Genomic DNA, 57,671 nt, shown 5'->3' with positions numbered 1-57,671 from the left:
ACTCTCTCTTCCAGCTCCGTAAGCTCATGGTAATGGGTAGCAAACAGTGTCCGAGCCCCAATTTTCTCACCAATAAACTCAATTACGGCCCATGCGATGCTAAGCCCATCATAGGTACTTGTACCCCTGCCTATCTCATCTAAAACCAAAAGGCTCTTTGATGTGGCATTGCTGAGTATGTTTGCAACCTCAGACATTTCAACCATAAAGGTACTCTGGCCTGCTGCCAGGTCATCCGAAGCGCCCACCCTTGTAAATATCCTGTCAACTATACCTATCTTTGCACTTTGAGCAGGAACAAAGCTTCCTATTTGGGCCATAAGCACAATCAATGCTACCTGCCTCATATATGTCGATTTACCCGCCATATTCGGCCCGGTAATTATCGCAATTTCATTTTCACCCATGTCTAGATGGATATCATTAGGAACAAAGGCTCCCTGTCCGATTATTTTTTCCACTACAGGATGCCTTCCGTCTTTAATATTAATTTCATCATCATCGGTCATAACAGGCATAGTATAGGATTCCCTATCTGCCACTTCTGCCAGTGAACATAAAACGTCTATTCTGGCAAGACTTTTTGCCGTAGACTTTAATCTGTTTATTTCCTCTGCAACCTTATTTCTTATATCCACAAATATCTGATACTCAAGCTCTACAAGCTTATCCTCCGCACCCAATACCGTATTCTCAATTTCCTTTAGCTCTTGAGTTATGTACCTTTCACAGTTCGCCAAGGTTTGCTTTCTTATATAATCCTCCGGTACTTGGGAATAGTAGGATTTGGTAACCTCGATGAAGTAGCCGAAGACCTTGTTGAATCCCACTTTCAAGTTCTTAATTCCGGTTCTTTCCCTCTCTTTGCTCTCAAGAACTGCAATCCACTTCTTCCCATCCTTTGAAGCGCTTCTTAGCCTGTCCACTTCTTCATTAAAGCCTTCTTTTATAATTCCGCCTTCTTTAACCGCAACAGGAGGCTCATCATTTATTGCCTTATCAATGATTTCATATACATCGGACAGGTTATCCAATTCATTATAGCTTAAAACGTTGAGATCGGCATTAAAGTGACAAATAAGCTCCTTTATATACGGCACCTGCCCAATAGAGTTCTTTATAGATATAAGATCTCGACAATTGGCACTTCCTAAGACAACCTTGCTCATAAGCCTTTCTATATCGTAGACCGCTTTCAAAAGCTCTCGTACCTCAGTTCTTACCATAAACTTTTCTTTAAATTCATTTACTGCATTCAGCCTGTCCTTTATATCATGCAGGTTTATAAGAGGCTGCTCTATCCATTTCCTCAAGGTTCTCCCGCCCATAGAAGTCATTGTCCTGTCCAAGACCCAGAGAAGGGAGCCTTTTCTGTTCTTTTCCCTCATGGTTTCTGTCAGTTCAAGGTTCCTTCTAGTAGCCAAGTCCAGAACCATATACTCTTCAATCCTGTAAACACTAAAACTCTGAATATGACTTAAGTTTACCTTCTGTGTCTGCTCAAGGTATTCTAAAAGAGCTCCGGAAGCATTTATATAAAGATCAAACGCATTTTCTTCAATTACATGATCTTTAAAATAGTCTCTTACCTTCTGTATGGAAAAATCCTTTTCAAAAAATCTATCCTCTATACTGGAAATATAGACATCAAACCTCTTCTTCAAAGTGCTTTTTAAATTCTCATCATGAAAAAACTCACCATTCACAATAATTTCTGAGGGTGAGAATTTTGCGATTTCGTCCATTAATTTGCTGAAGGTATTGCCAAAGGTAATATATGTGGACAAAAACTCTCCTGTAGTCAGATCCACACAGGCAATACCATAATAGGTTTTGCTTTTGTAGATTGACATAAGATAATTATTCTTCTTTTCATCCAGCATAGTCGAGTCGGTCACTGTACCGGGAGTAACAATCCTAATTACATCCCTCTTGACCAATCCCTTCGCCAGCGCAGGATCTTCAATCTGCTCACATATAGCCACTTTATAGCCTTTATTAATCAGTTTTGCAATATAAGAATCCGCAGAATGGAAAGGTACTCCGCACATAGGAGCTCTCTCTTCAAGGCCGCAATCCTTCCCCGTAAGCGTTATTTCCAGTTCTCTTGATGCCAGCTCCGCATCAGAAAAAAACATTTCATAAAAGTCTCCCAGCCTGAAAAAAAGGATACAGTCATTGTACTGTTCCTTTATTTCAAGATACTGTTGCATCATAGGTGTCAATGAAGCCATTTTTCCTTACCTCACGTACAAGATTTATTTCCACAGCCGCTGCACGAGCTGCAGGTATTGGATGAACAGGACTCTTCGCCGGAAATTGAGTAAACAAGTACATCATTTACCCTTTTTATGAGCCTGTCCAATCTATCCTTCGACTCAATATAATTTCTCGTAACCTCATAATTGTTTACTTCATCAAACTTAATTAAAAGTCTTTCCTTTATATCATCTAAAATACTTTTATCCGTATCATCATGTGCTGCTCTAACCATTTCAGTCTGCAATGATTGATACTCACGAAGTATAGCTCTTGCTTTATGGTCTCTTTCAAGGCTTGCTTCCCACTTCTTGTAGTTTGTCATTTCGTCAGAAGTGCTTATCATTGTTCCAAGCTCTTTTGCCTTTGTAAGGATATCCATATCAATCACCCTTTACTTTTATTATATTCATTATTGCAACTAACAAAGCTCTATATAATTATGTGAATTTAATTGCTTTTCTTATTAACCTATTGTACCATAAAATCATCGAAAAAATAACATTTTTAATATAAAAATTATCTAGTTGGTGGGGTATAGAAATTCTGAGTATAGGCTATCTCATCATAATCCCCTATGTAAATACCAACTCCGAGGCGTTCAAAACTTCCAAGTATATTTAACCTGTGTCCATGGGAATTCATCCATGCCTCATGAGCAAATATTGCTTCTGTCTGCCCCATAGCAATATTTTCCCCGGCTGACGTATACCCTATGCCAACTTTCTCCATCCTGTCAAAAGGACTTTCTTCTTGCAAATTTGCATGGGAAAAATAATTATTTAAAACCATATCCTTACTGTGAGCTCTTGCCACTGCTGCGATTTCATCATTCCATATAAACGGTGTCAATCCATTCCTTACCCTAACAGCATTTGCAAGATCAAAGACTTCTCTTTCGTAACTTATTCTAAGCTCCTCGGAAGGCTTGCCGTAATAACCATCAAAAGCCTGCTCTGTTTGGCAATCAATCAGAAGATACGAAGTAACTTTGTTGTCATCAAAGATATCAAAAAACACAGTTACAAAATACTCATCATTTATATTATACATCTTATGCTCATCCGAATTATCTATCATATAAAAGGTGTTTTCCCTCTTTATGTATTCTACGCATTCTCCAAACTTCTTGTCCACACTGATATTATCAGTTCCCACACCCACGCTACCATTAAGCTTGTAATAAAGAGAGTTTGTAAATACTCCCACTACCTTGTCATTTTTTATTCCTATCTGTATATATCTTTGAAGGTCATTATTATAAATATACCAATCAAAGCCATATTTGCTCAAATCAATACGGTCCGGTTCCCCAAATGCTTTTATTATATCCTTAAGGGACACCCCAATTAATGTGCCTACATTTCCGTTAAATTCAAATTTTTTAACCTCTGCGTCATTGCTATCCATATTGATAATAACGGTTCTTGTTGTGTCGTCCCATCCTACGCTTGCACCGATACTCTCCGATATAAACCTTATCGGCACCAGTGTCCTTCCGTCTACAATTCTGGCAGGTACATCGAGCTTCACCGATTCCTGATTAATATAGGCAACATTACTGTTAATATTAAGAGTTATTATGCTGCCACCCTTTGAAATTTTTACTTTCTGTGATTCCGGCAGCCACTCAACGTCGGCATTAATGGACTCAAATACTCCGCGAACAGGCACAAGAGTCCTTCCGCTTTCTATAATGGGTGGTACGTCTAGATTTAGGTATTTGCCGTTTACACAGATATTTATATTGCCGGAAGAATAAATATTAAGAGTGCAAAATGAAAATAGAATTGTAAATACAGCAAGGAAAGCAGATAATCTTTTGGGCATTAGTTTCTTCATCACAAGCCATCTCCTAGCAAAATATAATACAACCGATTTTACTGCATCATTTATAATATCGTATATTTTGCCGTTTTTTTCAATAGGGAATTCATTCTTTTTTAAAAGATAGTTCCTTTAGGGCATTAATTCTTCTTTGAGCTTTCAAGTAAATCTATCACATCATGCAGTGATTTCAACTCTCTATACACCAATTTTTCAACCTCATCAGGCCTTCTGATATCAGGAATAAGTACAGGAAGCATTTTTGCTTTTGAAGCTGCTTTTATGCCGTTTGCAGAGTCCTCCAGCACGATACACTCTTCTACTTTGCATCCTGTTCTTTTTGCTGCTTCAATAAATATATCGGGTTCGGGCTTGCCATAGGTCACTTCATCTCCACAAACAATAGTATCAAAACGATCTGTGATGCCGGCCATACTCAGATACTTTTCTGCCCTTTTTCGTTCTGTAGATGTGGCAACAGCTTTCATTATACCTCTATTGTCAAGGTAGTCCAAAAGTTCGAATAGTCCCGGTTTTACAGGCATACCGTTTTTCTCAATATAATCCAACCCGTACTTTACCCTCAGATTTCTCAAATCATAAAACGTCAAACTATTTCCGTAATATTTTTCGAAAACTCTTTCTGCACCCTTGACATTCATCCCAATTATTTCTAAAAGAAATTGAGGCTTTATTTCTATACCCAAAGCCTCTCCAGCCTTTTGCCATGCTTCTCTTCCAATTCTTTCGGTATCGAACATCAAGCCATCCATATCAAAAATAACCAATGAAATTTTATGCTTATTCATAAGATACTTCACCATTATAACGTTTCATTATCACTGCTTAAGATGCCAAGATCATTTTATTATACTGCCTTCTAGTGACCAAGTCTTAACATTATCTATCCTTACATTCACCAACTGACCTATAAGGCTCCCATCTCCTTCAAAATTAACAATTTTATTTCCCCTTGTTCTTCCTGTGAAAACTTTATCATTTGTCTTACTAACTCCCTCAACAAGAACTTCCACCACTTTACCTAAAAACGTGTCATTCAACTCCTTACTTATCCTGTTTTGTGTAGCAAGAAGTCTCTGAAACCTATCTTTTTTTACTTCATCAGGGATCTGTTCCTCCATTTTTGCTGCAGGCGTACCGGTTCTTTTGGAATACAGGAAGGTATAGGCATTGTCAAACCTGACCTTTTCCACAATATCAAGAGTTTCTAAGAAATCTTCCTCTGTCTCACCGGGAAATCCTACAATAATATCGGTGCTCAATGTAATATCCGGTATATTTTCCTTAATCCTCGAGACAAGACCAAGGTAGTCCTCCTTGGTGTATTTTCTGTTCATCTCCCTAAGTATCCTGGTGCTTCCTGCCTGAAATGGAAGATGCAAATGCTCACATACCTTTTGGCAGTCCCTCATGGCATGAATCAACTCGTCGGATAAATCCTTCGGATGGGATGTCATAAACCTGATTCTTTCAATTCCAGGAACCTTGTCCACCTCACGTATCAATCCGGCAAAGCTCGTACCATCTCCGATATCCTTTCCGTAAGAGTTTACGTTCTGCCCTAGAAGTGTTATCTCCTTAAACCCCTGCTGTCCTAACGTTTTTATTTCTTCAATGATATTATCCATCTTCCTGCTTCTTTCCCTGCCTCGTACATAAGGCACTATACAATAAGAGCAGAAATTATTGCAGCCATACATGACTGTAACCCAGGCCTTTACTCCATCCTTTCTCTCAATTGCCACATCCTCCGCTATCTGACCCTCACAATCCCAGACATCAATTATGGTTGTCGGAGAACCTATTGCACTGTACACAAGCTCAGGAAACTTATACAGGTTATGCGTCCCAAATATCAGGTCAACATGCCTGTATGTTTTCTTTATATGCTCCACCACTTCCGGCTGTTGCATCATACAACCGCATACAGCAATCAAAAGATCTGGGTTTTCCTTCTTAAGGTGCTTTAATGGTCCAAGATGTCCGTAAACCTTAAGCTCTGCGTTTTCCCTGACACAACATGTATTGTAAATAATCAAATCACTGTCGTTCATGTTATCCGTTTCAGCATATCCCATTTCCGACAACATTCCCGCAAGCTTCTCCGAATCATGCTCATTCATCTGACACCCGAAAGTAGCCAAATAATAAAGTTTTTTCTTTCCGGTTTGCACTTCTCTTTGGTAATTTATTTCCTTAATCTCCTCAATAAACTGCTGCTGCCTGGTTATCTCCTCGGAAGAAACACAGATGTTCTTCCTATCCTTTGTACTTTTACTCAACTTAACTAACCTCCATAAAATCTACCTGCTAATAAACCTTATAATTTCACTTCTGCAATTCTACTTAACATTCAAACCGTAAAAATCCTTCTGAAGGCATAGATTTGCCCTCTCTCTAGTTTTATCATCTGCCTTAAGCGCTTCCTTTATAAACTCCGGATTCTTCTTTAAAAACTGTGCCATAGATTCTTTTGGATCAAGAATATATCGTTCAATCATTTCAAACTGCTCCATATTTATTAGTCCCATATCCAGAACTCTATTAAAAAGATTAATATCTATATCAACCATTGAAAAAGCCTTTACATCATGGGATTTGAGCAATTCACTGCCTCCCTGCCTTCTATCTATAACAACAACGCTCCATTTTATCTTACCGCCATTGTTCTTTATTGCAGGAATCCATGCCCTCTCGTAGCTTGAAGCTTCAGTAATCAGATCTGCAATATGAAGAACAGCTCCGCCCTCTAGCCCTTTAAGCTCCTCTGTCTTTCCATCGATCGAAACCACCGTGGTCATATCTTTGTATATGGTTATATGAGGCTTATTGAGAAACTTTGCAATAATCAGCGAGAAGAACCAGTCCCTTCTTTCGCCCCCTGAGATATAATCGATTTCATCAACATCTATATTACTTTTTATAAATTCACACATTTCATCAATCAATCCCCGATATATGGCGTCAGATTGATAATTCTTAAGTGTTTCCTCCAGAACTTTCTCCGGACACTTTAAAATATTATCTTTTTCCCTGTCAATAAACTCTAAAAGCTTATTAGCTTTTTCCTCGCTGCCATAAAGAAAGTGAGTATTTATATAATATGGACCTATAGTTCCTGATGTATACCAAAAAGGCTTGTCCTCGGGACATACCCTTACGGCATTTGTTTCAAAAAGCCATTTTAACAACTTCTCATTATTTTTATCCAATTTATATTCCTCCTCTGTAAAGTTATGATTATTTTATTAATATACTACAAATCATTGTATTATTATGGTATAATGTAATTGCATTAAGCTATATAATTATACTATAAATTATGCCACTCAAAACAAAAAAATAATATTTTATATAGAATATTGACAAGTGTGCGATTTGTATTTTTTATTTTATATTTTCAACTCTAATATTATCTTACGGGGCATTAAATAGTCACATTGTCAATACTCTTTGATTGGTATGATTTATATAATATATATTAATATAATACATTACGTAGATTCTAATTGGAAGAATAAATTTTTAATCAATCCCCTATAAGAGCTAGCGTCAAACGCAGTTATATACTATGGAAGCAACCATTATATATTATATATAAATAAACTACCAAATCTTATAACTTTATTTTCATTTTTGATTTGTTTTTGGATATTTGGGAGGAATGTATTATGAATGACAACAGACTAATCACATGTAACAGGGACTGGACTGGTATAACCGTAATCGACAGAAAAGGTAAACCGGTTTTTCTCGATTATCACCAGATAAGTGAAATCAGGTTCGGCTATCATACCGTAACAAAGCTGTTTTCAAAAAGAACAAGCGAAAAAATCGAAATTCACGTAAAGGGCCAAAAAGCACCAATACTAGTCCTAAAACCTATGGATTGGAATCACTTCGACCAATACAAACAAGAGGTAGCGAAGTTTGCAAAAGATAACAAAATAAGATTGGTAGAATTTGATTAACCTTACATCAACATTAAAACTCCAGGGCATCTTGCTCTGGAGCTTTTACTATATATTATTTTTATATTAACTTGTCTCTTACCCTCCAAAAACTCAGCATGACATACGCATATATATTACGCGTGCACTTGAATTGAGTAGTTGATTTTCCCATTCCGACGCACTTTATCTTAACGGTACCAAATACCGAATCAGTAGATAAAGTAATTCAAGTCTTTTTATTATTTGCATAGCGATGGTATGAAAATAGCTCCCACCATCGCTTTTTATTTTGGCCTCTTGGAATGCTTACTCTTCTTCCCCAAGGCTGGCTATTACCCTCTTTATCAAATCCTCATCATCTATAGTACACTGTATTACCTCTCCGATTTTTTTCCTCGGAAGCACAAAGGTAAGCTTGTTGCCCTTGATTTTTTTATCATAAAACATCTGCCTATACACACTGTCGACATCAATGCCTTCAAGCCTTGTTGGAAGTCCTATTTTCTCCAAGGTACCCTTTACACGGTTTACAGTGTGTTCATCGATCATCTCAAGATACTGAGACATCCTCATAGCACCTATAATCCCCAACGAAACGCATTCTCCATGCAGAAGACTAAAATCCATTACCGTCTCAATTGCATGCCCTATAGTGTGTCCAAAATTCAGAATTGCCCGCAAATCGCCTTCCTTCTCATCCTTTTCAACTACAGAAGCCTTGATGGAGCAATTTTTTTTGGCGATGTATTGAAGCACCGACTCATCATAGTTGAATATTTTGTGAACATTATAGTCTATATATTCATAAAACTCATCATCCATGATTATGCCATGCTTGACTACCTCTGCAAGTCCAGACCTAAGCTCCCTCTCAGGAAGGGTTTTTAGTGAATTAACATTGATATACACAAATTTGGGCTGATAAAAAGCTCCCACAATGTTTTTGCTTCCTTCAAAGTCAACTCCTACCTTTCCGCCTACACTGCTGTCCGACTGTGCAAGAAGAGTTGTTGGTATCTGGACAAAATTTATCCCCCGAAGAAAAGTAGCAGCAGCAAAACCGGTTATATCTCCAACCACTCCGCCGCCCAACGCTATCAATGTAGCACTTCTATCCAGCTTTAAGCTAAGGAGGTACTTGTAAATATCTCTAACAGTCTCCAGGTTCTTATTTTCCTCTCCCGCCGGGATAGCAAATTTACTTATTTCATAGCCCGCTTCAAAAAAGGCTTTCTCACATTCTTGCGCCTGGTATCTGTCTACATTGGTATCGGTTATCAAAACCAACTTACCTGTAAGTCTTGCACTGTGAATACATTTATCTATTTGGGCATAGTCCGTATTTATATAAATCGGATAACTCCTATCCTGTAAATTGACGTTCAGTTTTAACATTTTGCATCAGCCCACCCTTCGGTATTTATATCAGGCTAAAAGGATAAACCTTTTAGCCCATAAAATTAACCGTAAAATCAACCAACTACATCTGCACATCTATCGCAAAGAGTGGCATGAGTATTATTCTTTCCGACTGACTCACTAATCATCCAGCATCTTTCGCACTTATTGCCGGAAGCTGCAGAAATACTGACTTTCAGTCCTTTTACATCCGGATCTTCATAATACTTGTCGCCTGCTTCATCGAAGTTTTTCAGTTCAAAGTCTGAAACTATGAAAATTGTAACAAGATCCTTCTTTATGGAATCTATAAAGCCATAGTTTGACTCGTCTGCAAAGATTGTAACTTTCGCATTTAAAGAGTGACCTATGATTTTATCCGTTCTTGCAATTTCAAGAGCCTTAGATACCACATCACGAATCTCAATTATTCTATCCCATTTTTCCTTAAGAGCGGAATCTTCATACTTTACATTAATTTCAGGCCAGTAATTGAGCTGAACACTCTCAGGATCATTTGCATTCTTGTGAGGCATAAACTGCCAAACTTCCTCACTGGTAAACGCCAGTACCGGCGCCAGCATTTTCACAAGGGACTCCAGTATTTCATACATTGCAGTTTGTGCTGCTCTTCTTTCCTTTGAGTCAGGCTTGCTGGTATAGAGTCTGTCTTTTATAATATCAAGATAGAAGTTACTCATATCAACAACACAGAAATTGTGTATTGCATGGAACATCAAATGGAACTCATATTTTTCGTAGGCATCGTTAACCTTCTTTATGAGCCCGTTCAACTTCATCAACGCCCATTTATCAAGCTCGTTCAACTCGTCATAGCTTACCGTATCCTTATTTGGGTCAAAATCATATATATTGCCCAGAATATATCTGCAAGTGTTTCTAATCTTTCTGTACACTTCAGAAAGCTGCTTTAATATATCCTTGGATATTCTAATATCCGTCCTATAGTCCGAAGATGCAACCCAGAGCCTTAATATATCTGCTCCATATTCTTTTATTACATCCTCCGGATCAATTCCGTTGCCCAAGGATTTGGACATTTTTCTTCCTTCTCCGTCAACAACATAGCCGTGGGTCAGCACTGTCTTGTAGGGAGCTGAGCCTCTTGTGGCAACTGCCGTAAGGAGCGAAGACTGGAACCATCCTCTATGCTGGTCGTTTCCTTCAAGATACATATCTGCAGGCCATTTTAATCCTTCTGTTGTCTCTAGAACGGCAGCATGACTGGAACCGGAATCGAACCATACATCCATAATATCCTTTTCCTTAACAAACTCAGAACAACCGCACTCGCATTTTGTACCTTCAGGTAGAATATCCTTTGCATCATACTCATACCAAGAATCCGATCCCTTTTCAGCAAACAGCTTTGCTACAGCTTTAATTGTATCGTCGTTAATAAGCTCCTTCTTGCAATCCTTGCAGTAGAATATCGGAATCGGCACTCCCCATATTCTCTGTCTGGAAATACACCAGTCACCGCGGTCCCTAACCATCGCTGTAATTCTTTCCTCACCCCAATCAGGAATCCACTTTACAGTTTCGATAGCATCAATCGCTTCTTTTCTGAAGCCTTCTATTGATGCAAACCACTGTTCTGTAGCTCTGAATATTATCGGATCCTTGCACCTCCAACAGTGGGGATACTGGTGAACAATCTTTTCCGATGCCAAAAGATTCTTGGTTGACTTCAACTGCTCAATAATTGCAGCATTTGACTTCTCATAATACATTCCTGCAAATTGTCCTGCTTCAGAGGTCAGATAACCTTTATCATCCACCGGTACTATTACAGGTATGTCATACTTCTTACACACTTCAAAGTCTTCCGCACCATGTCCCGGAGCAGTATGAACACAGCCTGTACCCGCCTCCGCAGTAACATGATCACCGGTTATAATTACAGAATCCCTCTCAAGGAACGGATGCTTGCAGAGCATACCTTCCAGTTCCTCTCCCGTGAATTTTGCCTTTATCTCGTACTCTTCTACTCCTGCCACCTTCATAACGTTTTCAAGGAGCTCTACTGCAACTATATAGTACTCGCCGTTTGCCCTCACCAATCCATACTCAAACTCTGGGTTCAAGCTGATTGCAAGGTTTCCCGGAAGTGTCCAAGTGGTAGTGGTCCATATTACGAAATATGTGTTTTCCAGACTATCCACCAGACCATTGAACTTACCCTTGTCATCTTTAACCTCAAACTTAACATATATCGAAAGAGTGGTGTCCTCTGCATACTCAATTTCCGCTTCTGCAAGAGCAGTCTCACATTCGGGGCACCAGTACACAGGTCTTAACCCTTTATATATATAACCTTTTTTTGCCATTTCGCCAAATACTTCTATCTGTTTGGCTTCAAACTCCTTGTTCAATGTAATATAAGGGTTCTCCCAGTCTGCCCTTACCCCAAGCCTTTTAAAAGCATCTCTTTGAATATCCAAGTATTTTAGGGCAAATTTCTTACATGCCTTTCTGAACTCTACAGGACCAACTTCATGTCTTTTTAGTCCCAATTCCTTTATAGCCCTCTGTTCAATTGGAAGTCCATGGGTATCCCATCCGGGAACATAAGGTGTCTCATATCCCTTCATACTATAATACTTTACAATAATATCCTTTAGTATTTTGTTAAGGGAAGTTCCAAGATGAATGCCACCATTGGCGTAAGGAGGACCATCGTGGAGTATAAACTTCGGCTTCCCGGCATTTTTCTTCAATTGCCTGTTATAAATATCCATATCTTCCCACTTTTTTAAAAATTCCGGCTCTCTCTGAGGAAGATTAGCCCTCATTGGAAACCCGGTATTGGGTAGATTTAGAGTTTTTCCATAATCTTCTGACATTTTCAAACCTCCATTAGTCATATTTATTTGAATAATATTAATTGCATATAGCCGCGAGAAAATAAAAGCTCAGGACATCGAGTCCCTTCACTTTTGCCTCTTTCATTTCATTCCAAGAGGCCAAAACTAAAAAACTCCCGCCCCAAAAAGGGACGAGAGATTCCTCACGCGGTACCACCCACATTATTACAGAATATAATAATATATATTCCTAATCACTCAACTTAATTAACGGCTCATCACCGACCAAGCTTACTCGGAATCTTCATACCCCTTTCAGCCGGCAACTTGTAGATGATTTTCAAAGGCTGGCTTTACAGGATTTGCACCAACCACCTGCTCTCTTTAAAAGTTTCACCCTCTACTCGTTCTACTCATCGTTTTTATCACTGTTCAATTAAAAGAATTATACAATATATAACGTTTTAATGTCAAGGAATCGATTTCAATAATTAAATAATTGTGCAAATTACTCTTATTTTGATTCCACTCCTTCTTCCTCAACCATGGGCTTTAATATCTCCAATTGGGAAAGAAGCAGTGATTCTACCCTGCTCTTGTAGGAATGCAACTTCTTTTTCAATTCCTCATATTCAAATCTTATTTTAAGGACTTCTTGATTGGCCTCATTTATTATCTTCTGGGCTTTAATTTCGGCTTCCTTAACAATATTCTCAGCCTTCTGATAGCCATTCTTTTTTATCTCCTCGCTCGTCTGCTGTGCTACCAGCAGAGTATTCTGCAAGGATTCCTCTATATTCTTATAGTGCAAAATAGCCTCATTCAACACTGCCACTCTGTCTTTCAACTCGATATTCTCGCGTATGTATGCGGTATAATCTTCAATTATTTTATCCAATACTTCATTTACCATGTCCTCGCTGTAGCCGCCAACGACACTTCTCTTAAATGTCAAATTCTCCAACTCATTAGGCGTGTAATTCATAGCAAACACCTCGTTATATAAATTTCTTTAGTAAAATGTGGATTCTGTCTTTTTTGGTTGTATTGCCTACTTTCTCAAGCACTACCCTTCCTTTTCCGCGTATCGAAATGGTATCTCCCTCATTTATGAGCTTTGTGAGACTATTCGTTGTCTCCCAGTTGACAGACACCCTGTCGGCTCTTATCAAATCGGCTATCTTGCTTCTGGACATACCAAATCCAACACTTGCCACAGAATCAAGTCTTAAGGACGCAACTGTAGAGCTTATCTCTTTTATCTTCGGGTCCAACATCTCAATCTCGTCGTAATTTACAGTATCAATTTCAACCCGAGCATTGCCAACTTTTGTCAAATTTAGTCTTACATAATCGGCAATATCCTTTAATACAACCACGAAAGCAAAATCTTCCCTAACAAGAATATCTCCAATTTTTTCTCTTTTAATACCTAATCCCATCAATGAGCCCAAATAATCTCTGTGAGAAAAGTTCTCCCTTGTGTTTAGCTTTATTTTGAGTATTTCAAAAAGCTCAGAGAACTCACTGTCTACGTTTTCAGGCATATTATAAGGGCAGAAAACCACTACTGTTCTCTCTGCCCCACCAAATCCCCCAAAAAAGATATAGTCCCTTATACCACTCATATCAAGGCACTTTCTCACAACATTTTGCTGATAAGGGTCCAAAAAATCCGAATGGGTATTACTCATAATTTTTTGAGATAAGGTATACTTATCCAGAATTTTTGCTACCAAAAGTTTATCTTCAATCTTTGAAATTCCTTTTAATACCGCTTCTTTATTCATATAATTCAATACACCTTAAATTCTGCCTATATCATGATATCTATAAAAAAAGATATAATCCAAAGTATCAATAATGCAATCATTGGAGAAAAATCTATCATGGAGTTCCGACCGAAGGATGTGCTCTCAAGCAGACTACGAATAGGCGAAAGTATTGGCTCTGTAATCTGCAATATTAGCTTTACAAATATATTATTCTTTGGTATCGGAAACCACGATAATATAGCACGTATAACAATGGACCATTGAATAATCTCAAATAAAAGTCCTAAGGCTTTAAGTGCCGTAATGGTCAGATTGTCGCCCTCCATTTATATCTCTATCCTCCAACTATTTTGACCATGGGAAAACAGCTTTTGCCGTTATCTCCTCTTTAAAATCCCCCATAATATCTACATTATGCGGAGCAACAATAAATATATCATTTGAAACTTTCTGAATATTTCCGTCAAGGGCATATATGGAGCCGCTCAAAAAGTCTATTATTCTTTGGGCAGTGTCTTTTTGCACGCTTCCGAGATTAACGACTACCGGCTTTTTGCTCTTGAGATGGTCGCAAACATCCTTTGCATCATTAAAACTCTCAGGCTGCATAACAATTACTTTAAACTGTGACGCAGAGTGAATATTAACAACCTTGTTCTGAGACCTTTTGGTTATCGGTTGAACAAATTGAGGCCTCTTTAATTCCTGTTCAAGGTCTTGAGACTCATCAACAGTTTCAATATCCTCCTCTTCATCCTCTGTTTCCCAGCCTACAAAATTCAAAACCTTATTCAATATTGTTGACATGTTTTTCCCTCCTATTTATCTTTTGTAGAATATATTAATTGTCAATATCAGCCTTTTATAAACTTTAACTTCTTCTTCCAAACAAAGCTGTACCTATTCGAACCACGTTGGCTCCTTCTTCAATTGCAACTTCAAAATCATTGCTCATTCCCATGGACAAAATATCCATACTACTATTATCAAGTTTTTCTTTATTAATGTCAATAGATAAGTCCCTTAATCTACTAAAAACGTATCGAATACCCTCCGGATTTTCAGCATATGGGGCCATTGTCATTAAACCTTTTACCCTTACATTGGCCATAGAATTTATTTCCCTTACAAGACCATATGCCTCTTGTACACAAATGCCAAACTTGCTCTCTTCTCCGGAGACATTCACCTGAACCAGCACATCTATGGTTTTCCCAATAGCCTCTGCCTTTTTTTGAATTTCTTTTGCCAATTCAATTCTGTCAACAGAGTGTATTAGGGAAACCTTATCCACAATATATTTTACTTTGTTGGTCTGAAGATGCCCGATCAGGTGCCACTTACATTCCCTGTTTAATATATCGTACTTTTTTGTCAATTCCTGAACCCTATTTTCCCCCAAATCGACAATGCCTTCATCAAGAATCTTAAGAATTCTATCCGGTTCAACAGTTTTTGTTACCGCAACAAGCTTAATGTCTTTTGCACTTCTTCCGCTCTTAGAAGCCGCTTTTTCTATTCTCTCCATGACAGAATAAAGATTCCTTTTTATATAATCTAACTCCCCAATCATCAGTTTATAATCTGTCCTTCCTCTATATTTTTTGGATTTATAATGTAGCTTGAATACAAGCTCACACCGCCATCCTTATAATTTTCAATATTATCTATAACTGCAAAATCATTATTTCTTCCAATGATTTTAACCGGAACAAACTTTGCTCTTCTTGCTTTTACCAGTGCAATTTCTGCTTGCATCGTGTTCATATCAATATTAACAAGGCTTTTAACAGGAACAATCAACCCCTCATAATGACTCTTGATAAGTTCGACATTTATTACCCTCAAACTCGCAGTATCACTCAAGGCTTTGTCCGTCCTGACAGCAATCACATATTTTCCGTCTATTTCATTGGATTTATATGCAACTGTCCCGTCAACAACTCTGTCAATATCATTAATCCTGACGTTTAGGTAGTCATCCACCTTAAAACCTTCGGCCCCTTCCCGCTCCATGGAAAACACTATATAATAGTCTATGCCGCCAATCACCTTAACAAAGGGCTTATTATACTGTGTGCTTAAGTCATCCATTTTTCTGTCGTTTTCTACAGCCTTTATCATATCCAGGATTTGCGGAGTAATTTCCGATATTTTTTCAGAATTAAGAACCCCCTCATACCCATCAATCATATAAGATATTATTCCGGATGAATTTGAAACAATATTTCTTTTATTTGCATTTATACTATCCTGCAGTATCTTTTTCTCATTCTCAAGAGCTTTTATGTTTGCATCGGTATAACTTAAATCTCCTGAAATAGTAGCTTTCTTTTTTATAAGTTCATCAATCTGATCCTTTATTTGCTTAACAGCCGAAATGCTATTGTTGTTGCTGTGATCTATTACAAGCACCAGCTTTTTTTGAATCTCTTCATCAAGCTTTTTTATATCCTCAGAAAAGAAATTGTCGTTTTTGGTCTTTTCCCTTTTTGCCTCAATTATTCTCAGGTCAAGAGCCTTTAAATTCTCCAAAAGCTTCTCCGAGGACTGATTCAATACCGTGGCAATGGTATCTCCCACCCCATTCTTATCTCCTTCTTCTATATTTCTTACACTAATTCCGTCAGAAGGAGAGTTGATTACAGTTTCATCTCTTACAATGTAAGCATCGGTGGTTACATAGTCTTCCAGCTCTCCCATTCTGATTATATCCGTATTGATATTCTTGCCGTAAACCCAGAATATAAAAGACGGAACGTACAGCAATAAAAACAGGACAATCAAAAGACCTCCCAGCTTTATCCTTCCATTGATTTTGCTTTTGTTCTCCTCCGGCATCTTCCTTCACCTTCCGGCATTAGATTTTTATTATTCCCTTTTCCAACATTTTTTGTATAGATATCATAATTCCAAGCTTCACATGTTCAAAGACCAATCCTCCCTGCATATAAGCAGTATACGGAGGTTTGATTGGGGCATCGGCGCTCAGTTCAATGGACGATCCCTGAACAAACGCTCCGGCAGCCATTATTACAGGACTGTCATAGCCGGGCATCTCCCAAGGCTCCGGTGTAACAAAGGAATCTACAGGAGAGCCCTTCTGTATTCCCTGACAAAAAGCAATGAGGCTATCAGGGTCATTAAATCTAACAGCCTGAATAATGTCGCCCCTATTATCACTCACTTTAGGGCTTGTTTCAAAGCCTAATGCCTCCATAACCGCAGCACAGAATACCGCTCCCTTAAGGCTTTCTGCTACCACATGGGGTGCCATAAACAATCCCTGAAACATATGTCTATTATGTCCCAAAGATGCCCCCACATGCTTGCCCAGACCGGGAGTTGTAAGCCTGTATGCTGCTTTTTCAACACATTCCTTCTTCCCGGCAATATAACCGCCAGTAGGGGCTAACCCACCTCCCGGATTCTTTATAAGGGAACCTGCCACAATATCTGCTCCAACCTCCACCGGCTCTCTGTCTTCAACAAACTCGCCATAGCAGTTGTCCACAAGAACCACTATATCACTTTTTATACTTTTAATAAGGCTGATAGCCTTTTCAATCTCATCTATAGACAGTGCAGGCCTCCATTCGTAGCCTCTTGATCTTTGGATTAGAACCATCGCAGTCCTCTGGTTTATTGCACTTTTAATTGACTGGTAATCAATACTGCCATCCTTCAATAAATCCAGTTGACGGTATGATACGCCAAATTCCTTTAGAGAGCCTCCCCCTTCTCCCCTTAATCCAATAACCTCTTCTAAGGTATCATAGGGCTTTCCTGTGAGGGCCAAAAGCTCATCCTGCGGTCTAAGATTTCCAAAAAGGCATATAGCCAACGCATGGGTACCGGATACAATTTGATGTCTCACCATGGCGTCCTCTGCCTTGAAAACATCCCTATAGACATCATCCAAGACCTCTCTGCCTCTGTCATCATAGCCATATCCTGTAGTACCTCCAAAATGGGAGTCACTCAGTTTATTGTTCTGCATCGCCTTAATTACTTTATACTGGTTAAACTCCCGTATAGAGTCAATCCTATCGAATACTGGTGTTATATCATTTACTACCGATTCAGCAATTCTAAGTACTTTATTATCAATTCCAAATTCATCCTTCAAATAACTCTTCGGTTCAAATTTCATTTCTTTCCCTCAAATCCTCTATATTCTTATTGTCAAAGGCTTATCCCTTTAATCATACATATTATTCTAACACATTCGCCTCTAATTTCAATAATATCCAATAACAAAAATACAAAAGGGCACCAAACCTTTTCATACTGTTTATAATTCGCCGCTGGCTTTGTAAATCCTCCATTTCTTAATGCTTTGAATTTTTTCTTAGAATTTTACCACTAATATCTTTTTTTAAGTTTCTTCTTTTCTTTATTACTATTACTTTCCACAAAGGAAAAAAAGTTATATAATATTTTTGTATAAAAAATTAAAATTTAGTTTTAAAATATCAAATATTGAAGGTGATATTGCTATGCCTATTATTGGAATAGATTTGGGAACCACAAACTCTTTAGTTTCGTGCGTTATCGATAATGAGTGCGTTATTATACCTAATGCTCTAAATGAAAGCAAAACTCCCTCTGTAGTGAGCGTTCTTGATAATGATGAAATTATCGTAGGCAGCGCAGCCAAGGAAAGACTTATTACCCACCCTCAACATACTGCTGCTGCTTTTAAAAGATATATGGGTACAAATAAGAAATATACTTTGGGTAAATACACTTTTACACCTACAGAACTTTCATCCTTCGTGCTAAGATCCTTAAAAGCTGATGCTGAGGCTTTCTTAGGCACACAAATAACTGAAGCGGTGATTAGTGTCCCCGCCTACTTCAATGATCAGCAAAGACGCGCTACCAAGCAAGCTGGAGAGCTGGCCGGTCTAAAGGTCGAACGTCTAATTAATGAGCCTACTGCGGCTGCTGTTTCTTATGGTTTGCACCAGAGTGGGGATGAGAAGCAATTTTTAGTTTTTGATTTGGGAGGAGGCACTTTTGACGTTTCCATTCTGGATTTTTTCGATAATATATTTGAGGTCAAAGCAGTTGCAGGCAATAACTTTTTAGGAGGAGAAGACTTTGATCAATGTCTGATTGACTATTTTCTAAAACGCAATAATATAGACAAGTACGACCTTGACTTAAAAGCTATGTCAATATTAAAGAAGCTCGCAGAAAAGTGCAAAATTTCCCTGTCCAACTCTGACAGCTACAGTCTTAACTATACTATAAACGGACAGGATTATGATCTTGCTATTTCAAACAGTGAATTTGAAGCCATATCGAAAGATTTATTGATAAAACTAAAACAACCGCTCTTAAAAGCTTTTAGAGATTCAAACATGTATACCCATGACCTTGATGAAATAATTTTGGTTGGCGGCTCAACAAAAATGCCTCTTATTCGCTCTTTTGCCGCCAAATACTTTGGAAGGTTGCCCCTTTGCTCCCTTAATCCCGATGAAATTGTAGCATTGGGCGCCGGAATATATGCAGCTATGAAAGAGCGCAATGAGTTTTTTAAAGAAACTGTACTTACAGATGTATGCCCTTATACTTTAGGGGTGGAAGTAGTAACTTTTAATGAATTTGGAGAAATTGAAGACGGACATTTCCTCCCCATAATTGAACGCAATACCACTGTTCCTTTCAGTAAAGTTAAAAGACTTTATAATGTTTTTGATTATCAAAGGGCAATAAATGTTAGCGTTTATCAGGGTGAAAGCCGCCTTGTGGAAAACAATATAAAGCTGGGTGAACTGGAATTGTATGTTCCTCCTGCCCCGCGGGGAAAATCTGCAGTGGACGTAAGATACACCTATGATATTAACGGTATTCTTGAAGTAGAGGTTACATCGGTGGCAACAGGTGAAAAGAAGCGTAAGGTTATCCTTCGAAATGATTGTACATTAACTGACGAAGAAGTTGAAGCGCGACTTAAAGAACTTGAAGAAATAAAAATTCACCCTAGGGAAAATGCCAAAAGCAAATATCTATTAGCCAAGGCTGAAAGGCTGTATGAAGAGACCCTTTCCGATTTAAGATTAATGATTGCCAAAGCAATTCAACACTTTGAATCGGTACTTGAAAGACAGAATCCCGAAGAAGTTAAGTCTGAATCATTAAAATTTGAGGCCTTTCTCAATAAAATAGAAGATTGGGAGAATTAGCATGGATATTTGGAATATTTTAGATATCGAAAAAACTACAGATATAAAAGCAATAAAAAAAGCATATGCGAAAATGCTCAAAGTTCATAATCCTGAGGATGACCCCGAAGGTTTTATGCGTCTTCGAGAAGCTTATGATGAGGCAATAAGGAGAGCTGAGTTTTTAGCTAAGAGAAAAAGCTTGCAGGAATTGGATTATGACATTTTTGACAATAATGACACTTTTGATGATGTTGACGATTTTGATGACAATAGCGTATTTTTTGAAATAAATCCGTCAAAGGAAAAGGAACCCTTCGATAATGAGTATCCGAAGCATGAAGAAGACCTGAAAGATTTGGAAATAAACAGCAGGACAAACAATGATATATTCCCACGATATGAAAAAGCCGAAGCCCTATATAATGACATTTTCAAACGCAGAGAAATAAGTTGCTGGCAAAAATTATTTACAGAAATGTCTATTGATGAATATAAATATTTCAGTGAAAATGCGTGGAATTTTTTCAATACCAACTGTTGTCTTCCTCATAGTGTTTGGAAATTTATAGATTCCGAGTTCTCGATTTTTGAAGATTCCAGATTTAGATGGACAAAGCTTGTTCAGTATGATTTCGGATTATCTTTTGAGTTTTTTGATCAAAGTACTTCGATAGATTACTCAAGTTTTGCCAAATTTAGGTTCCTTGCCTTTGAGTGCTTTATGAAAGGAGATTATAAGGGCTCAATTGAGTATTTAATGAAAGCAGAAGAAATATTTAATAATGACCCGTTGATATATAGGCTTAAAGGAATTTCTTCTTTTTACTTACGAAATTATGATGATGCAATCGAGGCATTAGCCAATGCTTTTTCTAAAGACCGTAAAGACGTAGATTCGTTATTGTTCCGCGGCAATGCTTACATCAAAAAGCATGAATTCGAGAAAGCTTCACAAAACTTTTATAAAGTTATTAAAATTGACAAAGACAATAAGGATGCAAATAAAGGAATGATTAAATGCTTGTATTATCTGAAAAAATATGAATTGCTAAAACAGTATTTAATAAACTTCCGCAGCAGGTATCCTAAGGTTGATCTTGAAACAGATATTTTGCAAATAAAATATGAAAAAAAGAAATTATCAACCAAATTGAAGTATATCTCTGATTTTATAAAAAATTTTATAGATCGAATTAAAAATCCTAGTACGCCTTTAGCTGCCGTTGGAAGCATCATTATAGCAATGCTTGCACTAATACTATTTTTTATTATAGTTTTTTCACCTATAGGGTTAATTGTTTTCATTGTAGCAATAGCCTATTTTTCAATTAAAAGTCTTAACAATGAACGAAAGGGATTATATTGACTTGCACTTTATTTCAAAGATGGAGGATTTATTAAATGGCAAATAGTATTAATGTACAGTTGTGGGGACTTTCACTGAGTCTGACTTCCATTTGGGGTTCAGAAAAGGACTTTGAAATTATAGAGAGGTTCAAACCTTTCTGGAAAAATGTTAAAAAAGGAAAATTGAATCTAACAAAAGAAATCCTTCAAGGTATACCGGAATCAAGCAGTTCCTTTTTTAAAAAGCAGGTTGATGAAAAAATTAGTAGTTTTTTAAACGATACATTTAATATCTCCGATGAAAACAGTTGTATAATTTGCATTAAACATCTCTTTAACGGAAGCAACTTGAAAAAGTCTTTTGAAGAAAAAAGGCGCCTATTTGTTTCAATTCCTCAAAAAGATAGAGCCTACTTTATCAATTCATTTTCGAAAAACCGTATGGAGTTTTGCCAGTATTCAATCATTAATCAGTATGGTAAGTATTTGCCATCAGCAGGAATATTAGCTTATGATATCAGCAATTGCATAAGCATATGCCGATTGGGCTTATATATGGGCTATTTGAATGAGAGCAGTCTTCAAAAGTATTTAAACACTTTAGCCAAATTGGCACAGGAAAACTATTGTGATTTCGAAGAATTCGGGCTTGCCAGCACAGTTGGAGTGCTATACTCTCTTAATGGATATGACAATGATGTATATAGCCATTATCTTAATAACTTAACAATTGCACTTACCAATCCTGAAAGTCCATGGAATAACATCGATTGGAATATAGATTTAAGTAAGAGTTTCTAATTCGCCGCTGGCTTTGTAAATCCTCCATTCGAACGGCTTTAAGCACAAATTTATCCTCTTTCGCTCAACAGCCAGCATCTCATCGTCCTTTAGTGATTTGAAGGCTTTTACAGCATCGAAAAACTCTCCGGTCTCCACCGTAATTCTTGCCTTCTGGTCCAATGTATTCATAATGACAATAATTCCGTCTTCTCCCAGCCCCCTTCTGTATGCCAATATTCCCTTGCATCCTATTACAGGAAGCTCACCATATTCCCCGATCCTCAAAGAATCGAACTTCTTCCTCAAGTCAATCAGAAATCGGTACAACTCAAGGTTTTTTCTGTTCCATTTTGCTTCATCCCATATCATTGGTCTCCTGCAATCGGGATCTCCTTCGCCTTCCATCCCGATTTCATCCCCATAGTATATGAGAGGAACCCCCGGAAAGGTAAACTGGAATACCACCGCCAGTCCAAACCTCTTTTCATCACCATCGCAAAGGGTCAAAAACCTTGGAGTATCATGGGTACTTATTACGTTTACCAGACTGTTTAACACCTTTTTGTTAAGCTTCATGATATAGCTGTTTATTCTCATCCTGAAAATCTCCGCATCTACAGACCTATAGGCAAAAAGGTCATTTATCATCGCTTTTAAGGGATAATTCGTGACCGAGTCAAACTGATCCCCCCAAAGCCACGAAGACGATTCGTCAAATATTTCACCAATCAGCACCGTATCCCTGTTTAATGATTTCAGCATATCTCTAAGCTTTCTCCAAAACTTTCGGTCCACCTCATCTGCCGCATCAAGTCTCCAGCCATCCACTCCAAACTCCACTGTCCAATACCTTACAACATCAAGAAGGTATTGGGCCGTTTCCGGATTTCCTGTATTAAGCTTTGGCATACCACCATAATAAGAAAAGCATTCATAGTTGGGTCTAGGATATACTTCAACAGGAAAGGAGGATATATGATACCAGTTTACATATTTTGATTTCTCTCCTTTTTCAAGAATGTCTTTGAAGGCAAAAAACTTATCTCCCGAATGATTAAAAACCCCGTCAAATATTATTTTTATGCCATTTTTGTGGCACAGGTCTATCAATTCCTTGAGCTCCCTCTTATCCCCAAACACCGGGTCAATTTCATAATAATCTACAACATCATAACGGTGGTAGGATTCCGATTTGAATATGGGATTAAAATAAATCACATCTACCCCAAGCGTAACCAAATAATCAAGCCTTGCGATTATCCCTTTAATATTGCCCCCATGTACCGTTCTGTTGCCCAAATTGCTGGTATCTGGAGGAAGCTTGGCAAATCTGTCGGGGAATATCTGATATATTGTTGAATTGCGAAACCATTCAATCTCTTCTAAAATATCTTCTTTGCATATATAAGAATGGGTAAACTGTCCCCATTGAGGCATATAATCGAAAAAGCCGTCGCTACTATACCATTTTATCGAATAGTTATCCTCAAGATAAAACATATACTTAATTCTCTTTATACCTACATTAAGCTCCACCTCATAATAATCAAACATTTCATCACTTGCCACTTTTTTCATCTTGGCTTTTCCCCTTTGGGACGAATCATATTTTTCATGGTAGATGAGGATACAGGTATTAATATCGTTTTTAGCTGTTCTAAGTCTTATTACCAGAGTATCGGGATCAATAGAAAATGCAAACTCGCTATAAGGTTTGTGATATATCGCCTCAAGCTTCATTATGGATACCCCATTTCTAAGTTTGATATAGCATTAAGTCGGTTTCCTTATGGTGGCACAGCCCCTTGAAATATAAGATATGTGGTATAATACTATGATACCATATTTCATAAATAAATTTAACTGTATTTAGTTTGCTCTTTCCGTTAACCTAAAGTGTCAACACATAAAAATGACCCCCGCTTTTAAGCAGAGGTCATCTTTTTACAACTTACTATAAACTATACTTATCCAAGCCCTATTACCATCCAAGCTTACTCTTAATTTCCTCAGTAAGCTGGTCAGCCATTAACTCGTGAGTAGCAAGGCTTGGATGCCAATCTTCTCCATAGCCAGTGCTTCCGTTTTGCTGCGGGAACTCAACAAGATATACCTTCGAATCTCCCTTTTTGTTATAATCATTTACGATTTCTGTAACATAGCTGCGGCATGAATCCAAGCCTGTTCCCCAAAGCATTGGACCGATACAGCAGAAAACATGCGCATCCGGATAGTTTTTACGAACTTGTCCGATAAGGGTTTTGTATGCTGTTATAAATTCTGTTTTATCCGGAGTTATGGAAAAATCATTTGTACCTAGATTAATTACAACTACCTGAGGCACATATTTACTAAAATCCCATTCAACTCCGCTATAAGGAAGGGTATATGGATAACGATCCAGCATAACAGGCCCAGCGGCACCGCCGTAGTTCGTAGTAAGTCCAATTCCGGACCATGCAACTATATTTGAACTTGCATTCAAATTACGAGCTGTAATAGCCGCATAAGACAAATAACTATTCTCATTTCTCGGTGTAAAAGACTGTTCCTTGCTTGTCCCTTCATTTCCGTATGCACATGTAATTGAATCCCCGATAAACTCTATTTTCCTCTCTAAAGGATTAGGTGCGGAAAGGAGCTTTCCTGAACCGAAATCAAATCCAAGGAACTGAGCTTCTCCTAAGGATGCTTCTGTCCTTTTCCATAAAACAAGGCTATGATTTCCCTCGGTAAGACCGCTTACTAATTTTACAGTTGATGTGGTAGTGTTAACCGAAAAAGGAGGAAGAGGATTACCGTCTACAATAGCCTGGAACCAGTTTTCTCCGGTGGATTTGATAGTTGCGCTAGCTTCTGTTCCGTAGAAATTCAGCTCAACATTGCTTCCGGACCATGCACACTTTGCTCCCTTCGGATCTGAAAAATCAAATCTTCCATTATACAAAATGCCTGGATTGTTATCATCAGGAGTACCTTCTACAGGGAATTTGTCTATAATGTGCAATAAATACCTATTCATTAGTGTTAAGTCTGTTGAAGTGATTTTTTTGTCTCCGTTCACATCAGCAGCAATCCTTCCGTTTGGACTCGGGAATTCATCTATTATGCGCAGCAGAAATCTTTTTAGTGTTGTTAAATCTGTAGAATTTACTTTTCCATCTCCATTTACATCCCCATATAAAACAGAAGGTGTAGGTGAAGGTGTCGGCATCGATGATTTGGTTGGTGTCGGAGACGGTGTGTATGAAGGATTTCCGCCTGCACCCCTTACAAGAGCCTGAGCAATTTCAGGATAATACCATTTGAGAGTATATCTATTTAATAAAGCGTAAGTCTCTGCCTCACCCGGATAGTAATAACCGTTGTCCCACCAGAAGACAGTAATTCCTCTAGCAGCAGCTTCCTTAGCATAGTGCTCAGCATGGGCTACCCTTGAAGAAAGGTTATTCTTATCTATTGTACCGAATTCCCCAATAATTACCGCTCTTCCGTTTTTCACAAACCTGTTGTAAATTGCATCAAGCTCATATGAAAGAGAAGTCTTATCATAATCGCTTCCCCAATTCGAAGTTCCGTTAACATCCATAGCAAAGAAATACGGTGAATAAGCATGTATGGATACAATAACTCTATCATCATTATTTGGAATAACAAGATCGTTCAATGCAACATCCAGGCTGGTTGCTGCATTAGTCGGAACCATTATAAACCTTTTAGCATTATTTCCACCGCTTGCCCTGATTGTGTTAACAACAGCCAAATTGAATTTATTTATTACATCACGATTTTCATATGTTCCACCAGTCCATTCTGTTGGTGATCCTATTACTCTTGGCTCGTTCATTGTCTCAAAAACCAGATAGTCGCTATAATCTTTAAAACGGTCTGCAATTTGCTCCCAAAGTTTCACAAGCTTCTCTTTACTCTGTTCTTCATTGGCATATGTAGGTATAATCCATGTATTGTCGTGATGAACATTTATAATAGCATACATATCATTATCAATAACATAGTTCACTACTTCCTCTACTCTGTTAAGCCATGCTTCATCAATTTTGTAGCTTGGAGCAGATCCGATATGAGTATCCCAGGTCACAGGCACTCTAACGGCATTAAAGCCCATCTCCTTTACCTTATCTATCATTGCCTTGGTTGTGCGAGGATTTCCCCAACCGGTCTCTGTAGGAGCATCTAAGGTATTCCCTAGATTCCAACCGATTTTTATATCTTTGACAAAATCTATTGCAGAGATATCACGCATACCTGAATCAGGATCTGAACTTGAAGTTGGTATCGGTGTAGGTGCTAATGTTGTAGTTGGTGTCGGAGTTACTCCGGTAAATACCGAACATATTACTGAAGTATTTTTAAGACCGTTTGGTCCGTTTACAACATTATTTCCCCATTCGCTCAAGCTGTTTCCGGCCCAGTCATATGCCATGTCAAGGTATTCTACTCCTCCTCCATTTCCTTTCCATGACCACGCCAGCCATCCTACATTCTTCTCTTGACAGTAGCGCATAATCGCTTCTTCGTCAACATCTCCATCAGAATGGTTCCAGCCAAATTCTCCTACACATATAGCCAATCCTTGGCTTTGTGCTCCCTCAATCATTGATTTGATTGTTGCTTCATCCTTACCGGCATATCCATACATATGTACCGCAAACATTGTGTTTTTAAGTACATCTACTGCAAATACTTCTTTTCCTCTTTCTTTTACGCAAGCTCCGTACTGTCCCCACCCTGTTGAATCAACCAATATTGTATGGGTAAGTCCTGCATTTCTAATTACCGGTATTGCCTTTTTGTATCCACTTGCCCAAGCTGCACTATCCCATGTGCCGCCCCATTCATTTGCAATGTTTATTATTACCGTATCTTCTTTTCCAACCAACGCACTCTTAATATCAACAAAGTAATTCGCCGCTGCCAGCAATGATGCTTCATCATTATATCCTGTAGCATCGTGCACTTCCAAAATGGCTATCATTTTGTTCTGCTCACACAGGGATATGATATTGCTTACTTCACTCGCGCTGTCCTTTGTCCATTGTTCCCCATTGGAAAGTACAATTCTTACAGCATTACAGCCAGCCTTAGCCAATGCAGGTATGGTAGTTTTCAATTCACTCTTATACCATGTGTGGGCATGGTTTACGCCTCTCATTACAAACTCATTTCCGTTTGCATCCAAAAGCTTAGTTCCCGATACTTGAAAACCATTCACCGGTGATGCTGCGCCAACTGTAAATGTGGCTAGTAAACTTGCCAGCATCACAAGCATACAAACTAAAGAAACTACTTTTTTCACATTACTCTCTCCTTTACAAAATCAATAACTTTTCTTACGAATACTCTTTTCTTGTATCTATCGACTATATCCTACAGCTCCCCCCTCATATTTAGATTTAAAATATTATTATTCAAATAATAACATTACTATTTAATATATAATTCGAAAAATCACATTTATTTTAGCAGGGCAAAATAAAAATATATTTATCTCTGCTGAAAAATGAAAAAAATATCGAAATATATAAGAAGGGGGGGAGGACATCAAATTGGGAAAGCTGAGTTTTTTGAAAAAGCTAAAATCCGATAATGACCCTACGAATGATATTGTGCTGAAGATACAAAGCGGAGACAGGTTATTAAAAGAAAAATTCATACACGATTACACTCCTTTCATTTTAAAAACAGTTGCCCAAATAACCGGAAAATACGTCGATACTGAAAACAGCGAAGAATATAGTGTTGCACTTATGGCTTTTGATGAAGCCATAGACTGTTTTGACATAAATAAAAACAAGAGCTTTTTAGGTTTCAGCGATCTTGTTATAAATAGAAGGGTCATAGATTATCTGAGGAAAATCAAAAAGGAGAGGAATGTATTTCCTTTTACCTACTTTGAAAGTGAAGCAAACAATGACTTTAGAGAAAAGTATATGCCTCAATATTCCACTGTGAGGCTTGATAATATTGAAATCAAGGAGGAAATTATTCTATTTAAGGAAAGATTGTCCTCTTTTGGTATAACTCTTGAAAACCTAGCCAAGAGCATGCCAAAACATAAGGACTCAAAAATAATGTGTATCAAAATAGCAAAAATAATTGCAAATGATGACAAGCTTTTCAATAAACTAAATAGAACAAAGCACCTACCTATGAGTGAATTAATGAAGCTCGTTGATGTACATCAAACAACGATAGAAAGAAACAGAAAATTCATAATTGCCGCTAGTATAATTATAAACAGTGGTCTTGATGTAATAAAGAGTTATCTTTTGTTCATGGAGGAAGGCGGTGAAAGACATGATTAACATAGGAACTGTAATGGAAATCTACGAAAACGAAGTTTTAGTAATGACCAGCGATGTTGAACTTATATATCTGAAAAAAAGTCCCAAAATGTTTTTAGGACAGCAGGTTTGCTTTTCTGAAAGTGATATTGTAAAACCCGGAGTAAGAAAGCTGAAATATGTTCTTGCTTCTGGAATAGCAGCTATTTTTATGGTTGCACTTATTGCCGTGCATTTGATACAAAATATAAGTATAAGCCCTCAAAACATCAGCTATGCTTTTATTGATATGGATATCAATCCAAGTATTGGTTTTTTTATAGATGATAAAAATATCGTCCAGGAGGTTTCACCCTTAAACTCTGACGCAGAAAATCTGACAAAAGATTTATCCTTGGAGCACCTGCATGTTACGGAAGCTGTCAAACAAGTCATTGACAAATCCAAAGAAACAGGCATACTGAATGAGAACGAAAATAGTGTCATCATGATTTCTGGCTCGTTGAATCCCGAAAACAGTGATTACAATGTCAAAAAAGACAACCTTGAGCTTAAGTTGAATCAGTTGCTAACCTCATTGGCAGATATTGATAACACTCTAGCAGATAAGTCATACACTATAAAAATAGTTCAAGTTGAACCGGAAATGAAAAAGCAAGCTATGGAAAACGGTTTATCGTCGGGAAGACAGTTGATACTTGAAAAAGCCCAGTCAGAAGGAATTGATTTGACCTTGGAAGATGCAAAATCAGACAGCATATCTTTTCTCATAAGGAAGGTCGGATTGGATGAACAACCTACCGATAAAGGACCATTAGACTTGCCTATGGAATCTATTGTGTCTATTGAACCTACTGGAGTAGTTGAACCGACTCCTGCTCCTGTATCGCCCAACATAGAGCCTACTGCTACCAAGACTCCGGCAGCATCTATGGGTATAGAGCCTGTTGCTTCCAAAACCCCGGCTTCATCTTCGAGTGTGGAACCTACAGCATCCAAATCCCCAGCTGCATCTATGAGTAGGGAGCCTGCTCCTTCGAAAACTCCGATTGCACCTGAAAGTATGAAGCCGTCTATCACCCCAAAGAGCCCTGTTGCATCTCATGATGCAATAAAAATACAGTATTATGACAGTACCCCCAATGGAAATGACATTATTCAGATTAACTCCGTTTTTAAATTGATCAACACAGGAAATACCACCATTAATTTAAAAGATGTGACTTTCCGATACTATTACACAATTGATAGCGAAAGCCCGCAATTTTTGGACTACTGGGCTCAAGAAGGCGAATCAAGCCTTACCTACAGGTTTGTAAAAATGAGTAAGCCTACTGAAAAAGCCGATTATTATCTGGAAGTAGGATTTTTAGGAGGTCAATTGAACCCGGGAAAAGAAACCGTAGTGGTTACCTGGTTTAACAAAGAGGACTGGTCAATATATAATCAAAAAAACGATTATTCGTATAATCTTTCTAGTTTCTACACTTACCACGACTGGAAATACGTAACAGGTTATATCTGTGGTGAGTTAAAATGGGGTATTGAACCGGGAAATTGAAAACATTAGCAATTTTAGTATGAAAATAAGCAATATACGCAATGACTATGAAAGATTTTTGAATATATAATTACAATATATATTATTCAAAAAAATGTATTGGAGAATTGAAATATGAAATCCTTTATAGGCGAAAATTTTTTACTTCAAAACAATACTGCAGCCCAGCTGTATCATGAATACGCAAAAAACATGCCCATATTCGATTATCACTGTCATTTAAGTCCAGTGGAAATTGCTGAAAATAAAAAATACAGAAATATTACAGAGCTTTGGCTGGGCGGTGACCATTATAAATGGAGGGCTATCCGTAGCAACGGCATAGAAGAAAAATATATAACTGGAGAGTCATGGGACAAAGATAAATTCATAAAGTGGGCTGAGACCCTTCCCCGCTGCATCGGGAATCCTTTGTATCATTGGACTCATTTGGAGCTTTTGAGATATTTCGAAATTGATCAGTTGCTTTCGCCGGATACAGCAGAAGAAATATGGAACAAATCCAATGAAATGCTCAAAAACGACGAATTCTCAGCAAGAGCCCTTATCCGCCGTTCTAATGTCCGGGTGCTTTGCACCACCGACGACCCTACAGACGCCTTAAAGCCCCATCAAAGCTTAGCCTCTGATAGCAGCTTTGATACAAAGGTGCTCCCTACATTTCGTCCGGATAAGGCCCTAAACATTCAAGCTGTCGGCTTTGCCGAATGGATTGGCAAGTTGGAGCACGTAACAGGCCGCACTATCAATGATATTGAAAGCCTTAAAACTGCCCTTCTTGATCGTATTGACTTTTTCAATGGTATTGGCTGCAAAATCTCAGATCATGCAATGGACCCTATGATATATAGAGAAAGCAGTGATGAGGAAGCTTCTAAAATACTAAAAAAAGCATTGGACGGACAGACTATTGATTGTTCTGAAGCCGAAAAATACAAGACCGTTTTAATGCTCTTCCTCGCAAGACAGTATGCAAGACTTGGTTGGACCATGCAGCTCCATCTAGGAACCATGAGAAATTGCAACAGCAGAATGATGCGGATTCTTGGCCCCGATACAGGCTTTGATGCTATCGGCGACTGGAATCACGCACAGCCTCTGGCACGCTTTTTGGATGCTCTCGATACCAGCGATGAACTTCCGAAAACCATTCTATACAGCCTTAACGAATCGGACAACGATATACTTGCAACCATAATGGGCTGTTTTCAGGGTAGTTGTGTACCCGGGAAAATACAGTTGGGCTCTGCTTGGTGGTTCAATGACCAGAAGGATGGCATGCAAAAACATCTCACTTCCTTAGCTAACCTCGGTTTGCTAAGTACATTTGTCGGCATGCTCACCGATTCAAGAAGTTTCCTGTCCTATACCCGACATGAATATTTCCGCCGCATACTGTGCAACATGATTGGAACCTGGGTAGAAAACGGAGAAGCACCAAAGGATATGGAGCTTCTCGGAAAAATGGTACAGGACATTTGTTATAATAATGCTGTACGCTATTTCGGTATATCAGATAAATAGTTGTTGCTATAGGCAATGAGAAGGCTTTTGTGAATATCACAATATGCCTTCTCACAGCACTTAAAAACCTACATGATTTTTAGAAGCACTCTTTTTAATACGGAACAGTCTGTAGAGTTAATCTTGCCATCATCATTCATATCTGCATTTGCTACATTTATTGAGTTTTCATTTACGATTTTTAATACATACCTTTTTAAAAGGCTATAATCCGTTGAATTGACTTTACCATCCGAATTAATATCACCTTTTTTACCTTGGGGTGGATTTGATGGAGTTGGGATAGAAGTTGGAGTAGGAGTTGGTTGTACGTTGCCTGCCAAAGATTTTAGCACGTCGATCGTATATTTATACCAGAGATTTGCAATTTTTGTGTATCCTGTAGTACTTAAGTGCAAACCATCCCCAGAAATATCGGTGTTTCTATTAAATTGGATATCGCTTAATTTGACAAAATAAACCTTCTTACCTTCATTGGCCTTCTGTTGAACTATTCCCGGAATTAACGCATTATACTGCTTCACCATTTCAGGCCACGGATAATAATCAGACACAAACAATGTTATATTGGGTTTGACAGTGAAAATCTGGTCTATTAAATTGCTAAGACCTGTTGGATTCGGATTACCGCCGCTTACAAACATGTCATTTCCACCAATCCAGAGGAACACTACATCAGGGTCATAGGTATTAAGCCAGTTGTTAATATTGCTTGCTATCTGGGGAATCGTCCAGCCGGAATGACCTTCATTATCTTTATCGGGCAAATGACTGGGTCCTCCCCTTTGTGAGCCTACAAAGTCAATACTAAGACCGGCATCTGTTAAAAGTCTGTATAAATCGGTACGGTAAGAACCCATCTCCCCGTCTCCCATACCGGCGGTGCAGGAATCTCCAACCGGCATAATTTTTAGAGTTTTTGACGCAGCCGGCGATTCTATTCCCATCACCCCTACAACCATAATGCTGACCAACAGAGTTGATAATACTTTTGCTGCCAAATTCCTCAATTTGAACATCTTATCTCCTCCCTATAAAAAATATATATTTTGGATATAAAACCATTTTAAAAAAATATTCTTAATCTTTTCTTAAAAAACATAAAAGTATTTTTTCTACAAACCATTCAGACAATTTTATTAAATATTCTAATCTATTTCCTTTTGACTATTGTATAATAGAATTGTGAAATAAAAGGTATTGGTATATTTGGTCTCTCAATCTTGCGAAAGGAATGGAAATAGAAATGAGAATACTGCTTGTTGAAGATGAAGTACGTCTTTCTGAAGCACTTGTACATACTTTAAAAAAAAATAATTATATAGTTGATGTCGCTTTTGACGGAATAACAGGTCAGCAAATGGCGGAAACAGAGATGTACAATGTTATTATCCTCGATAGAATGCTGCCTGGAAAAAATGGGCTTGATGTTCTTATAGAACTAAGAAAACAGGGAATCACAACTCCTGTTCTCATTCTGACAGCGAAAGATTCTATAAAAAATAGGGTTGAAGGTCTTGATAGCGGAGCAGACGATTATTTAACAAAACCCTTCTCCAAAAGTGAATTGCTTGCAAGAATACGGGCTTTAGGAAGAAGACAAAGTGAAATATTAGTAAATGAAGAGATAAATATAGGAAATATGAGATTTAATTATATAAAGGGAGAAATAAATGCAAATGGTCGAACCATAAAACTTACCTCAAAGGAATCTCAGATTCTTGAGATACTAGCTAAAAATAAAAACATAGTTGTTTCAAAAGAACAGCTTTTAGAAAGAATTTGGGGTTTTCAAGCAGATATAGAGCTTAATAATATTGAAGTATATCTCTCATATCTTAGAAAAAAGCTTGCAAAATCAGACTGTGGAATTGTAATTGAAACCATCAGAGCAAGAGGTTATTGCTTGAAGGAGGTATTATAATATGTTCCGAAAACTTAAGATTAAATTTATCTTGACCAATATTGTTAGCCTAACAACTGTACTGCTTATTATTTTTTTCGGAATATATTTGTCGATGAAAGGTTTTCTAAAATTTCAGGCTGATATAATACTGTATTCCATTGCAAACGAAGAGAAACTTAATTCAAATTTTGACTCTGGACTAGTCAGATTCTTTTTTATCAAAATAAACACCTCGGAAGAAATTGTTGGGTATTTAATGAATATTAATATTTCCAATGAAGACATGAAGGCATTTAAAGAAAAAGTAATAGAAAGAGATGTAACACATGGGAAAATTGCAAATGACAAATTCAAATTTAAATTCTTGAAAATTCCCAAAGAGTATGGTCATATTATTGTATTTCTTGATTACAGTGTAGAAGAAAAAATGTACAAACCTCTTATTGTGATTAGTATCTACATTGTTTTATTATCCATAGTACTGGTTTTTACAACAAGTCTTTTCCTCGCAAACAGAGCCATCAAACCAATAAAAATATCCTGGGAAAAACAGACAGTTTTTATTGCAGATGCATCCCATGAACTGAGAACACCCCTTGCAGTAGTAAATTCCAATCTTGAAATAGTAATGGAAAACGAAAATGAAACTATCGGCAGTCAGAAAAAGTGGCTGGACAACATCCAAAACGAATTGGATCGCATGAAAAAACTTATTGACGATTTATTGTTTCTGGCAAGGGCGGATTCTGAAGATGAAATGCCCAAAGAGTATTTTGACTTAAGCAAGCTTTTGCATAAAGTTTTTAATAATTTTATACTTCTTTGCGAAAAGAAAGGCCTAAAACTACGTTTGGACACTAAAGACAATATTATTTTCTACGGCAACGAATTTCGAATAAAACAACTCCTATCAATATTGTTGGATAATTCAATAAAATACACAGGAAGCGGAGGAGAAATTGAACTAAAGCTAAAATCAGATGTCAGCACCGTTCAACTGTCTGTCCGCGACACGGGAGAAGGTATTCCCAAAGAGCATATTGACAAGATTTTTGACAGATTTCATAGAGTTGATAAATCCCGTTCAAGAAATCACGGAGGCGCGGGACTTGGCTTGGCTATTGCCAAATGCATAGTAAATGAGCATAAGGGAACCATTAAAGTTATAAGTGAAGTATCAAAAGGAACGGAATTTACAATATCTCTGCCACAGAAAGTATCGTCAAAGGATTTCCCATACTCGTCATGAGTATTTTTATCTAATTTCTTCCAAATGCTTTCTTTAACGGTATATATAATGCTAACACAACAATTAATAATATACAACTTATTATATGAGGATATATATTTCCTGCAATAAGTATTGACGTTGGTCCATCTGCTGAACCAATTACACCTATAGAAGCTTGATTAATACTAGTGGCAACGATTTTAATCAATAACCAAATAGAAAAGCAAAAAACAATATGTTTCCAAGTAACCCAATTGCGGAAAAATTTCTTCATATACTAAACTCCTTAATATAAGCTTTATATCATCAATAATTATCCTAAATAATTTCAAGCAAGAACTTTAGGAATTAATGTTAGTAGATACGGGTATATCCCGTATTTTATCATATTCAGTTTTCTTTGGTCAATCATTTACTCGTTTTCTAATACTTTATACAGAATCAGGTACCTAAACATGAAACACAGACAATGAAATCCTGTTCTAAAATCCAGATTCTCATTGTCTGTGCTTCATTAATCTATATGAAATTAATGGGATTTTGCAGTTTATCTTTGTACCCGAGCTCCCGCACCTTTCATTACATTTTCGACCTCTTTGAGACTTGCCATGGATGTATCACCAGGTGTTGTCATTGCAAGGGCACCATGGGCAACACCACAATTAAGAGCTTTTTGCGGGTCATCCATCGTCATCAACCCGTATACAAGTCCTGATGCAAAACTGTCTCCGCCACCCACGCGATCATATATTTCAAGACTATTGTATTCATTGGCCTTATATACTTGTCCGCCTACCCAGCAGATAGCACTCCAGTCATTAATTGTGGCTGTTTTGACCGTCCGAAGAGTTGTTGCAACAATCTTAAAGTTTGGATAGGTTTTCACTACCTGATTTATCATTTTTTCATATCCACTCAAATTGAGCTCCTGTAAATTTTCGTCATTCCCTTCAACTTCAAAACCAAGACACGCTGTAAAGTCTTCTTCATTCCCTATCATTACATCGACGTAGGATGCGATTTCACGATTTACCTCCTGTGCCCGCGCCTTACCTCCGATGTAACTCCACAGTGACGGTCTGTAATTTAAATCATAGGACACAATGGTTCCATGCTTTTTAGCCACCTTCACCGCCTCTATTACTACATCCGGTGTTGTATCTGAAAGCGCAGCAAATATTCCTCCGGTATGGAACCAACGTGCTCCAAGGGTCCCAAAGATATATTCCCAGTCAATATCACCCTTCTTTAGCTGTGATGCCGCAGTATTGCCTCTGTCTGAAACTCCCAGTGCGCCACGGATTCCAAAGCCTCTCTCCGTGAAATTCAATCCATTGCGCACAGTACGCCCTATTCCGTCATAGGGCACCCATTTAACCAAGGATACGTCTACACCTCCCTGCAGCATAAGGTCCTCCACCAATCTGCCGACTTCATTATCTGCAAGGGCTGTTACTATAGCAGTGGTAAGTCCAAAGCATTTTCTAAGGCCTCGGGAAACATTATATTCTCCTCCGCCTTCCCATACTCTAAACTCCCTTGTGTTTTTTATTCTGCCGTCACCCGGGTCAAGTCTCAGCATAACCTCTCCTAATGAGATGCAATCATATTTACAACTTCCTTGCTGCTTTACATTTAAAACCGACACTTTTTACTCCCCCTCAATAATGAATTATTGCTTTACACGAGCTTCTGCTACTTTTTCAACAAACTTTCTGCCAATATCCGAGATTGACTGATAGTCTCCTTTTTTTGCTCCGGCGGTAAGATTTCCTCCAACTCCCACAGCAACACATCCTGCCATTATCCATGCATCCACATTGTCGAGACTTACTCCTCCGGTAGGCATCAGTTTTGCATATGGAAGAGGCCCTTTAATTGCTTTTATAATTGCCGGTCCGTAGAGTTCTCCCGGAAAAACCTTTACAATATCCGCACCAGCCTGCATACATTCCACCACTTCCTTGATAGTCATAGCACCCGGCATACAAGCTATCTGATACCTGTTGCAAATCTCGACAACCGAGGTATTAAGACAGGGGCTGACTACAAAACTCGCACCAGCGAGAATTGCTGTTCTGGCAGTCTCCGGGTCCAAAACAGTTCCTGCACCGATGATAATTTCACCGTTTTTATAGGTTTCAGATAATGATTTTATTACATCAGTTGCTCCCGGTACAGTATAGGTAACCTCAATTCCAGCGATTCCTGCCTTAACACATGCATCGGCAATCTTCAACGCCTGTTCTGCATTCTCTGCCCTGACTACCGCTACCACTCCACATTCACATATCCTATGTATTACTTCACTTTTGTCCATTAGACCCACTCCCTGCTATTAAAAATTTATCTGTGTCTTCATCCTCCACCTAACTCTCTAGGCTAAGCGAATTGGCTACAATACTCCCTTGGAGATATACTATATTCCTTTTTAAATGCTCGGTTAAAACTCGAATAGTTACCAAAACCGCAACGCATTGCTGCATCCATTATCTTTGCTCCATCTCTAAGCAGCGCTCTTGCCATTATAAGACGCTTCTTTTGAATATAATTATGAATAGTATATCCGGTATATTTTTTAAATTCCCGCAACAAATGATACTTGCTGATAAAAAACTGCCCGGCGAGCTTATCTAACGTAATCTCTTCATCGATACTGGAATTGATGTATTTTATGACCTCATTAATAACCGGATTATTATCAATATCTGCCTCAATCTCCTCTTCCGATGTTTCGAGGTATGCCCTGTTAAGGTAAACAATCAATTCGTTCAAATACACTTTTTTCAATATGTCACTGCCGAACACCGTACTTCTGCTGGCCGTTTCCAACTTTGCGACAATACTTCTGAGGTAAGTCAGATTTTCAATACTGGGACGGAGCAAGTTGTATTTTTTTTGCGAAGTATATTCAAAGCACATAAACAAATCTGTTTTATCAGTGCAAAGTCTTGCTATATATCCAGGATCAATCCATATAACTATACGGTCATACACCGCGCCGCTTCCGATAACCAGCTTGTGTAACTCCTTATTGTTTACCAGAATGATATCCCCAGGCTTTAACTTGTAAGCTTTTCCCTCAATGAAGTAAGTCACATAGCCCGATATAAAGAAATACACTTCATAAAAATCATGGCTGTGGTAATCCACCTCAAAAAGAGACATATCTCTGTTATGAAAAAACTCAAAATCACTCTCAATCATGTATTGCCTTGTTGTAAATTTTTGCTCCATCGGACACTCACCGTCCTAAAAAACTACTATATTTTTCACCATGCAACTATCTTGCAAGCCAGCCACCGTCTACTGCAACAGTATAACCATGAACATAATCCGAGGCACTAGAAGCCAAGAAAACCACTGGCCCCTTCAGGTCTTCCGGTAGCCCCCACCTTCCAGCCGGAATACGAGCTAAGATGGAAGCATTTCTTTCCTTGTCCTCACGCAGCGCCGAAGTATTGTTGGTTATCATATAACCTGGTGCAATAGCATTGGCATTAATGTTATATTTTGCCCATTCATTGGCCATAAGTCTCGTCAACCCCATCACACCGCTCTTGCTGGCTGTATATGAAGGTACACGGATTCCGCCCTGAAATGACAACATGGAGGCAATATTAATAATTTTCCCACCTGTTCCCTGTTTAATATACTGTCTTGCGACAGCCTGACTTAAGAAAAACAGGGTTTTGAGATTGACATTCATTACATCGTCCCAGTCTTTCTCGGTAAAATCGATGGCATCCTCCCTTCGGATTGTGCCTGCATTATTCACGAGTATGTCTATTTTCCCAAAGGTCTCGACTGTCCTGTCCACAATCCCCTGCACTGGTTCAGTACTTGTAAGCTCTGCTGTAAGTCCAAGGAATTTCCTCCCCATTGCTTCAATTTCTTCCTTAATGTCCGGTACGCTTGAGTGACCAACACCCACAATATCTGCTCCCGCCTCCGCAAGGGCCAATGCCATTCCCTGACCGAGTCCTGTGTTCGCTCCAGTTACTATTGCAACCTTTCCGTCAAGCTTGAATTTATCCAGAATCATAGATTTCCTCCCCTATCTGATTTCCTTCATTAGAACCGGGTCCATATCCGAGAATACCTGATTTTCTCCAGCCATACCCCATATAAACGTATAGTTGGATGTTGCGCATCCGGTGTGTATTGACCAGCTTGGAGAAATAACAGCCTCCTCGTTTCTCATGACAATATGCCGTGTCTCGTTCGGTTCTCCCATGAAATGGAACATAACTGCATCCTCAGGCATATTAAAGTAGAGATATACTTCCATCCTGCGGTCGTGGGTATGGCATGGCATGCTGTTCCACACACTGCCCGGCTCTAAGATAGTCATTCCCATAACCAACTGACAGCTTTTAACCCCTTGGGGATGAATATACTTATAAATTGTCCTCTGATTGGATTCGGCCTGGGACCCCATTTTAGCCGGTTCGGCCTTGCTTATCTCGATTTTCTCTGTAGGATATGCACAATGTGCCGGTGTACTGTTTAAATAAAATTTTGCGGGATTTTTCGGGTCTTCACTGGAGAAAATCACATCTTTTGCTCCCATCCCAATATATAATCCATCCCTGGTATCCAGTTCATACACAGTGCCATCCACTGTTACTACCCCTTTGGGGCCGATATTGATAACCCCCATTTCCCTTCTTTCAAGAAAATATTCCGCACGCAGCTCCTTTCCTGCTTCAAGGACAATAGGATCAATTGGGCATACAGAACCGGCAATCATTCTATCAACCTGGCTATACACCAGCTTAATCTCTCCCGGTACAAGCAATCCCTGAATCAAAAACTCTTCTCTTAGTCTTGAAGTGTCATAATTCTTTACGTCCCTTGGATTTGCTGCATTTCTTATTTCCATTTATATCTCTCCTGTTCTTTATTATTCAGAAAGGGCATTCACCCATTCTCTAATACAGAGTAATAAATATAACCTATAATGTAACGCCGTCTTTAAATATGGCAATTTCCCGACAGTCATTGACTTCATTTTTTGTTAATATTTCCCCGGAGGCTACATCCATTGCATAATGCCAAAACTCTTTTGCCAATTCCTCCATTTTTGCCCCCTCAATCAATGCTCCTGCATCGAAATCTATCCACTTATGCTTACCTTTATAGAGCTCCGTATTGGTAGATATCTTGACGGTCGGAACCGGTGCCCCCAACGGCGTGCCTCTGCCGGTTGTAAAAAGAATCATTTGTGCACCCGATGCTGTAAGTGCTGTAGAAGCTACAATATCATTTCCCGGGCCTTTAAGCAGATTGAGTCCGGGCATTTTTGCCGGTGTTCCATAATCCAATACATCTGTGACATTTCCTCTTCCGCCTTTTTGGATACATCCGAGGGACTTTTCCTCAAGGGTGGAAATGCCTCCTTTTTTGTTTCCCGGCGACGGGTTGTCATAAATCACCTGGTCATGCCTCATATAGTATTCCTTGAAATCGTTTATCAGCCTTACGGTTTTGTCAAAGACCTCCCTACCGACACACCTGTTCATCAACAGTGTTTCGGCGCCAAACATCTCCGGTACTTCCGTAAGGATGGAAATGCCACCTTGTGCGGTTAACATATCTGAGAAAGCACCTACCAAAGGATTTGCCGTAATTCCGGAAAAACCATCAGAACCACCGCATTTTAGGCCTACAATAAGCTTTGAGGCTCGACATTCCTGTCTTTTAAATCGACTGGCATATTCCACCAGTTCCCCAATAATCTTAAGACCTTCATCGATCTCATCCTCAACATCCTGAGCCGAAAGAAAGCGGACACGCTTTTCATCAATCTGTCCCAACACCTTTTTGAATTCGGGAATATTGTTATTTTCGCAACCCAAACCTAACACCAATACACCTGCCGCATTAGGATGATTCACCAAGCCGGCAAGAATCTTTTGGGTATTTTCCTGATCCTCACCCATTTGTGAACATCCATAAGGATGGGTATAAGCGAATACCCCGTCTATCTCTCCCCTAAATCTCTCATTTGCCTCACGGGCAAGCCTTTCGGATATTTTATTTACACACCCCACTGTGTTTATAATCCAGATTTCGTTGCGTATACCTACCCTGCCGTCACTACGTACAAAACCCATAAAGGTGGATTTTGATTGTATTCCTTCAGACGGCAGCAATTTCGGATTATAAGTGTATTCAAGGATTCCATCTAATGCGGTTCTTAGGTTGTGAGTGTGTATATACTCTCCCTTTGATATGCTTCTTGATGCATAGCCGATGGAAAAACCGTATTTTACAACTTCATCACCATTTTCTATATTTTTCAGCGCAATCTTGTGTCCCCGGTCAATGTCTTCTCCTGCTGTAATTTCTTCATCACCGCACAGAACCTTCTGCCCCTTTTTGACATTGTCAAGCACAACTGCTATGTTATCCTTTTCATGTATTTTTAGTGCTAGGTTTCGATTCGTATCCATATTATTTTTCCATCCTTTGTTCTATTAACTTTCTGATATTACATCCTTTAAAACATTTTCTATTCCCTTTGTCATGATATCGAAAAGATAGTTTGATACCTTTTCTCTAAGCCCAGCTATACTGTTTAGGTCACACTCCCACCATTCTTCTTTTCCAAGCAGTTTAAGACAGATAGCCTCTAATTCTGCTTTTGAACCATCCCATTGATTCCAAATATCCAGGAAAGTATTCAGCACACTCAGGTCATCTATGATTTTATATTCATTCCCATTTCTATTGCCAATCAATGCTCCTTCATGCACAGCATCTCCTTTATAAAACGCAAACAGCGCTGCAAGGGAAAAAGTAAGTATCTTGGGCAATTCATCCCTTAGTTTTACATACTCCAACAAAGACGGAAGCACACGAGTTTTGAACTTAGATACCGAATTTAAGGAAATGCTGAGAAGATAATGCTTTATAAACGGATTTAAGAATCTCTCCAGCACATCCTTGGCATATTGCAAAAGTTCATCTTCAGGAAGATTAAGCGTAGGAATAATCTCTTCATATATACCTTTTTTCATGTATGCATTTACTATACTGTCATCAATACATTCCTGCACAGTATCCAGTCCGTAAAGGTACGCCGCCAATACTGTCATGGTGTGGGCACCATTTAGTATTCGAACCTTTCGTGTCCTGTACGGCTCCATATTATCGGTCCAAAGAACATTTAGTCCAGCTTCCCTAAAGGGAAGCTCCCTTTCAAGCTTTTTATCCCCTTCGATTACCCAAAGGTGAAATATCTCTCCAGTATCTACAAGGTTATCCCGATACCCCAGCATATTGGTAATATCCTCAATTTCATCCTTCGGATAGCCTGTTACTATCCTGTCCACCAATGTATTCAAGAAATAATTCGCCTTCTCAATCCATTCTTCAAAACGTTCGCCCAATTTCCACTCTTTAGCCAGCCTAAGAACAATTTTTTTAAGATTGTCCCCATTTCTGTCAATCAACTCACAGGGCATAATAATAAATCCCTTACTCATATCACCGTCAAACGCTTTGAATCTATGATATAAAAATACCGTCAACTTTCCCGGAAAGGACCCCGGCGGGGTATCGTCCGGTTTGTCATCAGGCGAATACGCTATTCCAGCTTCCGTGGTATTAGATACAACCACCCTGAGTTCCGGATTCTGCGCCAGCTTTAAAAACTCTTCAAAATTGGAATTCAAATCAATTCCACGGCTGATAGCCGTAATAACTTCCCAGTTATTCACAACCTCACCATTCTGAATCCCCCTCAATATGAGGGTATACAAACCGTCCTGACTGTTGATGACATCTATTAATCCTCCATTGATAGGCTGAATCACCGCAACACTGCCATTAAACAATCCCTTCGAATTTAAGCGGTTAAACATCCAGTCGACAAATCCACGCAAAAAGTTGCCCTCACCAAACTGAATCACCTTTTCCGGATAGGATTCCAAAGGACCTATCTTAAGGTTGGATATGTTTTTCAAACTTTTTTCCTTAACGTTATTCCTGCCAAGTACCTCCACTTGAGCATCACCTCTATTTGATATACATTTATACAATGATTATATAGCAACTTATTTGCACATTTCTTCTCTTTAGTTGACAAATATATTGCAAAAATTGCTGGTATAAATTAGAGTTGATTATCCAAGGACTTCCTATAGTTTAAGGGTGAACATCCGACAATTTCACGAAAAACCCTGTTAAACTGCGCAATACTGCCAAATCCAGTTTTTTCGGCAACTTGAATCATTTTTAGATTATCGTGGCTCAAAAGCTTCTTGGCCTCTTTCACACGAACAGTGTTTATGTACTGCACAATTGTATATCCGGTAATCTCCTTGAACGTACGGCACAAATAGTACTGGCTGATATAAAAACGTTCTGCAATTTCACCGACGGACAGTTGCTCACTGTAATTGGTATTGATAAACTTCACAATATCCGCTATCTTTTCGTGTTTCGGGCAGTTGGAAAAGTACTCCTTTTCATTATGTTCATCCACATGTCTTGATATAAATACAAGCAGCTTCATCAAAAGTCCCTGCAACTGTACTTCAAAACCAGTGGGCTTTTTTATTATTTCTTCAGTCATCTCCCTAAATATGTTTTCAATGTAGTTCTGATCCCTTAAAGAAAGCTCCATAACGCTGTATTTTTTTTGCGCCATAAAATCGAGAAGTGCCGATACTGAACCGTTAAGAGTCTCTATAAATCTCTTTTCAAAATACACCAACATTCTCTTGTGATCCGGCAGATCGGCATCGGTGGTCTTGTGCATTTCTCCCTGATTTATAAAGACCAAATGACCTTTTTTTATTCGAAAAACCTGGTCCTTTATAAAGTAATACCTCTCCCCTGATAAAAGATAATATATTTCATATTTTTCGTGAACATGCTTTTTACTCATTGAAAAGTAGCCGATTACATCACTACTGGAAATTGAAAAAGCATTATCCTCTGTTGAATAAATCTCTATATTGTTGCTGATAACAACCATCCCCTTTTATGATAATTATATCAGCTCTTATAGCTCTAAGCAATATATGATTGAAATTTATATTTTTAAGCAGGATTCACGCAGATTTTGTTTTTGCGCCATTGTATAATCTAAATATAAAAGATAAGAGTAAATTCATTAGCGGAAAAGGAGTTTTGATAATATGGATAATTCTGTTCTTCTGAAAAAAATGGCTTTTTCAGCTATGAACCGCCAATCGAAGTATATGGAGAAATGGTGTTATGAATTCGGCCTTATACTTAAATCAATTGAATCCGTATGGCAACAAACAGAAGAAGATATTTATTTTCGATACATTAAAGATAATATGGATCGCTTCATAGATGCCGGAGGAAGTATATCCGGCTATGATGCTTCCGAGCTAAATCTCGATCACATAAATCCCGGAAAAACTCTTCTGTTTTTATACAGATTTACCGGTGATGAACGTTATATGAAAGCGGCTTCAGTGCTTCGAAATCAGATTTATCTTCAGCCACGAAATCTTCAGAGGGGATTTTGGCATAAAAAAATATACCCTCACCAAATGTGGCTTGACGGTATATATATGTGCTCTCCATTTTACGCCCAATATGCGTCGATGATGAATACTCTAAAGGACTTTGATGATATTGCCCTTCAGGTTATTTTAATCAATGAGCAAACTCGAGACCCAAAAACCGGACTTCTTTACCATGCCTGGGACGAAAGCAAGGGCATGAAATGGTCGGATGACATCACCGGTTGTTCTCCGCATTTCTGGGGCCGCGCCATGGGCTGGTACTCTATGGCCCTTGTAGATATACTAGACTTTTTCCCTGAAAATCATAAGAAAAGAAGCACCATTATTGCAATTCTCTGCGACCTTGCAGAAGCTATTGTTTCGGTACAAGATTCCTCACTGGGAGTGTGGTATCAAGTTCTCGATAAAGCGGACGAAGCTGGAAACTATCCGGAATCCTCCGCATCATGTATGTTTACATATGCTCTGGCAAAAGGAATTCGCATGGGATATCTCGATGATAAATACATCCCCCATATCCGTAAGGCATTTGACGGTATCTTAGAACACTTTATCGACTTCACTACTGACGGTTTTGTCGATCTTAAAAACGTCTGTTCTGTCGCAGGACTTGGAGGAAATCCCTATCGTGACGGTTCATTTTCATACTATATCAGCGAGCCCGTAGTCACAAATGATTATAAAGGCTACGGTCCTCTCATTTTAGCAGTAGCAGAAATAATAAGACTCGGAGATAAAATACCATACGAAGGAGATAAGATATAATGTCTACAATATTTGATATTACACAATTCGGAGCCGATGCTACCGGCGCAGTTTTAAGTACATCGGCTTTTGCCTCTTGCATTCAGGCATGCTTTAACAGCGGTGGCGGTACAGTATATGTACCCTCAGGAACTTTTCTTACAGGTGCCATTGAATTGGAAAGCAATGTGAACCTCTACTTAAGTGCCGGAGCACGCGTTGTTTTTTCACAAAACCCTTCAGACTATCCCATCATTCGCTCCCAATGGGAAGGTGCCGAACATGAGGCATACATGCCCATGATTTACGGCAGAAATCTAGATAACGTATCTATCACGGGACAAGGCACCCTTGACGGTCAGGGAGATTTTTGGTGGAAGCAGTTTAAAGCAGGAGCACTATCTTATCCCAGGCCCCGCCTGATTAGTTTTGAAGATTCCTGCCGAATAACCCTCGATGGAATAACACTCATCAATTCACCGGCATGGACGATTAATCCCATTCGTTGCAACAACGTTACAATTAATAATATTGCAATCATAAATCCTCCAGACTCGCCAAATACCGATGGAATAAACCCCGACTCATCCAAAAACGTACGTATTTCCAATTGCTATGTAGATGTTGGAGACGATTGTATTACCATCAAATCCGGTACGGAAAAGTGTAATACCAGAATTAGTTGCGAGAATATCGCCATCGTCAACTGTACCCTGGTACACGGTCATGGAGGAGTGGTTATCGGAAGCGAAATGAGCGGAGGAGTTCGAAACGTTGTCATTTCCAATTGTGTATTTGAAGGCACCGATAGAGGAATACGCCTGAAAACCCGTCGAGGAAGAGGCGGTATTGTCGAAGATATTTTAGTCAGCAATCTGGTAATGAATGATGTAATGTGCCCAATAGTTATGAATAAGTACTATTTTTGTGGCGAAGGAGGAAAAAGTAATGAAGTTCAGGACAGGTCTGCCCACCTCGTTTCTTCCTCTACGCCGATTTTTAGGAACATTCGATTCTGCAATATCATTGCACGAAATGCCCGTGCTGCTGCCGTATTTATATTCGGACTTCCGGAGATGCCTGTAAGCCAAATAACCTTTAGCCATGTTGCTGTTTCAATGGCAGAAAACCCGACGGAGGAAATACCTGCAATGATGTGCGGCCTTCAGCCGATGAAAAAGAGAGGGATCTATTGCTGCAACACAGAGGATATCTGTTTTGACCATGTAACAATATACGGACAGGAAGGTTTGGCGGCTGAATTTGATAATTCCTACGGAATTCGCCTAACCTCCTGCAATTTTGACATTAGTGAGTAAAGCAAAATCAAAGTGCATTGAAATATTTCGTTCTTAGATATGCTATTCCTTCAACCATGGTTTCGGGTTTGGCATTCTCCATCAGTATATTAATATCCGGCTTATTCGCTTTGAGCAGCTTAAAAAGGAGGTCGTAGTTCAGCATTCCTTTTCCAGCCTGAACCGTAATCATTCGTCCCTCGGATACGACAAAATCCTTGGCATGCAGTATGACAATACGATCTCCAAAAAGCTCAAAGGATCTTGTGATGACACCCTCTTGGTCGTGGTAATTATCAATAGAAATTAAATTGACCGGATCAAAAACCACCTGAAGATTATTTGAATCAACAACTTCAAGTAGTTTGGCAATCCTTTCCGGAGTATGGGTCACATATCGAGTAACCCCTTCAATTGCTGCAATCACACCAAAACGTTCTGCCTCATCGGTCATTTCCTTTACACTATCTGCCAATTCACCAAAAGCCTTCTCTCCATGATTATCCGGATGGAATGAAAAGTCTGCATTGATAGAACCGGTTTCGGTTGCTACAATTCCGCAGCCGAAACCCCGTGCAAATCTCAAGTGCTCTTTGAATCTCTCAATTTGACGTCTCCTCTCTTCCTTATCTGGATGCACAGGGTTGATATAACAGCCTAATACTGCAATCTGTATTCCATACCGTTCAAAGGTTTTCCCGATTCGCCAAGCCATCCCGGGATTCAGCTTTCCTAAGCTGAAATCCATTCCGGAAATTGCCTTTGAAAGTGCCAATTGTATACAGTCAAAGCCCATTTCAGATATTTTTTGTGCCAGTTCTTCCACCGATTGTTTTCCCAAATCATGGGCTCTTACACCTATTCTCATTTCTATTCCTCCTATAATGCTTGTATTCAAATGCAAAAATATTTTCCTTGTGCCTTCGTATACTTTTTCAATTCCTTGATTTACTCAGCCATACTCATTTTTCTGTATTCAACAGGGGTCATGCCGACGGTATTTTTAAAGACGGTGGAAAAGTACTGGACGTTTTGATAGCCGAGCTCCTCGCAGATCTGATAGATTTTCTTGCTGCTGTTTTTCAGCATTTCCTTTGCAAGTTCCATCTTTACATTTCTAACATATTCCACAAACTGAATGCCCATTTCCTCCTTAAAAAGCCGACTTAAGTAGGAAGGATTAAGATTAACAAACTCCGCCACTTCACCAAGGGATATATCCCTCTTGCAATTCTTTTTTATATAGCTCACTGCAGAATTTATTACCCATCCCGCCTTTTCCGCTTTTTTTTGGTTGATAACCGCACATGCCCGTTCCACCAGGTCATCATACCATTCCTCAATCTCGTCGAGAGTCTTCTTTTTGAAAAACTCTCCGTATAGATGTACAGGAGTTCCATACAACTGTTCCGGGGATATGTTCATCTCATAAAGTGTCCTTAACATCGACGACAAAAGCTGACAATATACCTGCTGCACATAGTAATATGGAATGCTTCCGCAGCTAATTATCTGAGAAATTTTTGCTCTGGTAAGCTTCTTTACCTCATCGGCTTTGCCTGTAGAAAGAATGTTCTGAAGGTTTCTGAGTATTTCAATGAGGTCATTGAAAAGATGCGCATGCTTCATCTCTTTCATATCGACATTGTCTATATACAGTACAGTATTATTTCCATAAACCAACCGATAATTAAGTGCCTTTACAGCTTCCTGATACGAAAGAGAAGCATCCCTAATATGAGGATAGATTCTTCCCACTCCGGCACTGACAGATACTTTTGTTTCAAGGCGTATTGAGTTCTTAATTTTTTCAGCCGTTAGAGTAACATCTTTAATAGCAGCAGTAAACTCACACCCCGCATTGTATATCATCACTACTTCATTGTTATAGCTTTGAAACACAATCTTTTTGTAGCATTCAGGGAGAAACTCCCTAGCCATTTCAGCAATTCTTAAATTTATAAGCTGGAAACTCTTTTCAAAGAATTCATCAGGAGTCTCTGTTTGATCGTCAATAGTAAATACTGCCACACCCACATTTGAGTTATCAAGGTCAATTTCATACAAGGCAAACTGTTTGGTAAAGTCTCCCGTAAGTCTTGCTCTGCCCATAATCAAATTATTATGAAAATGCTCTCTTAAGATAGGAAGATTATTTTTGTACAGCTCTTCCAATCGGGTTATGCTTTCTCTTTCCCGCTTTTCTTTCAAAATAGCGTCCCGCGCTTTTAAAACCTCATCTATAATCTTTTTCTTTTTTAGTGGCTTTGTAATATAGGATAGCACACCGAGGGAAATCGCTTCCTGTGCAAACTCAAACTGTTCATAGGCACTGATGATTATGATTCTAACCTCCTGTCTGGCTTTGCGAATCTCCTTTACGAGCTCAAGGCCGCTTAATCCCGGCATCCTGATGTCAGTGACGACAATGTGGACTTTCAAGGTATTTACCAGTTCCAGTGCTTCAATACCATTTCTTGCTGTTCCTGCAATTTCAATGTCATAGCTTTTCCAATCAATACTTTGCTTAAGTCCGTCCAGAATAATCTGCTCATCGTCAGCTATAAGCATCTTTAGCATAACTTCCCCTCCAAAGGCTTATTAAAATTAAAAGGTATAATAACTGTAACCTTAGTCCCAACACTCTCAGTACTGCGTATGCTCAGACCGTATTCTTCGCCATAGTAAAGCTTGATGCGTCTATTGATATTTGCAAGAGCAAAATAATTATCTTCATCGACCTTGTCGTTTGCGAGAAAGTCGGAGATTTTTTTCAATGTATCGGAGTTTATGCCTGCGCCATCATCCTCAATTGTAAAGAAGACCTTGTTACGAATCCTGATTCCTTTGACCTGTATCAGGCTTTCTCCTGTCTTCGGCTCTACACCGTGACAGATAGCGTTTTCCAACAGAGGCTGCAGCATAAAATTTGGTATCATCATTTCAATAATTTCATCATCAAAATCAAAAGTGCATTCAAAACGGTCTTTAAAGCGGATTTTTTGTATCTTGACATAACTCTCCAACTGCTGTAGAGTATCTGCCACCGAGATAAAATCTTTCCCTGCGTTGAGGCTGCGTTTGAAATAAGTTGATACGGAGTCTACCAATATTTCAAGCTCTTCATACCGCTCCAATTGAATCAGCCAGTTCATATTGTCAAAAATATTATATATAAAGTGAGGATTGATTTTTGACTGCAAAAGCTTCAATTCCGCGTCTTTCTGCAGTAGTTTCTGCGTGTAAAGCTCTCCAAAGAGATAACGTATTTTCTCCACCATATCATTAAATCTGGAATAAATAAATCCAAACTCATCTGTATCTTTATGCCTGATGTGTATATTGAAATTTCCCTTTTCCAATTGTCTCATGGAGACGATTAGCCTGTTCAGTTTTCTGTAAACAGTCTTGGATAGCAGAAGAATAAGAGTAGCTGCAGTTACCACATTCATAATGAGAAAAAGAATAAATATAGAGTTTCTAAGTTCTGTCATTTGCTGCATTGATGAGCTTGCGGGAACTAAGGTTACATACTTCCAACCGGAGTATTTTGATGTATCGTATACCAGAACATACTTTTCTCCATCAATCCAGCACAATTTTTCTCCACTTTCTCCCTCAAAATAGGATTTAAGATTTTCTATTTGCTCTTGAACAAATACGTTTTTATCTATAAAAGTGCTAATCATTGTGTTATTGCTGCTGTCCAAAATCATATTATTGTATTCGGATTTGCTGCGAATGATATTCTTGATATAATACTTATCGAAATTCACCGCCAGTACCCCGGATTTTGCACCGGTAGACAATACATACATAGGTCTTATCATAGTGATTTGCTCGTAGTTTCTGTCCGGTAAGAAACCAAGCTTTTTGCGGTATCCATCCGTTAGAAAGAATTTCTTATCCACAAGCTCCCTATAATAATCCGTCACTTCTCTCGGCTGCTCGGAATAGACGCCATAATCACTGGTATACAGCTTTTTGCTTATATAAAGATACAGGTCAATGGAAGCAGCGCTATTGGAAGAATACGTAACAATACTTTTAAGGGTATCTACAATATCCTTGTCGACAAAATAATCATTGGGTTTGTCCTGGTCCCCATTCTCAAGCTTGTTCTGTATTTGAAGATTATTTTGCACAACATCGGCAGTGTACTCCATGTTTTTTATAATCATGTCTACATATTCCATTGTCTTGCTTAATCCGTTTTTGCTTTCTGTGATTAAAATCTGCTCAATATTCTCTGAATACATCCTGTAAAACATCCAGTTAAAAATAAAGAAGATAATAAGGGCAGCTATAAAGAAGTAGAAAATGATCTTTTTCTTTGTAGTAAATATTCTATGATCACTTTTGATTTGTTTAACCTCAGCATTATAATTACGCCTCATAAACTAAAACCCCAACCTAATAAAACACTATAAATTTATTATATCACAGGTATACATAAAGATGAATGGAATGTCTGGCCTACATTATCTCAATTACTTTGACTGCCACTATATCTAAAATGAAATTGCAGGATGAGAGATTATCCCGCATCCTGCAGCCTCAACTACAAGTTCAAGAATATATATTTTTATATTGAAAGAGGATACTAATTATTTAATTGCTCTAACATTTGATCACCTTTAATGCTCTTCCAGAATGCTTCATATTCTTCATAGCCTTCATCTACAGTAATAGTACCTAGAATAATCTTTGATGAAATCTCATCAATCTTTTTCTTATATGCCGATAGATTCTTGTCATAAAGGTCTGACTTTCCTCCAGGTATCAAATATTTCGGTCCTAAGTGTTTGTTTGCTTCTTCCACAAGTTCCATCTGGCGAGGCAGTAATTTCTCTGTACTTTCATCCCATTTGAATCCATAATCTGTAAATTTAGGGTAGTATAACAAGAACTGATTTACATCGCATTTATAACCTGAATTTAAAGCTTTCTCCATAGGTTTGATATAACCGTTTTCAATAGTGTAGTGCTTATCCTCTACCCCAAGGCACCTTAACTTGACACCTTCCTGGGAGTAGAAATAATACTTGATTACTTCCATTGCCTTTTCAGGATGTTTTGACTTTGAGGAGATACAGATTACATCCTGAATAGCCTCATTCAAGTTTCCACCCTGACCGTTAGGTCCTTTGAGTTCATATATAGGAACAAACTCTGTAGTTGCGTTAACTTTCTCGCTTTCATTAACAAAATATATATATCTGTTAAAATAGTCTATGGTGGATGCTGCTTTTCCTGAAAACAATTTTTCTCTAATGGTTGCATTTTCATTGGTTAGGAATTCCTGATCCCAAATCTTATCTTTATAAAGCTTTGCAACATAGCTAAGTGCCTCTCTTGCTTCCGGAGTATTGAATCCATCGTAATATTTTCCGTCTTTATCAACTCCGATGCCATAGTAAGCACCAAAAGGATTAAAGAAAAATGGCAGATTATCAAGAAATTTTGGGAATGTGAATGGTGTAATACCCTTTCCTGCCAACTTCTTCATCTCATTATAGAACTCTTGAGTTGTAGGTGTTTCGGAGAGATTTACTCCATATTGATCCATAAAGTCTTTTCTAAGCCAGATGATTTTAGACATCGGCACATACATAGGCACAGCCTGAAGGCTTCCATTTACCTTGAGATAATCTAAATACTCTGGGTCAACCAGTGACGTAATCTCCGGAGCATTTTTTATCAGGTCATCCATAGGCATTGTATAGCCCCTCGAAGCCATAACCTGAATATTATCCATTGCTTTTCTTACTACAAATATATCCGGAATCTCACCTGAAGTCAAAAGAACATTCAACTTGTCATTATAACTGCTCTGTGGAGGTGCTATGATTTCCAGATCAGTATTTGTCTTCTCCTCAATATATTTTTCAACTTCCTTCATTAGTTCAGGGTCGACAGCTTCTCCTCCCCAACCTGTCTGGGACATGCAAAAAGTCAACTTAACCCTTTCCTCTGCTCCATCTTCCGATGTCTTCTTATCATTTTGACATCCGGCAAGTAAAGAAACTGACATTACAGAACAAAGCAACAATGCTGAAAGTCTTCTTCCAAAAAGCATTTTTTTTGCTCCTTTCAAAACCATTTTCTTTTCCCCTTTCTTATAATTATATAATAAATGTGTTGCTTAGAAAAATTATTCTTTTATCGATCCCAGCATAATGCCGGATATAAAGTATCTCTGTATAAAAGGATATAAAATCAGTACTGGTATCATAGTCATTACCATAACGGCCATTTTAAAGTTATTTAACGCCGATGCAGATGAAATCGCAGATTCCGATTGGAATATCAGCTGTCTTAATAAAACCTGAAGTGTATATTTGCTACTGTCGTTAATAAACATAACCACGTGAAGGTAGTTGTTCCAATGTGAAACCGTATAGAATAATGTTACTGCTGCGATAATAGGTATGGAAACGGGAATTACAATCCTGAACAAAATTCCCAACTCCGAGCACCCGTCAATTCTTGCTGCTTCGATAAGACTTGTAGGTATTGAGCTCATATAGTTCTTCATCAGAATAAGATTATAAGTTGAAATTGCTGTAGGTATAATGAGAGACAGATAACTATCTATCATACCTAAATTCTTTACAACCAGATAAAACGGTATAATACCCGCATCTAAAACCATAGTGGCAACAACGAACCTTATCAAAAATTTCTTTCCTATAAGATCCTTTTGAGCCATTGCATATCCCATCACCACTGTCAGTACCATTGAAACCAGTGTGGAAGAAATTGTAACTATAATTGAATTGCGAAACGCTGACATATATCCGCTTTTAAATATCTTAGTGTAGTTCTCAAAGGTAATTCCCTGAGGAATGAGAACATACCCTTCTCTCGCCACTACCGAATCCGGCGAAAGAGATGTTACTATTACAATGAGAAGCGGAATAAGAACTGCCATGCTCACAAGAAATAAAAACAAGGCATTTGCTATATTAAACACTTTTCTTCCAACGCTTGTATACTGTAGTGTTCCTGAACTCTCTCTACTCACTTTATTCACCCCCCGTTAATTAAATAATACCTTCTCCTAGGAACTTCTTGCTGATTTTATTGCAGCCTATTACCAATATTGCACTTACCACAGCTGTAAAGAGACTTACCGCAGTTGCATATCCAATGTTTCCATTAAGAAGGCCTTCGGTAAATGAATATGTAGTCAATACTTCACTAACACTGTAAACAGATGGTACATACATGACAAGCACCTGTTCGAATATAAGAAGTACACGCGCAACAGTAAGCAGGAGAACAGTTGCAATAGTGCTTTTCAAAGACGGCAACGTAACATACAGCATTTTCTGCCAATATCCAGCTCCATCGACAGTAGCCGCATCATATAGCTGAACATCAATAGTGGAAATTGTAGCAATATAAATAATAGTACCGTAACCCACGTCTCTCCACATATATGATCCCACAAGCACCGATCTGAACCAATTCTGGTCAGCCATAAAATATATCGGGTCTCCTCCTAAAGACATGATTATCTGATTTACAATACCTTCACTAGGCGACAATAGCATTGCAAATATTGCTCCTACTACAACCCAAGAAAAGAAGTGCGGTATATAAACAATAAACTGCACAAGTCGTTTGAGTCTTACAAATATGAGTTCATTCATTAAAAGTGCTAGAATAATCGGAAGCGGAAAATAAAATAGCAAATTACAAAAGCTGATAATTAAAGTGTTACGAAAAGCTCCCCAAAATCCAGGGGATGTAAATAGTTGTATAAAATTCTCAAAGCCAATAAAAGATATTTTAGCTTTTGTTCCATAATCAGTGAATGCTGCCAATGCTCCAAGCATTGGGGTATATTTAAATATAATATACCATAGTATCCCCGGAATCAAAAGAATGAGAATAGGTTTTTGGCGATGGAATTTTCTAGCAAACTCACTACGACTTTTCTGTTTTACCATCCCTTTTTCAGCAACAACTGTTGTGTTCGTACTCATTTTTCTCTCTCCTTTTAAACATGCAAAATCATTTCTGTTCTACTCTGATTTATCTCAAGTTGCCTTACTTCAAAATGTTATAAAAATTGCTACCTGATTTCTACATGACAATTTTGTTGTTTTGTTCATATTTTTTACATTAGCAGAATTTGATCTTATTTTCCATTGAATATATTAGCTACACTTGATAGAATGATTATTGCTTCATCCCCTTCATAGGAAATGGAAATAAGCAATTTAAGAATTAACCTTAAAGGATGTGCAAAGCAAAATGTCGAGTCTTTCAAATGAACCCTTTAAATCACAGGAGTTAGAAAAGAAAGATAACAGATCCAGACTAAAAAAGTTTATTGATATTTATACGGATAAGTTTACCAATATAGTTTTGCTGAACCTGATGAGTATTATATTAAATCTTCCGGCAATTTTAATTGCATTTTTCTTCAGCAGTTATTTCTTTACCAATGATAAGGAATTGTTAAGTCTAAACTATTATATAGGATATATTACAATTAGTCTTCTGGTATGTGTACCCATAGTTACAGTCGGTCCTTTTCAAGCTGGTTTTACTTATATTCTGAGAAACTTTGCAAGAGAAGAACATGCCTTCATTCTCAGTGATTTTGTTAAACAATCAAAGAAAAATTGGAAGCAGAGCTTGATGGTATCATTAATTGATATAGCTATAACAGCTGTTTTGCTTTATGAACTGAATTTTTTCCGCGCCCAGACAAGCATAATCGGTATAGCTGTATATTGTTTGGTTTTGCTTGAATTCGTATTCTTTTCAATAATGCACATGTACATATATCAGATTATGGTTACAATTAATCTGACGGTTTTGCAAGTATATAAAAACGCATTTATACTTACAATAATAAACTTCATTAAGAACTTTTTTGTCTATTTATTATGTTTAGGATTAATAATTCTATTATCAATTTTCCTGCCTGTAGGCATATTGGGTTTTGCATTTTTATCCTCAGCGACAATAGGTCTTATAATAAATTATCATGCCCATACTGCAGTAAAGAAGTATTTAATTGATCCGACAAACACTTAATCCAATTTTCAAAAGTCCCCTTGTTGCATAGGACTTCATTAAGCCTTGAATTTTTGACTATGCTGTAATAATATTTATATGGTGATAACATTTGAATTTAAAATATACAGTTGATAAAGAAACCTCGGGTAAGACCGTAAAATATATATTGAAAAACCAGCTTAAGCTTTCCGAAAGGCTCATTAAAAAGCTAAAGTATCAGGGTAAAATTCTATGCAACCAATCTCCTGTTTATGTCAATGCCACTGTCTGCGAAAAAGATATTATCGAAGTGGACCTGGACTTTGATGAGTCATCCATGCTCACTGAGCCTCAGGACATACCCATAGATATAATCTATGAAGATGAGGCCTTTATTGCTTTGAACAAACAGCCCGGCATCGTTGTACATCCTACATCTTCGCACCCCACCGGTACCCTTGCCAATGCCATATCGTTTCATCTTAAGAAAAAGGGGATCATTAAAAAGGTTCGCCCGGTTATAAGACTGGACAGAGATACCTCCGGTATTATTATATTTGCCAAAAATCCTTATTCCCAAGAATTCCTTATTCGTCAGATGAATGACAAAACCTTTCTCAAAGAGTACATTGGTATTGTGCACAATGTCTTAGATAGCGACAGTGGGACAATAGATCTTCCCATTGCCAGAAAACCCGGAAGCATAATGCTAAGGCATATTTCTGCTGATGGGGACCCTGCCGTGACTCACTATACGGTACTGGAGCGTCTAAATGACGCTACATTGGTTAAATTCAGACTGGAGACCGGAAGGACTCATCAGATAAGGGTTCACTGCCAAGCCATCGGTCATCCTCTTATCGGTGATACCCTATACCCTTTCGCCGATACTCCCGACTCTGTTTTGGGCAATGAATCCTATATTACCCGAAACAGTCTTTCTTTCATAACCCCCGAAATCCTTGACAGGCAAGCACTTCACTCCACAAGGGCTGTCTTTTTGCATCCTTTCACCAAAAAAACCCTTGAACTTACTGCGCCAATACCCGGTGACATGAAATCCGTTCTGGAAATATTGAGAAAATAATCGTCTAAACATTTACACAATAAGGTATTGGTGTTATTATAGTACTTGCCTTCATTACAAAGGTATTAGTTTATTGTGCCCCTTGGTACAAATGATCTATGGGCTATATCGAAATGCAATGAACTGTTTGTTTCCAGAAAGTATAGTTTTCTAAATTTGCAGCTAACCAGCTTTATAAATATGCTTCAAAAAAAGAAATGGAGGTATTTAAGTGGAAGTTTTAAAAGACCGTTATTCCATCACAGAGCTTAGCAGATATCTCAATGTTACCGATCATACTTTAAGATATTATGAAAGGGAGTTCAATCTGTATGTCCCAAAGGACAAAAGGGGTAGACGGTACTATACGCCAGAACTTGCCAATATTATGTATAAGATTAAGGCTATGAGGGATGAAGGACTCGAGATTAAGGCTATAAAAAAAATTCTGCAATCGGAAAATGTGATAACAGAACCTCCCCCAGTCGTGACTGAGGATATTACTGTACCTGTAGCAAAGCCAAATTACACCGAAAGTACCCTTGATATAAAAACTTTCTTCCAAGAATTCGAAAAGCAGCTGACCAACAGCTTTTCTGTAGAGGTAGAGTTGGCAAAGGAGCATATGAGCAACGAGCTCAATAAAACTAAGCTTGAGCTCGGGGCATGTTTTGAAAATAATGTCAGGAGGCTTGAAAGTAAGCTTGACAAGCATTTTGAAAATGTTGACCGCTCTATAGGAATGTGGAGAGAAAAAAACAAAGATGGTCTGTTAAAACGCCTTAAAAAAAAGGTTTTTAAATAACCAAAACAAAAGGGGACTACTGCCCCTTTTGTTTTGGTAATGTAAATAATTTTGTGTATCGGAATTTTTACAATCCTCCTTAGCAAGAAATTTTGAATTTTTGAAGTTTACAGAATGTTACCTTAAATCATTTCTTCATTATATATTATTGCCAGTTTTGCCGAGTTTTATACATAAATTTGATTCGATTTGGCCATAATTGATTATAATAGGGTATTCTGTCCTTTTTCTCACCGCTTTTAATTTTGTGAGGTCTAGCCCGTCCGGCGATGAGGACGAGCCCTTGAGGGCGGTGGGGGTGAATGCTTTTAAATGTAGTTCTCTAATCTAC

47 protein-coding genes and 1 other annotated feature (1 of these 48 running past the window's edge) are annotated in these 57,671 nt (G+C 38.3%); of the genes, 14 read left to right on the top strand and 33 right to left on the bottom strand.

What is annotated here, in order from left to right; all coding sequences use genetic code 11:
* From mutS to EFD62_RS12325, 6 genes are all read right to left on the bottom strand, one after another.
* Positions 1–2,234 carry the 5' portion of a DNA mismatch repair protein MutS gene (gene mutS / locus EFD62_RS12350; protein ID WP_128706220.1) on the bottom strand. The gene continues 379 nt to the left of window position 1, outside the view, so only the first 2,234 of its 2,613 coding nucleotides appear in the window; its start codon is at positions 2,232–2,234; its stop codon lies beyond the left edge, outside the window.
* Positions 2,235–2,245: 11 nt separating this feature from the next.
* Entirely contained in the window at positions 2,246–2,641 is a 396-nt protein-coding gene (locus tag EFD62_RS12345) for a YlbF family regulator (RefSeq protein ID WP_069193701.1), read from the bottom strand.
* A gap of 137 nt (positions 2,642–2,778) precedes the next feature.
* Entirely contained in the window at positions 2,779–4,101 is a 1,323-nt protein-coding gene (locus tag EFD62_RS12340; protein WP_069193700.1) for a stalk domain-containing protein, read from the bottom strand.
* Between the two features lie 125 nt (positions 4,102–4,226).
* Complete coding sequence (locus EFD62_RS12335) at positions 4,227–4,895, bottom strand: HAD family hydrolase (protein ID WP_069193699.1); 669 nt, start codon at positions 4,893–4,895, stop codon at positions 4,227–4,229.
* Positions 4,896–4,946: 51 nt separating this feature from the next.
* Positions 4,947–6,389: a tRNA (N6-isopentenyl adenosine(37)-C2)-methylthiotransferase MiaB gene (miaB, locus tag EFD62_RS12330; protein ID WP_069193698.1), complete on the bottom strand. Its 1,443-nt coding sequence runs from the start codon at positions 6,387–6,389 to the stop codon at positions 4,947–4,949.
* Between the two features lie 60 nt (positions 6,390–6,449).
* Positions 6,450–7,319 (bottom strand): orotate phosphoribosyltransferase, encoded by an 870-nt coding sequence (locus tag EFD62_RS12325; RefSeq protein WP_069193697.1) that lies wholly within the window; start codon positions 7,317–7,319, stop codon positions 6,450–6,452.
* A 459-nt stretch (positions 7,320–7,778) separates the two neighbouring features.
* Here EFD62_RS12325 and EFD62_RS12320 point away from each other — a divergent pair, with 459 nt between their 5' ends.
* Positions 7,779–8,078, top strand: coding sequence for a hypothetical protein (locus tag EFD62_RS12320; protein WP_235832647.1), 300 nt, complete (start codon positions 7,779–7,781; stop codon positions 8,076–8,078).
* A gap of 288 nt (positions 8,079–8,366) precedes the next feature.
* Here EFD62_RS12320 and aroB read toward each other — a convergent pair whose 3' ends face one another.
* The 9 genes from aroB to EFD62_RS12275 form a co-directional block, all read right to left on the bottom strand.
* Positions 8,367–9,455 carry a 3-dehydroquinate synthase gene (gene aroB, locus EFD62_RS12315; protein WP_069193696.1) on the bottom strand — a complete coding sequence of 363 codons (1,089 nt, stop codon included), beginning with the start codon at positions 9,453–9,455 and terminating at the stop codon, positions 8,367–8,369.
* Between the two features lie 77 nt (positions 9,456–9,532).
* Entirely contained in the window at positions 9,533–12,325 is a 2,793-nt protein-coding gene (ileS, locus tag EFD62_RS12310) for an isoleucine--tRNA ligase (RefSeq protein ID WP_128706219.1), read from the bottom strand.
* Between the two features lie 145 nt (positions 12,326–12,470).
* Positions 12,471–12,712, bottom strand: a binding site (T-box leader).
* An 88-nt stretch (positions 12,713–12,800) separates the two neighbouring features.
* Entirely contained in the window at positions 12,801–13,271 is a 471-nt protein-coding gene (locus EFD62_RS12305; protein WP_069193694.1) for a DivIVA domain-containing protein, read from the bottom strand.
* A gap of 13 nt (positions 13,272–13,284) precedes the next feature.
* Positions 13,285–14,076, bottom strand: a complete 792-nt coding sequence (locus tag EFD62_RS12300; protein WP_128706218.1) for a YlmH family RNA-binding protein — start codon at positions 14,074–14,076, stop codon at positions 13,285–13,287.
* A gap of 26 nt (positions 14,077–14,102) precedes the next feature.
* Positions 14,103–14,387: a YggT family protein gene (locus EFD62_RS12295; RefSeq protein ID WP_069193692.1), complete on the bottom strand. Its 285-nt coding sequence runs from the start codon at positions 14,385–14,387 to the stop codon at positions 14,103–14,105.
* 19 nt (positions 14,388–14,406) lie between these two features.
* Positions 14,407–14,868 (bottom strand): cell division protein SepF, encoded by a 462-nt coding sequence (locus tag EFD62_RS12290; protein WP_069193691.1) that lies wholly within the window; start codon positions 14,866–14,868, stop codon positions 14,407–14,409.
* Between the two features lie 64 nt (positions 14,869–14,932).
* Positions 14,933–15,634, bottom strand: coding sequence for a YggS family pyridoxal phosphate-dependent enzyme (locus EFD62_RS12285; protein ID WP_069193690.1), 702 nt, complete (start codon positions 15,632–15,634; stop codon positions 14,933–14,935).
* The gene (locus EFD62_RS12280) at positions 15,634–16,902 is read right to left on the bottom strand and encodes an HlyD family efflux transporter periplasmic adaptor subunit (protein ID WP_069193689.1); all 1,269 of its coding nucleotides are present in this window, start codon (positions 16,900–16,902) and stop codon (positions 15,634–15,636) included. Before EFD62_RS12280 ends, EFD62_RS12285 begins: the two co-directional genes overlap by 1 nt.
* 19 nt (positions 16,903–16,921) lie before the next feature.
* Positions 16,922–18,214: a methionine gamma-lyase family protein gene (locus EFD62_RS12275; protein ID WP_069193688.1), complete on the bottom strand. Its 1,293-nt coding sequence runs from the start codon at positions 18,212–18,214 to the stop codon at positions 16,922–16,924.
* Positions 18,215–18,560: 346 nt separating this feature from the next.
* Between EFD62_RS12275 and EFD62_RS12270 the strand changes: the two genes are divergently transcribed.
* Genes EFD62_RS12270 through EFD62_RS12260 form a run of 3 tightly spaced genes read left to right on the top strand, consistent with a single transcriptional unit; the run spans position 18,561 to position 22,388 of the window.
* Positions 18,561–20,258: an Hsp70 family protein gene (locus EFD62_RS12270; RefSeq protein WP_128706217.1), complete on the top strand. Its 1,698-nt coding sequence runs from the start codon at positions 18,561–18,563 to the stop codon at positions 20,256–20,258.
* Position 20,259: 1 nt separating this feature from the next.
* Complete coding sequence (locus EFD62_RS12265) at positions 20,260–21,606, top strand: J domain-containing protein (protein ID WP_128706216.1); 1,347 nt, start codon at positions 20,260–20,262, stop codon at positions 21,604–21,606.
* 35 nt (positions 21,607–21,641) lie between these two features.
* Positions 21,642–22,388, top strand: coding sequence for a DUF1266 domain-containing protein (locus EFD62_RS12260; RefSeq protein WP_128706215.1), 747 nt, complete (start codon positions 21,642–21,644; stop codon positions 22,386–22,388).
* Here EFD62_RS12260 and EFD62_RS12255 read toward each other — a convergent pair.
* Together EFD62_RS12255 and EFD62_RS12250 are read right to left on the bottom strand one after the other, a co-directional pair.
* The gene (locus EFD62_RS12255) at positions 22,371–24,110 is read right to left on the bottom strand and encodes a glycoside hydrolase family 13 protein (protein WP_128706214.1); all 1,740 of its coding nucleotides are present in this window, start codon (positions 24,108–24,110) and stop codon (positions 22,371–22,373) included. The two genes, EFD62_RS12260 and EFD62_RS12255, sit on opposite strands and share 18 nt — an antisense overlap.
* A 241-nt stretch (positions 24,111–24,351) precedes the next feature.
* Positions 24,352–27,687 (bottom strand): cellulase family glycosylhydrolase, encoded by a 3,336-nt coding sequence (locus tag EFD62_RS12250; protein ID WP_128706213.1) that lies wholly within the window; start codon positions 27,685–27,687, stop codon positions 24,352–24,354.
* A 268-nt stretch (positions 27,688–27,955) separates the two neighbouring features.
* Here EFD62_RS12250 and sigI point away from each other — a divergent pair, with 268 nt between their 5' ends.
* The 3 genes from sigI to uxaC all read left to right on the top strand — a co-directional run bounded on the left by sigI (position 27,956) and on the right by uxaC (position 31,760).
* Complete coding sequence (gene sigI / locus EFD62_RS12245; protein WP_235832646.1) at positions 27,956–28,696, top strand: RNA polymerase sigma-I factor; 741 nt, start codon at positions 27,956–27,958, stop codon at positions 28,694–28,696.
* A complete protein-coding gene (locus EFD62_RS12240) occupies positions 28,689–30,236 on the top strand; it encodes an anti-sigma-I factor RsgI family protein (protein ID WP_235832649.1) in 1,548 nt (515 codons plus the stop codon). Before sigI ends, EFD62_RS12240 begins: the two co-directional genes overlap by 8 nt.
* Before the next feature lie 114 nt (positions 30,237–30,350).
* The gene (gene uxaC, locus EFD62_RS12235; protein WP_069193684.1) at positions 30,351–31,760 is read left to right on the top strand and encodes a glucuronate isomerase; all 1,410 of its coding nucleotides are present in this window, start codon (positions 30,351–30,353) and stop codon (positions 31,758–31,760) included.
* A gap of 68 nt (positions 31,761–31,828) precedes the next feature.
* Here uxaC and EFD62_RS12230 read toward each other — a convergent pair whose 3' ends face one another.
* Complete coding sequence (locus tag EFD62_RS12230) at positions 31,829–32,779, bottom strand: dockerin type I domain-containing protein (protein ID WP_069193683.1); 951 nt, start codon at positions 32,777–32,779, stop codon at positions 31,829–31,831.
* Positions 32,780–33,006: 227 nt separating this feature from the next.
* Here EFD62_RS12230 and EFD62_RS12225 point away from each other — a divergent pair, with 227 nt between their 5' ends.
* Together EFD62_RS12225 and EFD62_RS12220 are read left to right on the top strand one after the other, a co-directional pair.
* Entirely contained in the window at positions 33,007–33,684 is a 678-nt protein-coding gene (locus EFD62_RS12225) for a response regulator transcription factor (RefSeq protein ID WP_069193682.1), read from the top strand.
* A 1-nt stretch (position 33,685) separates the two neighbouring features.
* Complete coding sequence (locus tag EFD62_RS12220; protein WP_069193681.1) at positions 33,686–34,915, top strand: sensor histidine kinase; 1,230 nt, start codon at positions 33,686–33,688, stop codon at positions 34,913–34,915.
* A 10-nt stretch (positions 34,916–34,925) separates the two neighbouring features.
* On the opposite strand, the gene EFD62_RS12215 is transcribed toward EFD62_RS12220, so the two are convergent.
* From EFD62_RS12215 to EFD62_RS12175, 9 genes are all read right to left on the bottom strand, one after another.
* Positions 34,926–35,171 (bottom strand): hypothetical protein, encoded by a 246-nt coding sequence (locus EFD62_RS12215; protein WP_128706210.1) that lies wholly within the window; start codon positions 35,169–35,171, stop codon positions 34,926–34,928.
* Between the two features lie 273 nt (positions 35,172–35,444).
* On the bottom strand, positions 35,445–36,545 hold the full coding sequence (locus EFD62_RS12210; protein WP_069193679.1) for a sugar kinase: 1,101 nt from the start codon (positions 36,543–36,545) through the stop codon (positions 35,445–35,447).
* A gap of 24 nt (positions 36,546–36,569) precedes the next feature.
* The gene (locus EFD62_RS12205) at positions 36,570–37,217 is read right to left on the bottom strand and encodes a bifunctional 2-keto-4-hydroxyglutarate aldolase/2-keto-3-deoxy-6-phosphogluconate aldolase (RefSeq protein ID WP_069193678.1); all 648 of its coding nucleotides are present in this window, start codon (positions 37,215–37,217) and stop codon (positions 36,570–36,572) included.
* A gap of 62 nt (positions 37,218–37,279) precedes the next feature.
* Positions 37,280–38,134 (bottom strand): AraC family transcriptional regulator, encoded by an 855-nt coding sequence (locus EFD62_RS12200; RefSeq protein WP_069193677.1) that lies wholly within the window; start codon positions 38,132–38,134, stop codon positions 37,280–37,282.
* 46 nt (positions 38,135–38,180) lie between these two features.
* Positions 38,181–38,942 (bottom strand): 2-dehydro-3-deoxy-D-gluconate 5-dehydrogenase KduD, encoded by a 762-nt coding sequence (gene kduD / locus EFD62_RS12195; protein ID WP_069193676.1) that lies wholly within the window; start codon positions 38,940–38,942, stop codon positions 38,181–38,183.
* A gap of 12 nt (positions 38,943–38,954) precedes the next feature.
* Positions 38,955–39,782, bottom strand: a complete 828-nt coding sequence (gene kduI / locus EFD62_RS12190) for a 5-dehydro-4-deoxy-D-glucuronate isomerase (protein ID WP_069193675.1) — start codon at positions 39,780–39,782, stop codon at positions 38,955–38,957.
* Between the two features lie 73 nt (positions 39,783–39,855).
* The gene (locus EFD62_RS12185) at positions 39,856–41,355 is read right to left on the bottom strand and encodes a UxaA family hydrolase (protein ID WP_069193674.1); all 1,500 of its coding nucleotides are present in this window, start codon (positions 41,353–41,355) and stop codon (positions 39,856–39,858) included.
* Positions 41,356–41,379: 24 nt separating this feature from the next.
* Positions 41,380–42,909 carry a tagaturonate reductase gene (locus EFD62_RS12180; protein WP_083225096.1) on the bottom strand — a complete coding sequence of 510 codons (1,530 nt, stop codon included), beginning with the start codon at positions 42,907–42,909 and terminating at the stop codon, positions 41,380–41,382.
* Positions 42,910–43,019: 110 nt separating this feature from the next.
* A complete protein-coding gene (locus EFD62_RS12175; RefSeq protein ID WP_083225095.1) occupies positions 43,020–43,886 on the bottom strand; it encodes an AraC family transcriptional regulator in 867 nt (288 codons plus the stop codon).
* A 163-nt stretch (positions 43,887–44,049) separates the two neighbouring features.
* Here EFD62_RS12175 and EFD62_RS12170 point away from each other — a divergent pair, with 163 nt between their 5' ends.
* On the top strand, positions 44,050–45,174 hold the full coding sequence (locus EFD62_RS12170; protein WP_069193673.1) for a glycoside hydrolase family 88/105 protein: 1,125 nt from the start codon (positions 44,050–44,052) through the stop codon (positions 45,172–45,174).
* Entirely contained in the window at positions 45,174–46,472 is a 1,299-nt protein-coding gene (locus EFD62_RS12165; RefSeq protein WP_069193672.1) for a glycoside hydrolase family 28 protein, read from the top strand. The genes EFD62_RS12170 and EFD62_RS12165 overlap by 1 nt, the downstream gene beginning before the upstream one ends.
* A gap of 7 nt (positions 46,473–46,479) precedes the next feature.
* Here EFD62_RS12165 and EFD62_RS12160 read toward each other — a convergent pair whose 3' ends face one another.
* From EFD62_RS12160 to EFD62_RS12135, 6 genes are all read right to left on the bottom strand, one after another.
* Positions 46,480–47,319 (bottom strand): sugar phosphate isomerase/epimerase family protein, encoded by an 840-nt coding sequence (locus tag EFD62_RS12160; protein ID WP_069193671.1) that lies wholly within the window; start codon positions 47,317–47,319, stop codon positions 46,480–46,482.
* An 80-nt stretch (positions 47,320–47,399) separates the two neighbouring features.
* Complete coding sequence (locus tag EFD62_RS12155) at positions 47,400–49,031, bottom strand: response regulator transcription factor (protein ID WP_128706209.1); 1,632 nt, start codon at positions 49,029–49,031, stop codon at positions 47,400–47,402.
* Positions 49,025–50,848, bottom strand: coding sequence for a sensor histidine kinase (locus EFD62_RS12150; protein WP_128706208.1), 1,824 nt, complete (start codon positions 50,846–50,848; stop codon positions 49,025–49,027). The genes EFD62_RS12155 and EFD62_RS12150 overlap by 7 nt, the downstream gene beginning before the upstream one ends.
* Positions 50,849–51,054: 206 nt before the next feature.
* A complete protein-coding gene (locus EFD62_RS12145) occupies positions 51,055–52,554 on the bottom strand; it encodes an extracellular solute-binding protein (protein WP_083225094.1) in 1,500 nt (499 codons plus the stop codon).
* Between the two features lie 51 nt (positions 52,555–52,605).
* Positions 52,606–53,478, bottom strand: coding sequence for a carbohydrate ABC transporter permease (locus tag EFD62_RS12140; protein WP_069193667.1), 873 nt, complete (start codon positions 53,476–53,478; stop codon positions 52,606–52,608).
* Positions 53,479–53,497: 19 nt separating this feature from the next.
* Positions 53,498–54,445 (bottom strand): ABC transporter permease, encoded by a 948-nt coding sequence (locus EFD62_RS12135; protein WP_069193666.1) that lies wholly within the window; start codon positions 54,443–54,445, stop codon positions 53,498–53,500.
* A 271-nt stretch (positions 54,446–54,716) separates the two neighbouring features.
* Between EFD62_RS12135 and EFD62_RS12130 the strand changes: the two genes are divergently transcribed.
* From EFD62_RS12130 to EFD62_RS12120, 3 genes are all read left to right on the top strand, one after another.
* On the top strand, positions 54,717–55,508 hold the full coding sequence (locus EFD62_RS12130; RefSeq protein WP_069193665.1) for a YesL family protein: 792 nt from the start codon (positions 54,717–54,719) through the stop codon (positions 55,506–55,508).
* 91 nt (positions 55,509–55,599) lie between these two features.
* On the top strand, positions 55,600–56,556 hold the full coding sequence (locus EFD62_RS12125; protein ID WP_069193664.1) for an RluA family pseudouridine synthase: 957 nt from the start codon (positions 55,600–55,602) through the stop codon (positions 56,554–56,556).
* A 211-nt stretch (positions 56,557–56,767) separates the two neighbouring features.
* Positions 56,768–57,340 carry a MerR family transcriptional regulator gene (locus tag EFD62_RS12120; protein WP_069193663.1) on the top strand — a complete coding sequence of 191 codons (573 nt, stop codon included), beginning with the start codon at positions 56,768–56,770 and terminating at the stop codon, positions 57,338–57,340.
* Positions 57,341–57,671: the final 331 nt, after the last annotated feature.

Source organism: Acetivibrio mesophilus (genome assembly GCF_004102745.1).
Lineage (GTDB): Bacteria > Bacillota > Clostridia > Acetivibrionales > Acetivibrionaceae > Hungateiclostridium > Hungateiclostridium mesophilum.
The sequence above is the reverse complement of the archived record's forward strand: the minus strand, read 5'-3'. Positions and strand labels throughout refer to the sequence as shown.

Excerpts from the sequence above, each read along its gene's own strand:
- EFD62_RS12265 (WP_128706216.1), top strand. The coding sequence starts at position 20,260 with ATGGATATTTGGAATATTTTAGATATCGAAAAAACTACAGATATAAAA.
- EFD62_RS12205 (WP_069193678.1), bottom strand. The coding sequence starts at position 37,217 with ATGGACAAAAGTGAAGTAATACATAGGATATGTGAATGTGGAGTGGTA.
- EFD62_RS12275 (WP_069193688.1), bottom strand. The coding sequence starts at position 18,214 with ATGAAATTTGAACCGAAGAGTTATTTGAAGGATGAATTTGGAATTGAT.
- kduD (WP_069193676.1), bottom strand. The coding sequence starts at position 38,942 with ATGATTCTGGATAAATTCAAGCTTGACGGAAAGGTTGCAATAGTAACT.
- EFD62_RS12220 (WP_069193681.1), top strand. The coding sequence starts at position 33,686 with ATGTTCCGAAAACTTAAGATTAAATTTATCTTGACCAATATTGTTAGC.
- EFD62_RS12320 (WP_235832647.1), top strand. The coding sequence starts at position 7,779 with ATGAATGACAACAGACTAATCACATGTAACAGGGACTGGACTGGTATA.
- EFD62_RS12260 (WP_128706215.1), top strand. The coding sequence starts at position 21,642 with ATGGCAAATAGTATTAATGTACAGTTGTGGGGACTTTCACTGAGTCTG.
- EFD62_RS12175 (WP_083225095.1), bottom strand. The coding sequence starts at position 43,886 with ATGGTTGTTATCAGCAACAATATAGAGATTTATTCAACAGAGGATAAT.
- uxaC (WP_069193684.1), top strand. The coding sequence starts at position 30,351 with ATGAAATCCTTTATAGGCGAAAATTTTTTACTTCAAAACAATACTGCA.
- EFD62_RS12340 (WP_069193700.1), bottom strand. The coding sequence starts at position 4,101 with ATGAAGAAACTAATGCCCAAAAGATTATCTGCTTTCCTTGCTGTATTT.
- EFD62_RS12300 (WP_128706218.1), bottom strand. The coding sequence starts at position 14,076 with ATGAATAAAGAAGCGGTATTAAAAGGAATTTCAAAGATTGAAGATAAA.
- EFD62_RS12160 (WP_069193671.1), bottom strand. The coding sequence starts at position 47,319 with ATGAGAATAGGTGTAAGAGCCCATGATTTGGGAAAACAATCGGTGGAA.
- EFD62_RS12290 (WP_069193691.1), bottom strand. The coding sequence starts at position 14,868 with ATGTCAACAATATTGAATAAGGTTTTGAATTTTGTAGGCTGGGAAACA.
- EFD62_RS12295 (WP_069193692.1), bottom strand. The coding sequence starts at position 14,387 with ATGGAGGGCGACAATCTGACCATTACGGCACTTAAAGCCTTAGGACTT.
- EFD62_RS12200 (WP_069193677.1), bottom strand. The coding sequence starts at position 38,134 with ATGGAGCAAAAATTTACAACAAGGCAATACATGATTGAGAGTGATTTT.
- EFD62_RS12155 (WP_128706209.1), bottom strand. The coding sequence starts at position 49,031 with ATGCTAAAGATGCTTATAGCTGACGATGAGCAGATTATTCTGGACGGA.
- EFD62_RS12270 (WP_128706217.1), top strand. The coding sequence starts at position 18,561 with ATGCCTATTATTGGAATAGATTTGGGAACCACAAACTCTTTAGTTTCG.
- EFD62_RS12225 (WP_069193682.1), top strand. The coding sequence starts at position 33,007 with ATGAGAATACTGCTTGTTGAAGATGAAGTACGTCTTTCTGAAGCACTT.
- EFD62_RS12135 (WP_069193666.1), bottom strand. The coding sequence starts at position 54,445 with ATGAGTACGAACACAACAGTTGTTGCTGAAAAAGGGATGGTAAAACAG.
- EFD62_RS12165 (WP_069193672.1), top strand. The coding sequence starts at position 45,174 with ATGTCTACAATATTTGATATTACACAATTCGGAGCCGATGCTACCGGC.
- aroB (WP_069193696.1), bottom strand. The coding sequence starts at position 9,455 with ATGTTAAAACTGAACGTCAATTTACAGGATAGGAGTTATCCGATTTAT.
- EFD62_RS12230 (WP_069193683.1), bottom strand. The coding sequence starts at position 32,779 with ATGTTCAAATTGAGGAATTTGGCAGCAAAAGTATTATCAACTCTGTTG.
- EFD62_RS12185 (WP_069193674.1), bottom strand. The coding sequence starts at position 41,355 with ATGGATACGAATCGAAACCTAGCACTAAAAATACATGAAAAGGATAAC.
- EFD62_RS12240 (WP_235832649.1), top strand. The coding sequence starts at position 28,689 with ATGATTAACATAGGAACTGTAATGGAAATCTACGAAAACGAAGTTTTA.
- EFD62_RS12150 (WP_128706208.1), bottom strand. The coding sequence starts at position 50,848 with ATGAGGCGTAATTATAATGCTGAGGTTAAACAAATCAAAAGTGATCAT.
- EFD62_RS12335 (WP_069193699.1), bottom strand. The coding sequence starts at position 4,895 with ATGAATAAGCATAAAATTTCATTGGTTATTTTTGATATGGATGGCTTG.
- EFD62_RS12345 (WP_069193701.1), bottom strand. The coding sequence starts at position 2,641 with ATGGATATCCTTACAAAGGCAAAAGAGCTTGGAACAATGATAAGCACT.
- EFD62_RS12255 (WP_128706214.1), bottom strand. The coding sequence starts at position 24,110 with ATGAAGCTTGAGGCGATATATCACAAACCTTATAGCGAGTTTGCATTT.
- EFD62_RS12305 (WP_069193694.1), bottom strand. The coding sequence starts at position 13,271 with ATGAATTACACGCCTAATGAGTTGGAGAATTTGACATTTAAGAGAAGT.
- kduI (WP_069193675.1), bottom strand. The coding sequence starts at position 39,782 with ATGGAAATAAGAAATGCAGCAAATCCAAGGGACGTAAAGAATTATGAC.
- EFD62_RS12145 (WP_083225094.1), bottom strand. The coding sequence starts at position 52,554 with ATGGTTTTGAAAGGAGCAAAAAAAATGCTTTTTGGAAGAAGACTTTCA.
- EFD62_RS12130 (WP_069193665.1), top strand. The coding sequence starts at position 54,717 with ATGTCGAGTCTTTCAAATGAACCCTTTAAATCACAGGAGTTAGAAAAG.
- ileS (WP_128706219.1), bottom strand. The coding sequence starts at position 12,325 with ATGTCAGAAGATTATGGAAAAACTCTAAATCTACCCAATACCGGGTTT.
- EFD62_RS12215 (WP_128706210.1), bottom strand. The coding sequence starts at position 35,171 with ATGAAGAAATTTTTCCGCAATTGGGTTACTTGGAAACATATTGTTTTT.
- EFD62_RS12170 (WP_069193673.1), top strand. The coding sequence starts at position 44,050 with ATGGATAATTCTGTTCTTCTGAAAAAAATGGCTTTTTCAGCTATGAAC.
- EFD62_RS12285 (WP_069193690.1), bottom strand. The coding sequence starts at position 15,634 with ATGATTGGGGAGTTAGATTATATAAAAAGGAATCTTTATTCTGTCATG.
- EFD62_RS12280 (WP_069193689.1), bottom strand. The coding sequence starts at position 16,902 with ATGCCGGAGGAGAACAAAAGCAAAATCAATGGAAGGATAAAGCTGGGA.